Annotated in this window: 82 protein-coding genes, 1 tRNA gene, 2 pseudogenes and 1 riboswitch (2 of these 86 running past the window's edge); of the genes and pseudogenes, 76 read left to right on the plus strand and 9 right to left on the minus strand. The window is 42.2% G+C overall.

All coding sequences use genetic code 11. The features are described 5' to 3' along the window. On the plus strand, positions 1-1085 hold the 3' portion of the coding sequence (gene rhaA, locus BV11031_RS01765) for an L-rhamnose isomerase (protein ID WP_010329857.1). Its footprint begins 190 nt before the window's first position; 1085 of the gene's 1275 nt are visible here — the last part of the coding sequence; its start codon lies off the left edge, out of view; the stop codon is at positions 1083-1085. Between the two features lie 41 nt (positions 1086-1126). On the opposite strand, the gene BV11031_RS01770 is transcribed toward rhaA, so the two are convergent. Continuing rightward, on the minus strand, positions 1127-2113 hold the full coding sequence (locus tag BV11031_RS01770; protein ID WP_010329856.1) for a Gfo/Idh/MocA family protein: 987 nt from the start codon (positions 2111-2113) through the stop codon (positions 1127-1129). A 179-nt stretch (positions 2114-2292) separates the two neighbouring features. On the opposite strand from BV11031_RS01770, the gene BV11031_RS01775 reads away from it, so the two are divergent. From BV11031_RS01775 to BV11031_RS01785, 3 genes are all read left to right on the plus strand, one after another. After that, positions 2293-3459 (plus strand): AI-2E family transporter, encoded by a 1167-nt coding sequence (locus BV11031_RS01775; protein ID WP_010329855.1) that lies wholly within the window; start codon positions 2293-2295, stop codon positions 3457-3459. 91 nt (positions 3460-3550) lie between these two features. After that, positions 3551-4381, plus strand: coding sequence for an undecaprenyl-diphosphate phosphatase (locus BV11031_RS01780; RefSeq protein ID WP_010329854.1), 831 nt, complete (start codon positions 3551-3553; stop codon positions 4379-4381). 106 nt (positions 4382-4487) lie between these two features. Then, positions 4488-4560: transfer RNA gene (locus BV11031_RS01785), tRNA-Ala, on the plus strand. Positions 4561-4672: 112 nt separating this feature from the next. On the opposite strand, the gene BV11031_RS01790 is transcribed toward BV11031_RS01785, so the two are convergent. The 5 genes from BV11031_RS01790 to BV11031_RS01810 all read right to left on the minus strand — a co-directional run bounded on the left by BV11031_RS01790 (position 4673) and on the right by BV11031_RS01810 (position 8089). Further along, positions 4673-5899, minus strand: a complete 1227-nt coding sequence (locus BV11031_RS01790; RefSeq protein ID WP_010329853.1) for a site-specific integrase — start codon at positions 5897-5899, stop codon at positions 4673-4675. Positions 5900-5916: 17 nt separating this feature from the next. Further along, the gene (locus tag BV11031_RS01795) at positions 5917-6423 is read right to left on the minus strand and encodes an ImmA/IrrE family metallo-endopeptidase (protein ID WP_129550673.1); all 507 of its coding nucleotides are present in this window, start codon (positions 6421-6423) and stop codon (positions 5917-5919) included. A gap of 71 nt (positions 6424-6494) precedes the next feature. Further along, positions 6495-6842, minus strand: coding sequence for a DUF4064 domain-containing protein (locus tag BV11031_RS01800; protein WP_010329852.1), 348 nt, complete (start codon positions 6840-6842; stop codon positions 6495-6497). Positions 6843-6854: 12 nt separating this feature from the next. Then, positions 6855-7376, minus strand: coding sequence for a hypothetical protein (locus BV11031_RS01805; RefSeq protein WP_010329851.1), 522 nt, complete (start codon positions 7374-7376; stop codon positions 6855-6857). A gap of 329 nt (positions 7377-7705) precedes the next feature. Then, complete coding sequence (locus BV11031_RS01810) at positions 7706-8089, minus strand: helix-turn-helix domain-containing protein (RefSeq protein ID WP_010329850.1); 384 nt, start codon at positions 8087-8089, stop codon at positions 7706-7708. A 163-nt stretch (positions 8090-8252) separates the two neighbouring features. Between BV11031_RS01810 and BV11031_RS01815 the strand changes: the two genes are divergently transcribed. The 69 genes and pseudogenes from BV11031_RS01815 to BV11031_RS02135 all read left to right on the plus strand — a co-directional run bounded on the left by BV11031_RS01815 (position 8253) and on the right by BV11031_RS02135 (position 46956). After that, the gene (locus tag BV11031_RS01815; protein ID WP_010329849.1) at positions 8253-8480 is read left to right on the plus strand and encodes a helix-turn-helix transcriptional regulator; all 228 of its coding nucleotides are present in this window, start codon (positions 8253-8255) and stop codon (positions 8478-8480) included. Positions 8481-8491: 11 nt separating this feature from the next. After that, a complete protein-coding gene (locus tag BV11031_RS01820) occupies positions 8492-8683 on the plus strand; it encodes a helix-turn-helix domain-containing protein (RefSeq protein ID WP_010329848.1) in 192 nt (63 codons plus the stop codon). A gap of 64 nt (positions 8684-8747) precedes the next feature. Next, entirely contained in the window at positions 8748-9515 is a 768-nt protein-coding gene (locus BV11031_RS01825; RefSeq protein WP_010329847.1) for a phage antirepressor Ant, read from the plus strand. Positions 9516-9625: 110 nt separating this feature from the next. Then, entirely contained in the window at positions 9626-10195 is a 570-nt protein-coding gene (locus BV11031_RS01830) for a helix-turn-helix domain-containing protein (protein ID WP_010329846.1), read from the plus strand. Then, positions 10192-10449, plus strand: a complete 258-nt coding sequence (locus BV11031_RS01835) for a YqaH family protein (RefSeq protein WP_010329845.1) — start codon at positions 10192-10194, stop codon at positions 10447-10449. The genes BV11031_RS01830 and BV11031_RS01835 overlap by 4 nt, the downstream gene beginning before the upstream one ends. Before the next feature lie 174 nt (positions 10450-10623). Further along, positions 10624-10821 (plus strand): YqaI family protein, encoded by a 198-nt coding sequence (locus BV11031_RS01845; RefSeq protein WP_052331646.1) that lies wholly within the window; start codon positions 10624-10626, stop codon positions 10819-10821. 23 nt (positions 10822-10844) lie between these two features. Next, complete coding sequence (locus BV11031_RS01850) at positions 10845-11384, plus strand: AP2 domain-containing protein (protein ID WP_010329842.1); 540 nt, start codon at positions 10845-10847, stop codon at positions 11382-11384. 100 nt (positions 11385-11484) lie between these two features. Next, the gene (locus BV11031_RS01855) at positions 11485-11835 is read left to right on the plus strand and encodes a hypothetical protein (RefSeq protein ID WP_010329841.1); all 351 of its coding nucleotides are present in this window, start codon (positions 11485-11487) and stop codon (positions 11833-11835) included. Then, complete coding sequence (locus tag BV11031_RS01860; RefSeq protein ID WP_010329840.1) at positions 11835-12023, plus strand: hypothetical protein; 189 nt, start codon at positions 11835-11837, stop codon at positions 12021-12023. The genes BV11031_RS01855 and BV11031_RS01860 overlap by 1 nt, the downstream gene beginning before the upstream one ends. After that, positions 12023-12973, plus strand: coding sequence for a YqaJ viral recombinase family nuclease (locus BV11031_RS01865; RefSeq protein WP_010329838.1), 951 nt, complete (start codon positions 12023-12025; stop codon positions 12971-12973). The genes BV11031_RS01860 and BV11031_RS01865 overlap by 1 nt, the downstream gene beginning before the upstream one ends. Then, the gene (gene recT, locus BV11031_RS01870; RefSeq protein WP_010329836.1) at positions 12966-13865 is read left to right on the plus strand and encodes a recombination protein RecT; all 900 of its coding nucleotides are present in this window, start codon (positions 12966-12968) and stop codon (positions 13863-13865) included. Before BV11031_RS01865 ends, recT begins: the two co-directional genes overlap by 8 nt. Positions 13866-14029: 164 nt before the next feature. Next, the gene (locus BV11031_RS01880; RefSeq protein ID WP_010329835.1) at positions 14030-14728 is read left to right on the plus strand and encodes a DnaD domain protein; all 699 of its coding nucleotides are present in this window, start codon (positions 14030-14032) and stop codon (positions 14726-14728) included. Beyond that, positions 14613-15551: an ATP-binding protein gene (locus BV11031_RS01885; RefSeq protein WP_082246351.1), complete on the plus strand. Its 939-nt coding sequence runs from the start codon at positions 14613-14615 to the stop codon at positions 15549-15551. The genes BV11031_RS01880 and BV11031_RS01885 overlap by 116 nt, the downstream gene beginning before the upstream one ends. Continuing rightward, positions 15548-15691, plus strand: a complete 144-nt coding sequence (locus BV11031_RS22575; protein ID WP_010329833.1) for a hypothetical protein — start codon at positions 15548-15550, stop codon at positions 15689-15691. Before BV11031_RS01885 ends, BV11031_RS22575 begins: the two co-directional genes overlap by 4 nt. A 93-nt stretch (positions 15692-15784) precedes the next feature. Continuing rightward, on the plus strand, positions 15785-16234 hold the full coding sequence (locus tag BV11031_RS01890; RefSeq protein ID WP_010329831.1) for a YopX family protein: 450 nt from the start codon (positions 15785-15787) through the stop codon (positions 16232-16234). Further along, complete coding sequence (locus tag BV11031_RS01895; protein WP_010329830.1) at positions 16221-16679, plus strand: DUF1064 domain-containing protein; 459 nt, start codon at positions 16221-16223, stop codon at positions 16677-16679. The genes BV11031_RS01890 and BV11031_RS01895 overlap by 14 nt, the downstream gene beginning before the upstream one ends. A 119-nt stretch (positions 16680-16798) precedes the next feature. Further along, positions 16799-16966 carry a hypothetical protein gene (locus tag BV11031_RS22580; RefSeq protein WP_010329829.1) on the plus strand — a complete coding sequence of 56 codons (168 nt, stop codon included), beginning with the start codon at positions 16799-16801 and terminating at the stop codon, positions 16964-16966. 81 nt (positions 16967-17047) lie between these two features. Next, complete coding sequence (locus BV11031_RS01900; protein WP_010329828.1) at positions 17048-17254, plus strand: XtrA/YqaO family protein; 207 nt, start codon at positions 17048-17050, stop codon at positions 17252-17254. A gap of 32 nt (positions 17255-17286) precedes the next feature. Further along, a complete protein-coding gene (locus tag BV11031_RS01905) occupies positions 17287-17571 on the plus strand; it encodes a hypothetical protein (RefSeq protein WP_010329827.1) in 285 nt (94 codons plus the stop codon). Continuing rightward, positions 17568-17789 (plus strand): hypothetical protein, encoded by a 222-nt coding sequence (locus BV11031_RS01910; protein WP_010329826.1) that lies wholly within the window; start codon positions 17568-17570, stop codon positions 17787-17789. The genes BV11031_RS01905 and BV11031_RS01910 overlap by 4 nt, the downstream gene beginning before the upstream one ends. Then, on the plus strand, positions 17786-18043 hold the full coding sequence (locus tag BV11031_RS01915; protein ID WP_010329825.1) for a hypothetical protein: 258 nt from the start codon (positions 17786-17788) through the stop codon (positions 18041-18043). Before BV11031_RS01910 ends, BV11031_RS01915 begins: the two co-directional genes overlap by 4 nt. Before the next feature lie 3 nt (positions 18044-18046). Next, on the plus strand, positions 18047-18871 hold the full coding sequence (locus BV11031_RS01920) for a DNA adenine methylase (RefSeq protein WP_010329824.1): 825 nt from the start codon (positions 18047-18049) through the stop codon (positions 18869-18871). 109 nt (positions 18872-18980) lie between these two features. Beyond that, positions 18981-19547: a dUTP diphosphatase gene (locus tag BV11031_RS01925; protein ID WP_010329822.1), complete on the plus strand. Its 567-nt coding sequence runs from the start codon at positions 18981-18983 to the stop codon at positions 19545-19547. Beyond that, positions 19547-19939 (plus strand): hypothetical protein, encoded by a 393-nt coding sequence (locus tag BV11031_RS01930; RefSeq protein ID WP_010329821.1) that lies wholly within the window; start codon positions 19547-19549, stop codon positions 19937-19939. Before BV11031_RS01925 ends, BV11031_RS01930 begins: the two co-directional genes overlap by 1 nt. Further along, on the plus strand, positions 19936-20283 hold the full coding sequence (locus tag BV11031_RS01935) for a hypothetical protein (protein WP_164998433.1): 348 nt from the start codon (positions 19936-19938) through the stop codon (positions 20281-20283). Before BV11031_RS01930 ends, BV11031_RS01935 begins: the two co-directional genes overlap by 4 nt. 12 nt (positions 20284-20295) lie before the next feature. Continuing rightward, on the plus strand, positions 20296-20499 hold the full coding sequence (locus tag BV11031_RS01940) for a hypothetical protein (protein ID WP_010329819.1): 204 nt from the start codon (positions 20296-20298) through the stop codon (positions 20497-20499). A 12-nt stretch (positions 20500-20511) separates the two neighbouring features. Beyond that, the gene (locus tag BV11031_RS01945; RefSeq protein WP_129550674.1) at positions 20512-20709 is read left to right on the plus strand and encodes a hypothetical protein; all 198 of its coding nucleotides are present in this window, start codon (positions 20512-20514) and stop codon (positions 20707-20709) included. 39 nt (positions 20710-20748) lie between these two features. Then, the gene (locus BV11031_RS01950) at positions 20749-20955 is read left to right on the plus strand and encodes a hypothetical protein (protein ID WP_129550675.1); all 207 of its coding nucleotides are present in this window, start codon (positions 20749-20751) and stop codon (positions 20953-20955) included. A 19-nt stretch (positions 20956-20974) separates the two neighbouring features. Then, positions 20975-21151 (plus strand): hypothetical protein, encoded by a 177-nt coding sequence (locus tag BV11031_RS22585; protein ID WP_010329816.1) that lies wholly within the window; start codon positions 20975-20977, stop codon positions 21149-21151. Next, a complete protein-coding gene (locus tag BV11031_RS01955; RefSeq protein WP_010329815.1) occupies positions 21148-21351 on the plus strand; it encodes a hypothetical protein in 204 nt (67 codons plus the stop codon). Before BV11031_RS22585 ends, BV11031_RS01955 begins: the two co-directional genes overlap by 4 nt. 10 nt (positions 21352-21361) lie before the next feature. Continuing rightward, a complete protein-coding gene (locus tag BV11031_RS22590) occupies positions 21362-21517 on the plus strand; it encodes a hypothetical protein (RefSeq protein WP_164834086.1) in 156 nt (51 codons plus the stop codon). 135 nt (positions 21518-21652) lie between these two features. Beyond that, positions 21653-21784 (plus strand): hypothetical protein, encoded by a 132-nt coding sequence (locus BV11031_RS01960; RefSeq protein WP_052331645.1) that lies wholly within the window; start codon positions 21653-21655, stop codon positions 21782-21784. Between the two features lie 15 nt (positions 21785-21799). Continuing rightward, a pseudogene (locus BV11031_RS01965) lies at positions 21800-21969 on the plus strand (hypothetical protein). 36 nt (positions 21970-22005) lie between these two features. Continuing rightward, positions 22006-22467: a hypothetical protein gene (locus BV11031_RS01970; RefSeq protein ID WP_010329813.1), complete on the plus strand. Its 462-nt coding sequence runs from the start codon at positions 22006-22008 to the stop codon at positions 22465-22467. Between the two features lie 272 nt (positions 22468-22739). Continuing rightward, positions 22740-23498: a phage terminase small subunit gene (gene terS, locus BV11031_RS01975; protein ID WP_010329812.1), complete on the plus strand. Its 759-nt coding sequence runs from the start codon at positions 22740-22742 to the stop codon at positions 23496-23498. Further along, the gene (locus BV11031_RS01980; protein WP_010329811.1) at positions 23488-24705 is read left to right on the plus strand and encodes a PBSX family phage terminase large subunit; all 1218 of its coding nucleotides are present in this window, start codon (positions 23488-23490) and stop codon (positions 24703-24705) included. The genes terS and BV11031_RS01980 overlap by 11 nt, the downstream gene beginning before the upstream one ends. Beyond that, the gene (locus BV11031_RS01985) at positions 24702-26105 is read left to right on the plus strand and encodes a phage portal protein (protein ID WP_010329810.1); all 1404 of its coding nucleotides are present in this window, start codon (positions 24702-24704) and stop codon (positions 26103-26105) included. Before BV11031_RS01980 ends, BV11031_RS01985 begins: the two co-directional genes overlap by 4 nt. Beyond that, a complete protein-coding gene (locus BV11031_RS01990; RefSeq protein WP_010329809.1) occupies positions 26092-27030 on the plus strand; it encodes a phage minor head protein in 939 nt (312 codons plus the stop codon). Before BV11031_RS01985 ends, BV11031_RS01990 begins: the two co-directional genes overlap by 14 nt. Next, positions 27020-27172 carry a hypothetical protein gene (locus tag BV11031_RS22595; protein ID WP_164834085.1) on the plus strand — a complete coding sequence of 51 codons (153 nt, stop codon included), beginning with the start codon at positions 27020-27022 and terminating at the stop codon, positions 27170-27172. Before BV11031_RS01990 ends, BV11031_RS22595 begins: the two co-directional genes overlap by 11 nt. A 111-nt stretch (positions 27173-27283) precedes the next feature. Beyond that, on the plus strand, positions 27284-27865 hold the full coding sequence (locus BV11031_RS01995) for a DUF4355 domain-containing protein (RefSeq protein WP_010329808.1): 582 nt from the start codon (positions 27284-27286) through the stop codon (positions 27863-27865). 14 nt (positions 27866-27879) lie between these two features. Continuing rightward, positions 27880-28797: a phage major capsid protein gene (locus BV11031_RS02000; protein ID WP_010329807.1), complete on the plus strand. Its 918-nt coding sequence runs from the start codon at positions 27880-27882 to the stop codon at positions 28795-28797. Between the two features lie 4 nt (positions 28798-28801). Further along, the gene (locus BV11031_RS02005) at positions 28802-29137 is read left to right on the plus strand and encodes a hypothetical protein (protein ID WP_010329806.1); all 336 of its coding nucleotides are present in this window, start codon (positions 28802-28804) and stop codon (positions 29135-29137) included. A 1-nt stretch (position 29138) separates the two neighbouring features. Next, on the plus strand, positions 29139-29390 hold the full coding sequence (locus BV11031_RS02010) for a hypothetical protein (protein WP_010329805.1): 252 nt from the start codon (positions 29139-29141) through the stop codon (positions 29388-29390). A gap of 8 nt (positions 29391-29398) precedes the next feature. Then, the gene (locus BV11031_RS02015; RefSeq protein WP_010329804.1) at positions 29399-29698 is read left to right on the plus strand and encodes a phage head-tail connector protein; all 300 of its coding nucleotides are present in this window, start codon (positions 29399-29401) and stop codon (positions 29696-29698) included. Further along, the gene (locus tag BV11031_RS02020; protein ID WP_010329803.1) at positions 29695-30039 is read left to right on the plus strand and encodes a phage head closure protein; all 345 of its coding nucleotides are present in this window, start codon (positions 29695-29697) and stop codon (positions 30037-30039) included. Before BV11031_RS02015 ends, BV11031_RS02020 begins: the two co-directional genes overlap by 4 nt. Continuing rightward, on the plus strand, positions 30026-30442 hold the full coding sequence (locus BV11031_RS02025; protein ID WP_010329802.1) for an HK97 gp10 family phage protein: 417 nt from the start codon (positions 30026-30028) through the stop codon (positions 30440-30442). The genes BV11031_RS02020 and BV11031_RS02025 overlap by 14 nt, the downstream gene beginning before the upstream one ends. A gap of 18 nt (positions 30443-30460) precedes the next feature. Then, positions 30461-30859, plus strand: a complete 399-nt coding sequence (locus tag BV11031_RS02030; protein ID WP_010329801.1) for a DUF3168 domain-containing protein — start codon at positions 30461-30463, stop codon at positions 30857-30859. 13 nt (positions 30860-30872) lie between these two features. After that, positions 30873-31385: a phage major tail protein, TP901-1 family gene (locus BV11031_RS02035; RefSeq protein WP_010329800.1), complete on the plus strand. Its 513-nt coding sequence runs from the start codon at positions 30873-30875 to the stop codon at positions 31383-31385. Further along, positions 31309-31641 carry a fibronectin type III domain-containing protein gene (locus BV11031_RS02040; RefSeq protein ID WP_082246349.1) on the plus strand — a complete coding sequence of 111 codons (333 nt, stop codon included), beginning with the start codon at positions 31309-31311 and terminating at the stop codon, positions 31639-31641. The genes BV11031_RS02035 and BV11031_RS02040 overlap by 77 nt, the downstream gene beginning before the upstream one ends. Beyond that, positions 31631-31900: a fibronectin type III domain-containing protein gene (locus BV11031_RS23335; RefSeq protein WP_420902044.1), complete on the plus strand. Its 270-nt coding sequence runs from the start codon at positions 31631-31633 to the stop codon at positions 31898-31900. The genes BV11031_RS02040 and BV11031_RS23335 overlap by 11 nt, the downstream gene beginning before the upstream one ends. Positions 31901-31954: 54 nt before the next feature. After that, on the plus strand, positions 31955-32467 hold the full coding sequence (locus BV11031_RS02050) for a tail assembly chaperone (protein WP_010329798.1): 513 nt from the start codon (positions 31955-31957) through the stop codon (positions 32465-32467). A 20-nt stretch (positions 32468-32487) separates the two neighbouring features. Beyond that, positions 32488-32823 carry a hypothetical protein gene (locus BV11031_RS02055; protein ID WP_010329797.1) on the plus strand — a complete coding sequence of 112 codons (336 nt, stop codon included), beginning with the start codon at positions 32488-32490 and terminating at the stop codon, positions 32821-32823. Positions 32824-32827: 4 nt separating this feature from the next. Continuing rightward, a pseudogene (locus BV11031_RS02060) lies at positions 32828-36133 on the plus strand (phage tail protein); the annotation flags it as partial. A 338-nt stretch (positions 36134-36471) separates the two neighbouring features. Next, positions 36472-37236 carry a distal tail protein Dit gene (locus BV11031_RS02065; protein ID WP_010329795.1) on the plus strand — a complete coding sequence of 255 codons (765 nt, stop codon included), beginning with the start codon at positions 36472-36474 and terminating at the stop codon, positions 37234-37236. Positions 37237-37248: 12 nt separating this feature from the next. Then, a complete protein-coding gene (locus BV11031_RS02070; RefSeq protein WP_010329794.1) occupies positions 37249-40599 on the plus strand; it encodes a phage tail spike protein in 3351 nt (1116 codons plus the stop codon). A gap of 14 nt (positions 40600-40613) precedes the next feature. Beyond that, positions 40614-41006: a hypothetical protein gene (locus BV11031_RS02075; RefSeq protein ID WP_010329793.1), complete on the plus strand. Its 393-nt coding sequence runs from the start codon at positions 40614-40616 to the stop codon at positions 41004-41006. Beyond that, a complete protein-coding gene (locus BV11031_RS23150) occupies positions 41003-41125 on the plus strand; it encodes a hypothetical protein (RefSeq protein WP_010329792.1) in 123 nt (40 codons plus the stop codon). The genes BV11031_RS02075 and BV11031_RS23150 overlap by 4 nt, the downstream gene beginning before the upstream one ends. A 15-nt stretch (positions 41126-41140) precedes the next feature. After that, positions 41141-41311: a hypothetical protein gene (locus tag BV11031_RS02080; protein WP_010329791.1), complete on the plus strand. Its 171-nt coding sequence runs from the start codon at positions 41141-41143 to the stop codon at positions 41309-41311. Positions 41312-41321: 10 nt separating this feature from the next. Further along, positions 41322-41579, plus strand: a complete 258-nt coding sequence (locus BV11031_RS02085; protein ID WP_010329790.1) for a hypothetical protein — start codon at positions 41322-41324, stop codon at positions 41577-41579. A gap of 78 nt (positions 41580-41657) precedes the next feature. Beyond that, complete coding sequence (locus BV11031_RS02090; protein ID WP_420902043.1) at positions 41658-41936, plus strand: hemolysin XhlA family protein; 279 nt, start codon at positions 41658-41660, stop codon at positions 41934-41936. 15 nt (positions 41937-41951) lie between these two features. Continuing rightward, positions 41952-42215, plus strand: coding sequence for a phage holin (locus BV11031_RS02095; protein ID WP_010329788.1), 264 nt, complete (start codon positions 41952-41954; stop codon positions 42213-42215). A 52-nt stretch (positions 42216-42267) separates the two neighbouring features. Beyond that, the gene (locus BV11031_RS02100; protein ID WP_010329787.1) at positions 42268-43089 is read left to right on the plus strand and encodes a peptidoglycan recognition protein family protein; all 822 of its coding nucleotides are present in this window, start codon (positions 42268-42270) and stop codon (positions 43087-43089) included. A gap of 119 nt (positions 43090-43208) precedes the next feature. After that, entirely contained in the window at positions 43209-44189 is a 981-nt protein-coding gene (locus BV11031_RS22850) for an HNH endonuclease signature motif containing protein (RefSeq protein ID WP_010329786.1), read from the plus strand. Positions 44190-44207: 18 nt separating this feature from the next. Continuing rightward, positions 44208-44762 carry an SMI1/KNR4 family protein gene (locus BV11031_RS02115; RefSeq protein WP_010329785.1) on the plus strand — a complete coding sequence of 185 codons (555 nt, stop codon included), beginning with the start codon at positions 44208-44210 and terminating at the stop codon, positions 44760-44762. 130 nt (positions 44763-44892) lie between these two features. After that, positions 44893-45036 (plus strand): hypothetical protein, encoded by a 144-nt coding sequence (locus BV11031_RS22600; protein ID WP_010329784.1) that lies wholly within the window; start codon positions 44893-44895, stop codon positions 45034-45036. 28 nt (positions 45037-45064) lie between these two features. Next, positions 45065-45307 (plus strand): hypothetical protein, encoded by a 243-nt coding sequence (locus BV11031_RS02120; protein ID WP_010329783.1) that lies wholly within the window; start codon positions 45065-45067, stop codon positions 45305-45307. Further along, the gene (locus BV11031_RS02125; protein ID WP_010329782.1) at positions 45285-45515 is read left to right on the plus strand and encodes a MerR family transcriptional regulator; all 231 of its coding nucleotides are present in this window, start codon (positions 45285-45287) and stop codon (positions 45513-45515) included. Before BV11031_RS02120 ends, BV11031_RS02125 begins: the two co-directional genes overlap by 23 nt. 378 nt (positions 45516-45893) lie before the next feature. Further along, positions 45894-46535 (plus strand): type II toxin-antitoxin system antitoxin SocA domain-containing protein, encoded by a 642-nt coding sequence (locus BV11031_RS02130; protein WP_010329781.1) that lies wholly within the window; start codon positions 45894-45896, stop codon positions 46533-46535. After that, positions 46519-46956: a type II toxin-antitoxin system PemK/MazF family toxin gene (locus BV11031_RS02135; protein ID WP_010329780.1), complete on the plus strand. Its 438-nt coding sequence runs from the start codon at positions 46519-46521 to the stop codon at positions 46954-46956. The genes BV11031_RS02130 and BV11031_RS02135 overlap by 17 nt, the downstream gene beginning before the upstream one ends. Positions 46957-46998: 42 nt before the next feature. Here the strand turns inward: BV11031_RS02135 and BV11031_RS02140 are convergent, their stop codons facing one another. Beyond that, a complete protein-coding gene (locus BV11031_RS02140; RefSeq protein ID WP_010329779.1) occupies positions 46999-47340 on the minus strand; it encodes a YolD-like family protein in 342 nt (113 codons plus the stop codon). Positions 47341-48050: 710 nt separating this feature from the next. Between BV11031_RS02140 and BV11031_RS02145 the strand changes: the two genes are divergently transcribed. The 3 genes from BV11031_RS02145 to BV11031_RS02155 all read left to right on the plus strand — a co-directional run bounded on the left by BV11031_RS02145 (position 48051) and on the right by BV11031_RS02155 (position 50952). After that, entirely contained in the window at positions 48051-49586 is a 1536-nt protein-coding gene (locus BV11031_RS02145) for an MFS transporter (protein ID WP_010329778.1), read from the plus strand. A gap of 145 nt (positions 49587-49731) precedes the next feature. Next, positions 49732-50580, plus strand: a complete 849-nt coding sequence (locus tag BV11031_RS02150) for a glucosaminidase domain-containing protein (RefSeq protein WP_010329777.1) — start codon at positions 49732-49734, stop codon at positions 50578-50580. Positions 50581-50688: 108 nt separating this feature from the next. Further along, complete coding sequence (locus tag BV11031_RS02155; RefSeq protein WP_010329776.1) at positions 50689-50952, plus strand: YiaA/YiaB family inner membrane protein; 264 nt, start codon at positions 50689-50691, stop codon at positions 50950-50952. 34 nt (positions 50953-50986) lie between these two features. Here BV11031_RS02155 and ktrB read toward each other — a convergent pair whose 3' ends face one another. Both ktrB and ktrA read right to left on the minus strand, forming a co-directional pair. Next, positions 50987-52324: a Ktr system potassium transporter KtrB gene (gene ktrB, locus BV11031_RS02160; protein WP_010329775.1), complete on the minus strand. Its 1338-nt coding sequence runs from the start codon at positions 52322-52324 to the stop codon at positions 50987-50989. Between the two features lie 6 nt (positions 52325-52330). Then, the gene (gene ktrA / locus BV11031_RS02165) at positions 52331-52999 is read right to left on the minus strand and encodes a potassium uptake protein KtrA (RefSeq protein WP_010329774.1); all 669 of its coding nucleotides are present in this window, start codon (positions 52997-52999) and stop codon (positions 52331-52333) included. A gap of 73 nt (positions 53000-53072) precedes the next feature. Next, a riboswitch (cyclic di-AMP (ydaO/yuaA leader) is annotated at positions 53073-53121 on the minus strand (it continues 100 nt past the right edge of the window).

The following is a 53121-nucleotide window of genomic DNA, read 5'->3' on the forward strand; positions in this document are numbered from 1 at the left end:
CCGGAAAAGCGCAAACCCCTGAAGAATTAAGAAGAGATTTGGAGAAGGCGCTTTCTCTCATTCCTGGGAAGCACCGCGTAAACCTGCATGCGATATACGCAGAAACAAACGGAGAAGCGATAGAACGGGACGAATTGAAGCCGTATCATTTTGAAAACTGGGTGAAATGGGCGAAAGATCTCGGTCTCGGTTTAGATTTTAATCCGACCTTGTTTTCGCATGAGAAAGCGGCTGACGGACTCACCCTTTCACACCCCGATCCGAACGTCAGGGAATTTTGGATCAGGCACTGCATCGCATGCCGGCGCATTGGGGAATACTTCGGGAAAGAACTAGGCACACCTTGCTTGACGAATATTTGGATTCCCGACGGATATAAGGATATCCCGAGTGACAGGCTGACACCGCGTATAAGATTAAAAGAATCATTGGATCGGATCTTTGCAGTGGAGGTCAGTGAACAACACAATCTTGATTCAGTCGAAAGCAAACTGTTCGGTCTTGGTTCCGAGTCATATGTTGTCGGCTCTCATGAATTTTATTTGGCCTACGCTTTAACGAATCAAAAGCTTTGTTTGCTGGATACAGGCCATTATCACCCGACTGAAACAGTATCAAACAAGATTTCGTCCATGCTGCTTTACACAGACAAACTCGCCTTGCACGTGTCCCGCCCCGTTCGTTGGGATAGCGACCATGTTGTGATTTTAGATGATGAATTGAGGGAAATCGCGCTTGAAATTGTACGTAATCAGGCTCTCGAGAAGGTCGCTATCGGCTTGGACTTTTTCGATGCCAGCATTAACCGTGTTGCCGCCTGGACCATCGGAACGAGAAATATGATCAAAGCTCTATTGTATGCATTGCTTCTCCCGAACGATTATTTAAAGCAATTGCAGGAAGAGGGCCGCTTTACAGAAAGGCTGGCGCTGATGGAGGAATTTAAAACATATCCTTTCGGTGCCGTCTGGGATTCCTACTGTGAACAAATGGGCGTACCGGTAAAAGAGGAATGGCTCGAGGATATAAAAGATTATGAACAACAAGTGCTTTTAAAAAGGAAGGCATCATCTCCGATTGTCTAATAAAAAAATCCGCCGCGGCATTGGCACGCGGGCGGATTTTTTTAGGCTTGATCAGCAGGGTACACAATTCCCATTTGCTTTCTTGCTTCTTCCATGATTTTCGCAGTGATCATGGACCGTTCAAATGTATTTTCTTCAGATTCCTGCTTGTTCTCTTTTATGAGCGTGACAAATTCTTCCGCTTCGTAGAACATCGCCGGTTTAGGATCGTGAATCGAAATGTTTTCCAGGCGGCCGTCGCGATAGCGGATTTCTACCCGTTCTGGCCGGTGAATCGTATCGATCACAATCGTCCCGTCTTCACCCTGGATTTCCGCGGGGGCATAGGAAGTGGATATTTTAGAATGCATCAGAACGGCTTCGAACCCGTCGTAAGACAGAATGACCGTTCCTTCTCCATCCACTCCGGTAGATAAAGCATATCCGTTCGCCTTCACATCCTGCGGCTCGCCAAACAGCACGACAGCAGGATAAATACAATAAATGCCGATATCCATTAAGGACCCGTTGGAAAGCTCAGGCTGAAATGCGTTCAAGACGGTTCCGTTTCTGAATGCGTCATACCGTGAGGAATACTGGCAGTAGCTTGCGGTAAATCTGCGGACGGTGCCGATTTTATGCAAGTGGTTTTTCAGCTCTTTGAAGTTTGGCAGGAAAGTGGTCTTCATTGCTTCCATAAGGACAACACCGTTTTTCTGAGCCGCTGAAATCATCTCTTCCGTTTCTTTTGTATTGGAAGCAAACGGCTTTTCGCAAAGCACATGCTTGCCATGGTTCATAAAGAGAACGGCCTGCTCCTTGTGAAGAGCATTGGGACTGGCTATGTATACAGCGTCAAAGCAATCGCTTGCCGCCATTTCCTGAAGGTTTGAGAAGGTGTGCTCAGCACCGTGTTTAGCGGCAAACTCGGCAGCTCGTTCAGCCGACCTTGAATAAACAGCTGTCAGCTGAACATCCTTTATTTCCGCTGCCGACTCAAGAAAGCGGTCTGTAATCCAGTTGGTTCCTATTATTGCAAAACGTATCACTCTTATCGCTCCTTTTGTATCATATAGATAAATTATAGCTCAAAATGGAGAAAAGCACATGATAGAACTGACTACAGTTGTAAACAAGAAGGTTTTTCCAGCAATGAACGGTTTTTATTTTTCATTATAGGGACGATAGTGTACAATTTAATTAAACTATGTATGACGGAGGAACGATAGTGGAGACGTTGCAAACATGGAGCGGCAGATTCAAGCAATTCTTCTTGGACAATAAGTTTGTTTTATTTTTGCTTGTGCTGTTGTTAATTGGTTTAAATATTCTCGTTTTTACAAAAACATCATTTATTTTTACCCCGATTATTGTTCTTCTCAAGACAATTTCACTTCCGATTATTTTAACAGGCATCGTTTTTTATCTGTTAAACCCAGTCGTCGATTTCCTTGAGAGAAGAAGAGTAAGAAGAATCTATACGATTTTCCTGTTATACCTATTGATTATCGGACTGATCACGATCACAATTGTGTCCATTATCCCCTTTTTAAAAGAACAAATTATGAGTTTGATTGATAACATCCCGAGGTATGTGGATGTCGTTGAAAGTCAGACGAAACAGCTGATCGGCAGCAACTTCGTCAATCAGGCCCAGCAAACGATGAACATCAATATATCTGATCTTGCAACAAAGATTTCAGACCAGGCAGCTACGATTGTAAACAGTACTTTCACCGGCGTTGGGAATTTTATCGGCGCTCTGACTGAGGTTATTATTTCGATCATTACGGTTCCGTTTATTCTTTTCTATTTATTAAAAGATGGAAAGAAATTGCCGGTCTATATACTGAAGTTTGTGCCGACACGATTAAAAGAACAGACATACACAGTCTTAAGCGAAATGAATCATCGGTTAAGCTCTTATATCAGAGGCCAGATCATTGTCAGCTTCTGTATCGGTTTTTTGCTGTTTATCGGATATTTGATTATCGGGCTGGATTATGCTTCGCTGCTTGCCTTCATTGCGGCTTGTACGAGCATCGTTCCATATTTAGGGCCGACGATTGCCATTACGCCAGCGATTATCATCGCCATAGTGACATCGCCGCTCATGCTGCTTAAGCTGGTGATCGTATGGACCATTGTTCAGCTGATCGAAGGGAAGCTGATCTCTCCGCAAATTATGGGGAAAAACCTTCACATCCACCCGATTACGATTATTTTTCTGCTGTTAACAGCCGGCAAGCTGTTTGGTGTGGTTGGAATCATTCTTGCCATTCCGGGCTATGCAGTTGCAAAAGTCATTACGACACATTTATTTGACTGGTTTAAAATGCGGTCACATTTATACGACGAAGAGAAAAATGAAAATTCGTCAGGTCATAAAGTGTGATTTTCGTTTATAGTTATATAAGACGGGCTTTCCATTTATGGAAAGCTCCCGTTATGTAAAAAATAAATGTCTAATGGGGAGAATCAAAATCATGACTCTATGGGAATTGTTTGTAGCTGCCATTTTAGGGATCGTAGAAGGATTAACAGAGTACGCGCCGGTTTCTTCGACAGGACATATGATCATAGTAGACGATATTTGGCTTAAATCAAGCAATCTGATGTCAGAAGAAGCTGCCAACTCATTCAAAGTGGTGATTCAGCTTGGCTCTATTTTAGCAGTGGTCATTGTGTTTAAAGACCGGATTTTGAATTTGCTCGGATTGAAAAAGAATATTACCAGCGACCAGAAGCAGGGGCATAAATTAAGCATTGCGCAAATTGCCGTCGGACTTGTGCCTGCAGCTGTTCTCGGCTTTTTGTTTGAGGATTACATTGATGAATATTTATTTTCCGTTAAAACCGTTGCCATCGGTTTAATCGCTGGGGCAGTCCTCATGCTTTTTGCTGATTGGGTAAATAAACGGAAAACAGCGACAGACACCCTTGACCGCATTTCCTATAAGCAGGCGATAGGAGTCGGCTTATTCCAATGTCTTGCCCTTTGGCCAGGTTTCTCGCGTTCCGGCTCGACCATTTCCGGAGGTGTTATTCTCGGATTGAATCACCGAGCGGCAGCCGACTTTACGTTTATTATGGCAATGCCAATCATGATGGGCGCAAGCTTTTTAAGCCTTGTGAAGCATTGGGACAGCTTAAGCTCTGATTTGATGCCGTTTTTCATCGTTGGCTTCATCTTCGCCTTTGTTGTCGCGCTATTCGTCGTCCGTTTCTTCTTAAAACTGATTAATAAAGTCAAACTCGTTCCATTTGCAATCTACCGAATCATCCTCGGTGTGATTTTACTTTTAATCATGATGTAACTCCAAAAATAAGGCTCTTTCCGGAGCCTTATTTTTTCTGTCAATTCAAGAGAAACCGCTTGTTTTTCAAAAAAAAATCATCTATAATAAACATGACGTTACATACGGGGCCATAGCTCAGCCGGGAGAGCGCTACGCTGGCAGTGTAGAGGTCAGGGGTTCGAGCCCCCTTGGCTCCATACCTTTAAACCCTTATTCTATAAGGGTTTTTTTGTTTGTCAGGAACAGAGCCAATTACCCAAAAAAGCAATTGGGGACAAATTGGGGACCAAAATTTTATTTTGGGGTCATTTAGTTGCTTTTCACCTTCAAATTAGGGTTAAATTGATCAAAATATTGAGCTGTCTCATTTTCAAGTTTTTCGGTAACATGGCCGTAAATATCAGATGTTATTCTTCTACTTGCGTGACCGGCACGTTTTTGAATTGCACTCATATTTTCACCGGCTTCTATAAGGATAGCCACCATCGTATGCCGCAGATCATGGAGCCTAATATCTTTTAGTCCATACTTCTTTTTTATTTTTGCCCACTTTGCAGTGGGGGTAGTGTAGTAATATGGCTTTCCTATTCCATTATGAAAGATGTATTGATTGTTCTCACCTTCCCAGGCATCACCGAGCATAAGTTTTTCCTTCTTCCACATGCGATAATACTTTGCTAAATCCTCCATATAGAAATCTGGCATTTTAACAAAACGTTTTGAGCTGCGAGATTTAGGTGCTTTTACAAGCGGCTGCCCGTTGACTGTTTTAGAGATTGAGCGATTTACATAGAAGCCGCCTCTGTTCCAATCCACATCCAAGTGCCATTGAAAGGCAAGTCCTTCACCACGCCGTAAACCGCCGATCATTGCACCCAAAAAGTACAAACGCCATTTTATATCAATTTCGTATAAAACCCGGATACATTCTTCTGCTTCATCAGTCTGAAAATATTGCATTTCTTTTGGTTCCACATGTGGCTGACTTAATCCCTCCATAGGATTGTCTTTAATGAGTTTCCATTCTTCTGTGGCTGTCTTGAAGATTGCCTGTAACGTTTGAAATACATCAAGAATCGTTCTATCACCAAGCCCGCCAGACTTTCCATCTTTTCGAGCCCCATCTTTAGATAAATCATCTATAAAATCAACAATGTGTAAGGTTTTTATTTTATCTATTTGTTTATGTCCAAATGCAGGGAGGATGTGGTTGTGTAAGTGAGTTGAGTATTTCTCGGATGCTTTATAAGAGTAAGGTTTTCCACTTTTATTAAAGAGTTTCTTTTCAACCCATTTCCCTGCAAATGATTCGAATGTAGCTTTTTCAGGAGCAATATACTCGCCGGCCTCTACTTCAATTCTGAAACGGTGCAGCTGATCCTCGAGGTACTCCTGTAATTTCCGTTTAGACTTTAATATTTTTGGATCTTCGATACGAATCGATTTCTTTCTTCTATCCCTTTTTCCGTTTGCGTCATAACCATTTTCGACAATTAACCTAAAAGATTTTTCACTGCGTCTTTCAATACTAGCCATGTGGCTACCTCCTTGTTCTAATAATTTAGTTGATAGAGCTTTTGATGCCAGAGAATAGAAAACTGTTTTCTTTTGTACATTTCAAGCCGTTTAGCTGCGAAAGGATATGTGACGTTAAAAGTATCCCCAATTAACTTTATAGCCTCCGATTGCATGCGCGGCAACGAAATCTTTTCGAGCATAAATGTCGGTATACAAAAGTGATACATGAAACTATTAGCCTGGTACTCTTGCAACTGACGGAACATACGATTCATATTGAATTGGTTCCCGCAGTGTTTAACCACATGCCCTAGCTCATGTACAAAGTCCTCCCATTGTTGTTGACGAGAAGTCCTTGAATCCAAAACCATGCTATAAAGACCATTTATACAAAACATGCTGCTACCTTTTTTTTCGTAGTGTATCCAGATCTGAAAAGTAGCTGCAATCCGTTCCATGTCAATATCTTCAGGAGTAAGCATATTCAATTTTGTATAAATCTTCTTTACTTCTTCTTCTAGATGAGATAACTGAATAGTCATAATAGCACCACCTGATGGGAATGTATGTTCTGTTTTTGGTGTGAAAGAAAAGCCCTTCAAAGGGCTCTCCGTTACGCTGCTGTCGTCGTTGTTTTGTCTCTTCTTGCGAGTCCCATTATGCCTGAGATAATTAGAAGAACAGCAGGCAGTAAGTAGAATAAAGAAATACAAATCAGGCCACCGATACCAGATATAAGAAGTAAAATTCCGCCCAATTTTGCTTTCTTTCTAATAATTACAGAAGCAACAATACCAAGAATGGAGAGGAAGATAGCGCCCCAACCTAAACCGATAATATCGCTTGTGCCAGATGAGTTAAAAGAGGCATCAAGACCACCAACAATTAACGCCAAAAAGGCTCCAATAAACCCGAAAATTCCACCAATTAGACCTAAAACAAATTCAGTTGTTCTTTTCATTTCAAAATCCCCTTACTTAACTGGTACTGTGATTGATACTGCTTTGTTATTCATGAAGTCATCAGTTGTAACATCACCGAAGTTCAATTTGATTTCTTTAACGCTATCAACATCAATTTCTTTTCCATCAGGAGCTGAAAACTCAAGAACTCCTTCTTGTTTAACGCCACCTTGAACTTCACCGCCAACTTCTCCATCAGTTAAGAACATATTTGCAGATAATTGCATGCTACCGATAACTGCATTTCCTTGGTCTGGATAAAAATTTAGAACCTTATCAGTAGTATTTTCAATGTTTATTCCAACGTTTATCTTGTCTTTCATGATCTTTACATCGCCCAGGTTAACTTTCATTCCCAGAGCTTCAGCAGATTGTTTGCTCGCATCGACTTTTTTAGAGCCGTCATCTTTAGTCTCTTCAGTTTTTTTGTCTTTTGAATCACTGCTCCCTGTAGAGACATCATCTGTCGAGCTACATGCTGCCAACGCTAATGCTAGTCCTAAAGACATGAATAATAAGAACCACTTTTTCAACCTAATTCCCCCAGTTCATAAAATATAATACCTATTAATAATCGGCTAAAACTGACAAAAATTCAAGAGGATTTTGCCAAAAATGTTAATAGATTCATAAAATTAATGGGGGTAAGATGGTGAATTCACTTAACGGATCACCTCAAAATTTGCGGTTCAAAGAAAAAATAACCTCAGAGATCACCTCAAAAATTGAGGTTGAAATGGTTTCAACTGAATAGTTTACCTCAAATTTTGAGGCGAAGTGTTCAGCATTAATTAAACTAAACAAAACAATAATAATAAATAAAGAATAATGTGTTTGTTATGTAATTATTTTTTGCTTCTGTTTACTCTTCAGGCGAATTTGGAATTTTACGTCCTTTTGCTTTTTCTTTCTCTTTCAGGTAATTGATAAAGTCAATAGTTTGTCTGCGGGCTTCCTCAGAAAAATCTGCTGCTTCTTTAAAAGCTATTTGCAGATCCGGATCATTAATGAGGTCTGGAGAAACCGGAGTGTTAACGGTCATTGAATCATTATCCGTTCTTCCAAGTAAATAATCTGCTGTAGTTTGTAAAGCGTCTGCTAAATCACTAAGCATTTCATTAGAAGGAGTGCTGTATCCAGTCTCATAGTTTGAGATTGTAGTTTTCTTCGTGTTAACTTTTTCTGCCAGTTGGGTTTGAGTTAAACCCAAATCTTTTCTCCGTTGTTTTAATCTTTTAGGAAGCATTATCTACCACAACCTATCACATAAGTTCAAATATATTGTACATCAATATAATGTAAAATAAACATAAGTCCAAAAAAATCAAACTTTTAGGTTGACATCCAAGAAAGTTGGATTTATACTAAGCTTAACAGTTCAACAAACTTGGATTTCAGGTGGTGAAATAATGAAAAACCAAAATTTGATTTTAGCTAGAAAGGCAAAGGGCTATACCCAGGATGAATTAGCTTTAATTTTAAATTGCAAAAAGACAACAATAAGCAACTGGGAGAACGGGGTATCAAATCCTACATTGCCTATTGCATTTAAGCTATCTGAAAAACTTGGACGTGATATAAACGAGCTTTTTTTAAATTTAAAAGTCCAAGAAACTCAAACAACAAACACAGCATAGGAGGTTACGAAATGACTCGCAACACAATGACCGTGCAGGAAGCTGCTGAATACCTCGGTGTTCATCACGATACGATTTACACAATGGTTCGCGAAAAAGAAATTCCACACTTTCGAGTACGCACACGTATTTTCTTCACTAAGCACAACATAGATGCGTGGATCGAAGCGCAGGAACAAGCAAATATGAAACAAGCGCAATAGCAAAGGACCTACTGAACGAAAATTTCCGTTTAGTGAATGACAACTCTATTAAGGAGGTTCATGAATGAATCAATTGCAAATGTTCAAAAATGATTTATTCGAAGTTGCTGCCAAGATTGAAAATGACCAAATTCTTTTTGATGCTGAAAGAGTTGCAAGATCATTAGGGATCATACAAGAAAAGAACAACAAACAATATATCCGTTGGGAACGAGTGAATGAGTATTTACCACAGTCTTCCCCAGAAGTGGGGAAAGGTGATTTCATCCCTGAACCACTGGTGTACAAGCTAGCTTTCAAAGCATCTAATCAAATTGCTGAGCAATTTCAAGACTGGTTAGCAATCGAAGTCATCCCGACAATCAGAAAAATGGGCGGCTACGTTGCAAATGACGAGTTATTCATCCAAACATATTTGCCGCAAGCTGATGAAAATACAAAGCTGCTTTTCAAAACTACTCTTCACACTATGAAAGAGCAAAGCAAGCAAATAGAAACCATGAAACCGAAAGTGATTTTCGCTGAGGCGGTTGAATCGTCCGAGTCCTCTGTGCTTGTTGGTGAATTAGCGAAAATCATCCAGCAAAACGGTGTAGATATCGGGCCGAACAAATTATTTCAATGGTTACGCGACAATGGGTACCTGATTCGCAAAAAAGGTGAATCATTTAATCTCCCAACCCAACGCAGTATGGATATGGGCCTATTCGAAATTAAGAAAAGAACTGTAAACAACATTGACGGCTCAATCAGAACCACGCGCACACCAAAGGTAACCGGTAAAGGACAGATTTATTTTGTAAATAAATTCATGTCGTCTCAATCGGCTTAATCCCCTTCACTCCACAACTTTGAGGAGTGAGGTGTAGATCTCCACAATTTTGGGGAGATTCATTACTTAAATTTTACCAATTAAAACTAAATATATCAGGGGGCGAACTTATGTCGAACAATCCATACAATATGGACAATTTACCAATCATACTCAAAACAGAGCGGAAGAGAGCGAGGCTGTCGCAGTACCAAATAGGAAAGATTATTGGTAACAGAGATCAATCGTATGTCTCTAATATCGAAAACGGCATTTTTCCTTTAACACCTGAGCTGTGTATCAAGTGGTTTGAAGCCTGCGAAGCCTATGAACACATTGATCTTGTACATTACCTGTTTAAGCTGCATCCGACAGCAGCGGCGCCTATTGATCCAGCATTAAATGAGAGTGCAAGTAGTGCGGTTATCAATATGATTCATCAGCTCGAAGAGGCATTGCAAGCCACAAAGCACTTGGCACGATGGTTAGCAAATGACCGGCCGGGCAGAACTGGAGAACTACCGATGAGTGATATCAAGCAAATCTTTGATCTAATTCCAGCAAATAAAACACTCATTTACTCTTTAGTACGGAACTACGGTTTGAAGATGCCTGAACTGGCTGACAGGTGGACGCGCAAAGCGTTAATGGATCAGGTTGCAATGTCTAAACAAGAGGAAAGGCAGGCGGTTTTAGTATGAAAACTAATCAGTTTTTGAAGTCAGATGTAGAGTCAGCTAAAAGAAAAATCGAATCTGCGGAAGAGCTCTCTATCATGCTTTCAGAGGCATTGCGTGATGGTGATTATGAAGAGGCCATTAGTCTCGCAGGAAGCATCAAAGTTCTCACAGAGGATATCAGCCGACTGGCGAATAAAGGTCGATTGTATGAAACAGCTATGAAAATGCAACAGCGGGGCATCAATTTGGCAGTGATAAGTAGGTGTTTGGGATGAATCTCAGAAAATTTGAGCTCGCGGCAAGCTTCTTGCGACATGCCCAAAAGGCGGCATATTCAGAGGAAGATATCAAAGGAGCTGTGAGCATTCTGCATAAGGAATTTTACTCTTTAGAAAATGCAATCGACAGTCTTGCTGAACTTGCTAAAGCAAAAGAAGGAGCTGAGAAGATTGAACATCGAAAACCCAATGATTCTGAACAACTGGCACGACAGGCTGACTGAGCCAGAAACACAAAAGGATTTTTTCGGGGATGAAGTGACACCAGTTGATGATTATGTAATCGATTGTGGCGCGGTGATCTTGAGAGAGAACCTTGATCGTTATCTGAGAGAACAGCTTGGTTTCCAGTTTGTAAACGGGCAATAAGCCAGGCTAAAGGGGGACTCACAATGAAGAATGATTATGAAATAAGAGGGGAAATCACAGCAATTTTTCTCATTGGTAAACATGGCTTCTTAGAAACAATTATAGACACTGCTGATCTACAAAAAGCAAAAGAGTTTAATGGATACTGGCATCCTTTACTAGATAAAAAAACTGATTCTTTCTATGTAGGCGGGAGTTATAAAAAAGGTAATGGGAACTGGGCTTCTATTAGATTGCATCGTTGGTTAATGAATCCCTCAGATGATCAAGTGGTTGATCACCGGAATCATGACACTTTAGATAATCGACGCGCGAATTTGCGTTTATGCTCAATTGGAGAAAACAATAGAAATCGAAAATACAGTAAACATAATACAAGTGAATACAAAGGAGTTGGTTGGCATAAAACCAACGGGAGATATCGAGCACGTATAAAATTCAATGGAAAATCAATTCATCTTGGTTACTTTAAAACAGAAATAGAGGCAGCTGAGGCTTATAACAAAGCGGCTATTAAATTTCATGGTGAATTTGCAGAAATAAACAAGTTAATACAAAAATGACCCGTGCTGGTAACACGAGTCATTAGGTAAGGCGTTTTGACTTAAATAGTTACTTAATTATACCAAAACGCCTCATAAAAATCAATGGAGGTTGTTGGATGTGACTGAATCTCAATTAAAGCAAGAAAACGAGTATTTAAAACAGCAATTAGATCATATGAAGGAGGTCTATAAAGAAAACATGTCTCTTCATATGGCTGTTAAACAGGGTGAGCAGTTAAGAACTAAATTGGATGCATATTTACGAGCGGATGATCGGGTTTATAGTCCTCGTTTCATAACACCCAAACAAAAGGGATATATAGCAGCGCTTTTCAAAAAGCATGGTTTGGCTCCACTCAGTAAAGCGAAACGAAAAGTGGTTAGGCGCTTTAATGGGGGCGGTTTGCTATCAGAACACGAAGCACACCAAATTATACAAATGTACAAGAAGAAAGCAGGTGCTAAATAATGGCTAAAGCAGTAAAAGTGGCATTCAGCGAACGCGCGGAGGATCAGCAACGTTTGAGACAGGTCGGCGGTTCAATTGTATTCGCCAAAAACGGTAAAGCGCAGTTTAGTTTCCCTTCAATGGATCACTACCGGGAATGGCAGCGCCTTGGTGCGGAAGAGTACAGAAGAAAGGTGGGACTGCTCTGATGCTTGCACAAGTTTACATGCCTACGGACAACATGACGGAGGATCAATGGCTTGAGGCTCGGCGTGCTGGCATCGGGGGTTCCGATGCTGCGGCAATTGCTGGGCTGAGTAAGTGGAAAACGCCAATGTCAGTTTATCTGGACAAGCTCGGACAGGCACCTCAAGAGCATATAACCAGTGAGGCGGCATATTGGGGGCACATTCACGAAGAAACCGTTGCCCGTGAATTTTCAAAGCGGACTGGCAAAAAGGTTCGGCGGCGAAAAGCAATCTTACAGCATCCTGATTACCCGTTTATGCTTGCGAACGTTGATAGATTAGTAGTCGGCGAACGAGCAGGACTGGAGTGCAAAACAGCATCAGAATACCTGAAAAGTGAATGGGACGGCGAGGAAGTGCCGGACGCGTATCTGGTCCAATGTCAGCATTATATGGCTGTTACCGGGTTAAGCGCTTGGTGGATCGCTGTTCTGATTGGCGGGAACAAGTTCATTTACAAAAAGGTTGAACGAGACGAAGAGCTCATTGCATACCTGATTAAAATTGAACAGGACTTCTGGAAAAACCATATCGAGAATGAAATCCCTCCTATGTTTGATGGTTCTGAGGCTTCTGCTGAGCTTTTAACGCATATGTACCCTGTAGGATTCGAAGATGAAACAGAGCTTCCTCTGGCGGCAAATAAGCTAATTGAGCAATACAAATCAGCTAAGGCTGAGGAGAAAGAAGCCAAAGAAAGACTCAAAGAAGCTGAGAATCAATTAAAAGGGATGCTCGGGGAGTATGAGGTAGGCAATGCTGAAAAAGCGCTTGTTACTTGGAAAACCGTTACGACAAAACGTTTTGATACAAATGCATTTGCTGCAGAACACCCTGAGCTCTTTGAAAAATTCAATAAAGTATCGACTCATAGAAGATTTAATGTGAAGGAGATAAAAGACAATGGCTAAAAACGAGGATATCAGAAATAAGCTGCAAAACAGAGCAGGCGGCGCGCCTACTGAGAAGCCACCGACTCCAGCTCAAACCATAACGGCATATCTAGAAAAAATGGCACCGGAGATCCAAAAAGCATTGCCTGATCACATTAAGCCTGATCGCTTGGCTCGTATTGCATTAACCACAATACGTACTAACCCAGCACTTTTAGAATGTAGTGTTCCATCACTTCTAGGAGCAGTGATGCAGTCGGCACAATTAGGACTTGAGCCTGGTTTAATTGGTCATTGTTACTTTGTTCCATTCTGGAATAAGAAAGAAAAAAGGCGCGATGTGCAATTCATTATAGGCTACAAAGGAATGATTGACCTTGCAAGACGATCAGGACATATCGAAAGCATCTATGCTCATGCCGTTTACGAATCAGATAAATTCGACTACGAACTGGGCTTGCATCCTAAGCTGGTTCATAAGCCGGCTACAGGACAAAGAGGTGAGATAACACATGTGTATGCAGTTGCTCACTTCAAAGACGGCGGTTATCAATTCGAGGTATTCAGTAAAGAAGATATTGAAAAAACACGCAAACGAAGTAAAGCAAGTGATAACGGACCTTGGCAAACAGACTATGAAGAAATGGCAAAGAAAACAGTCATTCGGAGAATGTGGAAATACCTTCCGATCAGCATAGAAATTCAGCAACAAGTTGCACAAGATGAGACGGTTCGGAAGGATGTAACAACAGAAGCCCAGTCCGTATATGACGATAATGTTTTAGATTTAGGCGGAAATCAGCTTTTGAGTGAGCCTGAACAGTCAAATGAAAAACCAAGTGCGCAGGATGCTGATCCTTTTGACGGCAAGCCTGTAGACATCAGTGACGATGACCTCCCATTTGATTGAGATCGGTATCCCCTTCTGTTACAAGTGGCTAGCGGAAGGGGCGCCAAATCGCGCGCAGCTGTTCCGTGCTTATGTTGAAGGCTATCTAAAGACAAATGAACCTGGCTTACGTTTAGTCCGCATCAGCGGAATGACAGCACTGTGTGAAAGGAAGTAGGTGAGCCATGAACTACCTGAAAGAAATGAACGGCTTCATGAATTGGCTAGAAACGAACCCGTTGTCTGCTACAACTCAAGCATTATGGTTTCATCTTTTGCACATCAACAACAAGGCGGGGTGGCGAGAGTGGTTCACTACTTCAAATACCACTTTGCAAGCAAAGATTGAGATTTCCGAAAATACGTTGATCAAACACCGAAAGATGCTGATTGAGCTTAAAAGAATTGAATATAAGCCGCAGGGAAGGAAGGCAGGGCAATACAGGCTGATCTCATTTGAAACGCCTGTAACGGAGCAGGAACCATCTAAAAAGCCCTTTTCGGAACCGGCAACAACATCACAAGAAACGCAGGAGGTTGATCCAAAAATGAAAAATGCTTTTGAGCTATTTGAAAATAAGGTGGCTCGTTCAATCGGTTCTATTGAGGCGCAAAGAATTGGCTACATGGTGGATGATTATGGCGAAGAAAAGGTCATAGAAGCAATGAAATTGGCTTTCAGAAATAAAGGCAGCAATGTTGGTCTGAACTACATTGAAGCAATCCTGTCCAACCCATTAGGCCAAAAGAGAAAGGAGAAACAACAATATGGCTATAAACAAAGCAGTCAGCATAGATACAGCGTTCCAAGCAATGATGAAGGGTCTTCAAGCAAAATCGCGTTCTTGGGAAATGCAACAGGCCGGATCAGAAGAAAAGGTTGAATACAGCTGCCTTGAGTGTAAGGATCGCGGCGTTGTGATTTATCGGGTTCATATGGACACAAAATGGAATTTAGACAAACAGCTTGATCTATTAGTGCCTGAGAGCATGGTACCCGAAGATGAATTCCTTTCAGGAAAGGTTTGCACACCGGATAAGGCCCGGGAATGGAAAACGACGTATTCCAAGCAATGTGAGTGTGTGAAACGAAAGAAAATATCACGCCTCATGGCAGCCAGCGGCATTACTGAGGAATTTGAAAATCTGCTGTTCGGCAACTTCAAATTAGATGGCAAGCCCCAAATGATCAAAGATGCCTATGAATGTGCGGTCGAATACTTCAAAGACTTTGAGAAGGTCAGGGGAGAGCGTGCCAACAGCATTGCTCTGCTGGGGCAGCCGGGCAGCGGTAAAACCCATCTGCTAACGGCCATTATGAACAACCTCATTAAGAAGAGGTCCACTCACTGTCTGTACTTCCCTTACGTTGAGGGCATGAGTGATCTGAAAAATGACTTTGACCAGCTGGAAACAAAGTTGAATGCCATGAGAAAAGCAGATGTGCTGTTCATTGATGACTTATTCAAGCCAGTTGATGGGAAGCCAAGGGCAACTGAATGGCAAGTCGAACAGATCCAGTCAGTTGTGAATTATCGCTACCTGAACCATAAACCTCTGCTGATCTCTTCTGAGCTCACAACGGACGATCTGCTGGACGTTGACGAGGCGCTGGGGTCACGGATTTACCAGATGTGCAAATATTACACGGTGATCATTCAGGGAAACCGGATGGAATTAAATCATAGATTGGGTGATTGGGATTGAACGAGAAAACGAACGTTATAGGATCCAAAGGAATGTATTTGTTCGGACCGGCTGAACAAAAGGGCGGCAAGGACCTCACACCGGCTATCCGGGTGCTTGAGGAAAAGATCAAACAAATGGAGCTGATGCGCAGTGCTTAAAGCGGTGATCCTGCTGCCGGCCATCATACTGACGGCGCCGTACAAGGAGAAGCAGATTCAGCAATGGGAAGAGAATGACGGGAGGTAATGAGAATGAGGGAAATCAAGTTTCGTGCTTGGATAAACGAAGAAAGCAGTTGGCATCGTGATAGCGGAGTGGATACGCCTTGTATGGAGTATGATTTTGCCTTCGAAGAATACATGACGGTTAATCAGGAGCTTTATAAAATGCAGGCAGATAATCATATTTTGATGCAATACACCGGATTGAAGGACAAATACGGCCGAGAGATTTATGAGGGGGATTGTTATACAGCAAAACATAAGTCAGGGAAGGTTTATACAGGTCAGGTCAAATATGAATTATCGTTTGTTTTTGATATTAAGGGTTTTGAAGAATTGTTCATTAACGGAGTAGGAGCCGTGAAAACTAACCGTACCTTTGATATACATTCGTTTATCAAATGGTTTGATGAAGTCGAAGTCATCGGCAACATTTATGAAGAGCCTGAGCTTTTGGAGGCATCACATGCCAGCAAATAAGTACGGCGCAAGAAAAACACAGGTAGACGGCATTACGTTCCACAGCATCGCTGAAGCCAAATACTATGAGCAGCTGAAATGGCTCAAGGTGAGCAAGCAGATAAAGGATTTTAAGCTGCAGCCACGATTCCTGCTGCAAGAGGCATTCAAAAAGAACGGCAAAACTTTTCGGAAGATTGAATATATTGCAGATTTTGAGGTTCATAATTTGGACGGCAGCATCGAGATCATTGACATCAAGGGTGTGGAAACAAAGGAATTCGCCATCAAACGCAAGTTGTATGAGCGGCTTTATGATACGCCACTCAAGGTGCTGGCTCTTGATCAGTCACTTGGCTTCATCGAGCTGGACGAGCTGAAAAAACTCAAAAGAAAGGCGGGAAAGTCCTCTGTTAAACGTGGTAATCGCAGACGATCGGCCGTTGTGGGTGCAGGAAGAAGATAAGCTCATGGCCTGTATGACACGTTGCTCTCAGTTTAAGGCATGTGCCAGCCGAATGGGTTCTGATTGCAAGAAGCTCGGCGGCACGGAAATTCCCAAAATCAATGGAGGAGGCAGATACCATGGAACAGCAAAGCATCAATCCTTACAAGCCAGGACCGGTTGAAGAGTGGAAGATGACACCGGAACAGCTGGCCGAATACGTGAAAAAACCCCCGATCGTTTACCGGGAGGATCTGAAACCATCGCCAGCATTCACCATGGTTGGATGGAAACCGGATCACTATTAAACACAAAAAAAGCACCGAAGCGTTAGCCCCGGAGCTTTGATATGAACTGGTACTTCTATCATAGCACAGGGGGCGCTAAGAATGTACAACCCAAGAGAAATTAATTTAAGCAAAGATACAACAATCGAACAGGCAATTGAGCCGGGCAAAATACAGATCATCGTTTTAGACGGGAACGAGGGCACTGCACATGTCCTTGAGGCCCCGGAACATGGAGAAACAATCATTCAAACAATTAAGGGCGGTCTGTCTCGCTTAGATTATAGGATCGGCCACAAATTCAAATAGCAGGGGCTTTCCCCTGCGGGGGAGGAACGGGCATGAAAGAGAGAATTGAACGTTTAAAAAAACTGACATATATTCCTCAGAAGGAAATTGCTTGGCTTATTGAGCAAGCTGAACTGGCTGTTAAGCAGCAGGAAATCATCGAGGAAAACAAGCGCCAGCAGGATGTAACGGTTCATCAATTCCGGCAGGCACAAAAGGACATTCAGTATCTAAGCGGCGATAGGAAGCGATACAAACAGGCATTGGAGAAGATCATTACCAATCTCAATTTTGCGATAACAGTTGCTCAAAATGAATTGGAGGGTGATGTGAAATGAATTCATACAAACAAATTTGCCCGTACTGCGGTTGCACAGAAGAAGAATGCTATGCCAACTGGGATTCGGACAGCGACGGAACTGTAACGTGTTCGAAATGCAATAAAGATTATTATTCTATGCCACAGTATCGCTTCGAGGGTTGGCAGCTCGAAAAAATTTGTGGAGAATGCGGCGAAAAAGAAAGTGAATGCTTTTGCGAGGGGGAAGAAGAATGATCCCTTTACAAGTTGAGCTTCAGCGGGCAGTCAAAGCCACGAAAGACGAAGCGATGACAGTTGAGCAGGCGGCGGAATATTTGAAAGTCCATCCAGATTACATACCGGTACTTGTGGCAAAGTCAGACGATCTGAAAATGATCGGTGATGAAACAATCATTGCTAAGCGTGATAAGACGAATGGCTGGCTTCTTGGGGCTATTGCGGTGGTTTTATTCTTTGCTATCGCGGTTCTGCCGGGGATAGGGGGTTAATGGATGGGGTTTCCGAGAATTTTACACTATCCAGGCAGTAAATGGTCAATGACAGATTGGATCATTAGCCATATGCCCGAGCATAAAACATACGTTGAACCTTTCTTTGGATCCGGAGCATTGTTTTTTAATAAGCAGCCTTCGACCATTGAAACGATAAATGATCTGGATAGCAGCGTGGTCAATCTTTTCAAGGTGATTCGGGACCATCCGGAAGAGCTTGCAAGATTGATCGAATGGACGCCGTTATCTAGAGAGGAGTATTACGGCTCCTATGACTCTGAATCAGGCAATGAATTAGAGGACGCCCGCCGATTCCTTATCCGTTGCTGGCAGGCCATAGGAGCAAAAACAAGTGATCGGACAGGCTGGCGGAGCCTTATCAGCAGTAACGGGCCTGACACGGCTAAAGAGTGGGGCAAACTGCCGGCAAAGATATTGTTAGTAGCCAAGCGATTGAAAGAGGCACAGATTGAACATCAGCCGGCTGTCCAGCTGCTTGAAAGATATAAGCGAAAAGAGGTTCTTGTTTACGCTGATCCTCCTTATATCATCGAGACGCGGACAAAGCGGCATTACAAGCATGAAATGACAATTGATGATCATGTTGAGTTACTTGAAACATTGGACAAACACCCTGGTCCTGTTCTTCTCTCAGGCTATGCTCATCCAGTTTATGATGAACGGCTCAAACATTGGAAAAGAGAAGTCCGGCAAGTATCGGCCGAAGCAGGTGCCAAGCGTGAAGAGGTTTTATGGGTAAATCCGGTTGCTGCTGAACAAAGTTACTTTCAGCAATCTTTATTCAGCTTGGATGCGCGGCCATGATCGAATACAGCTGCCCTGAATGTGGTCACAACGAATTAGATATAAAAATCCGCCCAGATGAACGCTGCCCTAAATGCGGCTGCGGCATGGGCGTTGAGGAGGAAATAGCGTGAATCTACAAAAAATGTTCGAAATGCAAAAGGCGCTTGATGAACGGATCATAAAAGAAAAGGGGCTTAAAGGTCAGGACTTGCTGCCAAACCTCATTCTTGCCTTACAAGTAGAGCTGGCCGAGTGTGCGAATGAATGGCGCGGCTTTAAACATTGGAGCAATGACAGGGAGCCAAGAACAAAACATCCGTTAGAAGTTTCACCTAATGGTGCTTTCAGAAAAGGCGGAAACCCTCTACTTGAGGAATACGTGGACTGTCTGCACTTTATCTTGAGCATTGGGAATAGAATTGGATTTGATAATGGTGCTACGATTCAGCAGATCATGAGACGGGCAGAAGAAAGGGAATTAGAAACAAATATCGGTATTGTAAAAGCATTTTCACGTTTAATGTCACTTGTGTTCGGTTTCTATTTTTGGATTGAGAATGAGGGAACTTATGTAAGGTTTTTTGAACGCTTTTTGAATTTGGGTGAAATGCTTGGATTCACGCCTGAACAGATCGAAGCGGCTTACATGGAGAAAAACGCCGTCAATCATCAGCGTCAGCAGGAGGGGTATTGATGAATCATACCGACAACCCGATCATTTCAGCCGTTATCAGCAAACTAAACGCACAACAGGAAAAGGGGGTTGCCAAGTACTGCCAGCCCGTCCAAGTTAATGCCTATGACTTACGCGGCTGGTTGCAACATGCACTTGAAGAAACTCTTGATCATGCAGTCTATCTGGAAGCAGCTATCCAAACGATCCAAGCGCTTGACGACAATCAAATTATTAAACAAGTTATCAAAGGATTCAATGAAATGGAGGCAGCGCGTGAAAACATCCAACGTTTATATTCTTCCCGGCATTATAACGGGTGGGATCATGCAATGTCACATTTTAAAGAAATTCTTGTATCGGCTCAATTATTGAAGAGGACAGAGGAAGAAGATAAGGAGGGCACGGAGTGATGAAGATAAACAGAAAGCCAGCGCGTGTTTTTGATACAAGAAATAACGCCACGTTGTTCACGGGGACAGAACGGGAATGTATGGAGTTTTCATTAAAAAATTATCCTCATGAAGAATTTCCTCATGTTTTAGTCGGTGTAAATGATGAAGATGAAGAGGAGGATGAATACACAGAATGCCCAAAATGCGGGAATGATCAGCTTATTGAATATGGCGAAATGACGTTAGGGTTTGAGAAGTCTGTGAAAACAGGGAAATTCTTAAAGCGCGATAAAGAAGGATATCCATCTTGGTGGGCGATGAAATGCCGTTGCGGATGGGTAAGCGAAACATTTACCGAATAAGGAGGGAGCGGAGTGACAAGTGAAATGCGATTACAAGCACAGATCGACGTTATCGAAAGAGAAAATAAGGAATTGCGCCGCAGGAATGAGGAATTAGGGCAGACGGTCGAACGTCAGAACAAACAGATAATCTCTCAAAATTGGAGACTGTTGTTTTTCGCTTCATCCTGGATCGTTTATGGAATTGTTAGTGCTATAAAATACTTTTGGGAATAAGGAGGGCGTTGAGTGATGGATAGAAAGTTTGTGAAACAGGTAGGGGCGAGAACGTTCGATGAAGTTGTACAAAAGATGAAAGAGGCCAAGAACCTTGGGTTTTTGGTTGATGTGACTCAGTTTGATGAAGAGCGTATTTTGCATTCGTGGAGTGATGAAGGGGTTTATAGGATAACTCTGTTTGAGCCTGTGAAGGAGGGAGCTGAGTGATGGATAAGCTCAGAGATTGGATACGGCTGAAACTGATTAGTGAAAGAAGTAGAAGCGATGAGTAAAAAACGAGGTATGGCAATATTAGGGCTTGCAATTGCATTCTGTGTAATATTTACATTCGGGCTATATATTTTGTTCAAGCCAGGTTTAAACAAAGAGGATTTTGAAGCAATCATGTATAGCTCAGGTATTCCTGTAGGATTGTTTTCCTTGATGCTATCGATTTTGATATTAGATAAATAATCACTTTCAGGGGGATTGGATGGCACTCAGAATATTTTTTCTGCTGACGGGATGCGGATTCTGGACATATTTCCAACACGATTACCGGCCGGACATGAAAGCGAACATTGCTTTGATCGGGGCAATCATTTCTTTCACGGCTGCGGCTTACTTTAAAGATATTGATAAGTATATAGAGAAGAGGGAAGACAAATGAACGGATTTTCTGAGATTGAACTTCAAATGATTGTTGATGAATTAAAAAAGGGTATGCCTCTACAACTGCAGCTTGTTAGCCATACGTCAAAGCTGATTGTGGCTTACTATAAGGAATACAAAAAGAATCCATATGTGGAGCCGGCGGACGTGGTGCCTCTAGCTGTTAAATCCGGAATGAATCAAATGGGTCTTAATTAGGAGGAGAAAGATGCTAATAGCCTTTAAAATAGCTCTCTTGCTGGTTCTGATAATCTCTCTTGTTGGTGTTGTAGGAGAGGAAAAAGATTTACAGCTGAGAAGTCACTTAACTGCAATATGTATCGCGGCAATCATCGGCAACATTGTTACATATGTGCTGCTTTAACTGAATAAGTCCAAGACGGAAAGCCTGCGGACACTGAACTTACAGCATTAGCGCTGTTTGTTTGGTGTCCGTTTTTTATTTCGCAACTATCTGGATGTCTATCGCGATTACTAACGGTGAAAGGAGTGATGAGACATGAAACAGTCCAAAAAGAAGCCATCACAGAAGAAACAGGAGCGCTCAGATCGTTTCTGGCAATCAATGATGAACACGAACATGCAAACACTCAGACGCGGCAAAGGCGGCGCTTATAAACGCAGAAAGTAAAAGGGGAGTTTCAGGATGAAATACGGATTCGCTTATAAAAACGGAAAGCTTGTAAATATCTTCTGCGGCAAAGAAGAGCTCTATAACGAGTTGAAAGCCTTCTTGGTCAAAACCTTCAGTATCAGCGTGAAAGAGGTATCAAGGCCTCAATATATCGCAGAGCAAAAAGCAAACAACTGGTATGACACTTACTCTATTTAACTATCAGGAGGGAAAGCACTATGACAGATCAAATGATTGCATGGGAGATTGAGGAATGGATTCGTGATTATAAATTCATGCTGCGCGAGATCAAAAGGCTCAACCGTGTGTTGAACAAAGTAGACTTTATTAGCGCAAAGCTCACTGCAAAATACGGGGATGAAGCGAGCATGCCAAGGGGATCAGCAGGCGTCAGTCAGGCTGAATTGCGACAGATGGACCGAAGAGAAAGGCGGCTTCACAAATATGAATCTATTGTGCATTACCTGGACAACGCAATGGAACACATTGAAGAAGAAAAGCACCGCATCGTCTATGATTGCATGATGGAAGGGATGAGCTACACTGCTATTGCAAACCACCTTGATTGCTCCCGGGATACCATCAGAAAGATCAAAACAGCGATAATCGGCAACATCGTCAATAAAGTCAAAGAAGCCAACTTTCTGCAATATTTGAACTCATTTAAATCAGCGGTGTAAAATGGAAGGCAGGACGGGGAGGCAAAATATTCCGCGTCACCACCAATTTCATATAGTGATCTAAAGCTCTATGCCCTTAATGGGTGTAGGGCTTTTTTATATCAAGTAGCAGCAAGCGGAGCGTCATCAGTAAAGGGATGTTCTTTTTATATTCTTTGTAAACTGAGTCCAGTGAATCTCAGACTGCTGGTAAGGCCTCTGAGTATGGGCTCAGTTTAGAGTGAATATCTCCAAAACAAACACGAATTAGAAGGGGGCGGCGGTGAATGTAGATGGCTGAAAAGCACATTCAGGCGTACAAGGATTACGTCAAAGGCTTGAAATACAAGGACCTTGCCGAAAAGTACGGGGTGTCAGTGAACACCATTAAATCGTGGAAGCAGCGGCATGGCTGGGAAAGGAAAAAGGGTGCACCCTCTGAAAAAAGTGTGCACACAAAAAAGGGTGGACAGCCCGGCAACAAAAATGCAATAGGAAACAAAGGCGGGGCGGCTCCGGCGGGCAATCAAAACGCTGTGACTCACGGCTTTTTCTCTAAATTCCTGCCAGAAGAAACGCTTGAGATTATGGAAGAGATTCAGGAGCGTTCGCCTGCTGATATGATATGGGATCAGATACAGATTCAATATGCAGCCATTCTCCGGGCGCAGCGCATTATGTTCGTGCAGGATAAAGATGACCTTGCAAAAGAGCTGAAAAAAGCAAAATACGTTTACCAACCTCAAGAGGACGAAGATGGCAACGAGTATTTTGAAAAGTCTATTGCTGAAGAAGAGCTTGAAATACAATTCGCTTGGGATCGTCATGCAACCTTCCTAAACGCCCAATCTCGGGCAATGGGAGAGCTCAGGAGCTTGATCAAGCAGTTTGACCAGCTGGCCCATGAAGAAGACGAGCGACGCCTTAAATTGGAGCAGATGCGCTTGAATATCGAGAAGGCGAAGAAAGATATTAACGGCGATAACGAAAACTCACAGGAAAATGAAGTTGCTACCATGCTGCGGAAGATGGTGAAACCTCATGGAACTTAACTCCAAGCAACAAGAGGTATGGAATAGCTTTATTGAAGAGCAACCGAAAATCTTAATATGTAGCGGGGCGAAAAGGGCAGGGAAAACATTCGTGCTCCTTTTGACGTTCCTCGGGCATATCAGCAAATATCAAAACATGGGGCTTTCCTTTATCATTGGCGGGGCAACTCAGGCTTCTATAAAGCGGAATATCCTAAATGATTTAGAGCTGATCCTGGGGAAAGAATTGCGCCTTGATAAAGCAAATGCCGTTGAGATATTCGGCAACCGTGTTTATTGCTTTGACGGTGCAAATGCAGACTCATGGAAAAAGGCAAGGGGTTTTACATCAGCTGGCGCATTCTTAAACGAAGCGACGGCACTGCATGATTCATTCGTTAAGGAAGTCATTTCTCGTTGCTCCTATAAGGGTGCAATGGTCATGATGGATACAAACCCTGAAAACCCGATGCACACCGTCAAAACGGATTATATCGACAAAGACGGGCAGCGGCTGAAAAACGGCCGGTTGAATATCCGGTCTTTTCACTTCTCATTGTTTGATAACAACTTTCTTGATCCTGAGTATGTCGAAAGTATTGTTGCTTCAACACCGAGCGGCATGTTTACAGACCGGGACATTTACGGCTATTGGGTTGCTCCGGAAGGCGTAATATACAAGGATTTCAACAAAGACAAGCACTATATCAGTTCTAAAGAGATGGAAAATAAACAAGTCAACTTCACTAAATACTTTGCTGGTGTTGACTGGGGATATGAGCACCCGGGTTCTATTGTCGTAATCGGACAAGATGACCAAGGGTGTTTTTATTTGCTCGAAGAACATTCCAAGCAGCATGAAGAGATTGACTACTGGGTTAAGGTAGCAAAGGACATCAAAGAGCGATACGGCAACATTAATTTCTATTGTGATACAGCACGGCCAGAACACGTTGTTCGTTTCCGACGTGAAAAACTCCGGGCTATCAATGCTGATAAAGCTGTCGTATCCGGTATAGAAGAAGTGGCGCGGCTGTTCAAACAAGAACAGCTTTTTGTGGTTGAAGACAAAGTTGACCGGTTTAAAAAAGAAATCTTTATGTATGTCTGGAATCAGAAGACAGGCGAACCGGTTAAGGAATGGGACGATGTTCTGGACTCTATACGTTATGCCCTTTATACGAACAACAAACCAATGAGACGAAAAGTGAAGGGGGGATCATTGTGAATCATTTGATAGATAAGATCGGAGTTTCAGGCATTACACCTGAATTGATTGCAGACATCATCGAAGCGCATAAAAGCGATCATGATAGAATGAAAAACTTATATGACCGATACAAGGCAGAGGTTCAGGGCGTGCCGATCTTAACCAGAGAAGCCATTGAATATGAGGATTTCGAGACCGGCCATGTTAAGCGGATAGATCATAAGGTCAATAACAAGCTTAATAACTCATTTGATTCAGACATTGTTGATACGAAGGTGGGCTATCTCTTCGGGCATCCGATCACTTATGAGTTTGACGATAAGCGAGAGACTGGCACTACTTCGACCGGAAAGCAGATGATTGATGACTTCAACACTCTGAATAATATTGCTGACGAAGATAGTGAATGGGGAAAGATGGCTACCATTTGCGGTTATGGAGCTCGGCTGGCTTACATTGACCGATCCGGTAACGAACGAGTCAAAAATATTGAACCATGGGAAGCTGTTTTCCTCAGCGATGGGAATATTCATGAACCAGAATATGCGTTGCGTTATTACGAGACATATAACGGGCAGCAAAAAGCGGAATTTTATGATAGCAAAATGATTTATTATTTCAGTACGAAGGATAGTTCAGCTTTTACTTTAGACCACGAACAGCCCCATATGTTTGATGGCTGCCCTTTATTCGGGCTGGCAAACAATAAAGAGCTCAAAGGCGATGCCGAGAAGGTATTGTCTCTTATTGATGCCTACGACCGTACATTGTCAGACGCCTCAAATGAAATTGAGCAGTACAGACTGGCGTACTTGATCCTAAAAGGGCTGGGAGCCGATGAGGACACACTCCAGCAACTTAAAAAGACTGGAATTCTTGAGCTTTACGATGAAAAAGACGATGTGAGCTATCTGACAAAGGATATAAACGACGCGATTATCGAAAACCATTTGAACCGTCTGGAAGAAAACATTCTCCGTTTTGCAAAGTCGGTCAATTTCTCTGATGAATCATTTGGCGGGAATGTTACTGGCGTTGCAATGAAATTTAAATTGATGGCGCTTGAGAATAAATGCATCACGATGGAACGGAAAATGACTGCTGCCCTCCGTTATCAATACAAGTTGATCTTTTCGGCTTGGGCAACTAAAAATAAAGCCAAAGCAGAAGATTATTTGAAAGTATGGTTCGGATTCAAGCGTAACCTTCCAGCCAACGTTCTTGAAGAGGCACAGACAACATCGCAGCTTAAAGGATTAATCAGCGAAGAAACACGCCTTTCTCTCTTGTCCTTTGTCGATGATGTTCAGTATGAGCTTCATAAGATGAAAGAGGAGGAAGAGGAGTACAGGAACAGCATGCCACCGTTGACTGATATCGAAACAGATACGGGCGGTGATGAAGATGAACCAGAATGATATTGATAAGTACCTGGATGACATGATCACTGAGGACGCGAAAAAGATTGATGTCATTTTTGCTCAACGGCTGAAAGAGATCAATCAACAAATCGCGGCTCTTTATGCGAAATACAGCAGAAACGGTCAACTATCCATGGCTGATATGAATAAATACAACAGGTTCAAAAAAGAAATGGAGCGCATGACTGAGGAATCCAGTAAGGCATTCAAAACCATCCTCACGATCGTTGAGGTACTGGCTGCTAAACAGTTCCTTGAGAGTTACATGCGCTCTGCCTATTTGTACGAGATGGAAGCTGCGGTTGACTTAGGCTTCAGCATTCCTACTGTCGAAGTAATCAAGCAGGCCATATTAAACCCAATAGCTGAACTGACTCTCTCAGCCTTATATAAGCGCCACAGGGATGACTATGTTCGGCAACTACAGATTTCAATTGCTCAAGGGATTCAAGCTGGTGAAGATTACTCCAAGATTGCCCGACGTATTGAGCAAACGACCGAATTTGCCCGCAGAAAGGCTCGTGACGTGGCAAGAACAGAGACTCATAGGGTACAAGTCTCGGCGAGGATGAAAAGCGCTGAGCAGGCTTCTAAAAAGAGCAAACTCGAAAAGATGTGGAATGCAACACTTGATCTGAAGACTCGTTCTGGTCACAGGAAGCTTGATGGCAAGACTGTTGAACGAAACGGGCTATTCAAATCAATATATGGCGGTGTCGGACCGGCTCCGGGGCACATGAATAATGCCAAGGATGATATTAACTGCCGATGTACGATTGCTTTCAAAGTAAACGGCGTACTGCCGGATACAAGAAGGGCTCGTAAGCGCGGCAATGGCGCTGGCGAGACTATCCCATACCAAACCTATGAAGAGTGGTACAAATCAATTGAGAAAAAAGGAGAGACAAAAAGTGAAAGATAATTTTTATTTGAGTGATGATGAAAACGAACGAATCAAGCGATTAATAGAAATGCAGGCCGTCGCTGCCCAGTTTGAAGATAACAAAGGATATGACGAAATTTATTGTGAACTGAAACGATCACTTTTTGTATGTGAAAAATAACAGTCACCGAGCAGCGTTTTTTATTTTGTCCTGAGCATGACGTTAAAAGGCTTATTTTTCATGCACTCATAACAGGCGCGCACTGTAGAGGGCAAAGGAGGAAGAAGTGTAATGCCAACATTAGAAGAAGTGAAAAAATTTCTCGAAGAAAATAAAGAGAACGAAGAAGTAAAAGCATTTGTAGGAGAACTTTCGGCCGTATCAGCAGATAAGGTGGAAGGGTTCCTCGAAACAGACGAAGGGAAACGACTTATTCAGCCTCGGTTGGATTCCCATTTTACGAAAAGCCTTGATACATGGAAGGCGAACAACCTCGATGCTCTGGTTGATGCAAAGGTAAAAGAGCTTTATCCGGAAGAAACAGAGGAACAAAAGCGCATCAGGAAGCTGGAAAAAGAGCTTGAGGATCAAAAGACAGCAGCACAACGTGAAAAGCTTTTAAATAAAGCTGTCTCTTATGCTTCTGAAAAGCAACTGCCGGCAGATGTAGTGGAATTCTTTATCGGTGAGGATGAAGAATCAACGATGAAGAACCTCGGGGCGTTCGAAGAGAAGTACAACGCTGCACTTCAAAATGCGATTGAATCCAAGTTTCAAGAGAATGGCCGTGATGTTCAGTCCGGCAGCAATGAACCGACAAATCAAAGTTTAGATATTAGCTCGCTTGCAGCTGAAGCAAGTATTAGAAAATAAGGAGGGCTATCTTTATGCCAACATTTGATCCAAACAATGCGTTGATGCAAGACGCAGTAAACGGGAAGGTCCCAACTGAACAAGGTACTCTAGTTTTAAAAGAGTTTATGACTCAATCTGCTGTTACAAAACTCGCAAAATATGAAGAAATGACTAAGCCGGAGAAAGAATTCACGTACTTGGCTTCTGGGCCAGGGGCTTACTGGGTTGGAGAAGGCGAGAGAATCAAAACTTCTAAGGCACAATGGTTAACAGCAAAAATGATTTCGAAGAAATTGGGTGTTATCATCCCTGTTTCTAAAGAATTTTTACGTTACACCATCGCTGATTTCTTCACACAAATGCGTCCGGCTATTGCTGAAGCCTTTGCGATTAAATTCGATCAGGCTGCGTTATTCGGTGTCGATTCACCATTTGGTCAAGGTGTTTCTGTATTTGAAAAAATCAAGGAATCTGGTAACACTATTGCATTAAACTCACTTGGCAACCTATATGACGAGCTTAATGGGGTAATGGCGTTAGTCGAAGATGCTGATAAGGATGTGAACGGCTTTACAACAACACGCCGATTCCGTCAAAAACTTCGCGGTACTAAGGATGGTAACGGGCTTCCGATCTTCAACGATGCAACTGGCGGCGCAACTCAACAGGCTCTTGGTCTTCCGATCGGCTATGTTGATTCTAAGTCATGGGATTACGAAAAAGCAGCATTACTTGCGGCTGACTGGAATTACACACGTTACGGTATCCCTCAAGGTATGGAATACAAAATCTCTGAGGATGCAACATTGACAACAATTGTTGATGCTGATGGCAACCCAATCAACTTGTATGAGCGTGACATGGTTGCTCTTCGTGTGACTCAGCAAGTCGGTTTCATGACATTGACTGATGATGCGTTTGCAGCTATTACTCCAGCAACGGGGGCGTAAGCTTATGGGATACACATCTAAAAACTATAAGACTAATAACGGCGACAAATTGGTGATCGGCGGCGAATTAGAGATCAAATCAGGCGCAAAAGTGACCGGCTTGCCCGGCTCAACGCCTGCTTCTAAAAGCATCACTTCTGAAATGATTGGCGACGGAGAAGTGAAAAACATCAATATTGGTGACGGCTCTGTACAAAGTCGAAACATCGGAACTGGCAGTGTACAAAATGTCAATATCGGTGCGAAGGCTGTTACGTTAGCCAAGCTTGGTGATGATGTAACTGCCAAACTCACTGATATTGAAAACCGCCTGAAAGCACTGGAAGGAGGAAGCGCTTGATATGAAAGCATCTAACGGTTCCAAAACAATTGAATGCACTGAAAAGGCTTTTGAGGTGGTTTACTCACATATTGGGTTTAAGAGAGTGGATGAGGTCAAGAAGCAAGCTGCCGATCTTCTTGATATGACAGAGGCCCAGCTGCAGAAGGTAAACAAAGATGAGATTATTGCTTTCCTGAAAGAGAATGAATACGAGTTTGATCCAAAAGCGCCTAAAGATGAACTGATCAGGATTGTCTTGGGTGAAGAGTAGGTGATTCAGTGGACATCGCACAAGTAAAGCGAATGACAGGGATTAAGACAGATAGGCATGACGAATATTTGTCTGAAATAGTCCCTATTTTGATTGAATTTGCCAGTGACTTTTGCAGTAACACTTTCGATCCGGAGGCTTTGCCAGCTGGCGTGAAGCTTTTTGTTGCGAAGGCTGCAGAATATAACATGACTCCTTCTGGACTCTCGGGAAGAAGCATGGGGGATGTGTCGTATTCGTACAATACAGAATTTCCTCGGTACATCACAAAGCACCTTACGCCATATCGAAGGCTGAGAGTTAAATGATTTATGAGGAATTCCCCCACGAAATCACGTTTCAGCGGATGGGTAAGGTGCCGGACGGTGGCGGTGGTTATGAAGAAGGTTACGTTGACTACATCACAACAGAAGCTTTAGTCAGTGGCGTCAGTTCACGGGAGTTTTATCAGGCTCAGCAGCTGCAAAACCCGATAGAATGCAACGTGTATTTTCCTTATCGGACTGATATCGAGAAGACAATGAGGATCATTTACGAAAATAATATTCTCATTCTCAAATCAGAGCCAATTGATCAAGGCGGCATGCATGAAGTCTTGAATTTGAAATGCCAGGTATCGGGGGTGCTTGAGTCTGATGGCAAGGGTTAGCGGCAGATGGGTCAGGCAAATGCGCAGAGCAACTGAAGAGTTCAGGAACAATGTGATTGAAGAAGCTAAACGTATTGTAACTGACACGGCCGAGCTGATCTACAGCAACGCTGTTTTAAATGCTCCAACGGCCATGATCGACGGCGGAAACTTGAAAAATTCAATAGAAATCGATTATCGTGACGGCGGCTTAACGGCCGTTATTTCTGTTGGTGCTGATTATGCAATCTATGTCGAATACGGTACCGGAATCTATGCGGAGGACGGGGGCGGCCGGCAGACTCCTTGGGTCTATTACGACACCAAGCTTAACCAATGGGTTATGACACGAGGCATGCGGGCCCAGCCGTTCTGGAATCCGTCTATTGAGGAAGGTATGAGGTATTTCGCCAGTCAAATGTGATAGAAAGGGGCTGTCATTATGCGGTCAGCCATGTGGCCGTTGCAGACGGCTATATTTCAAAGGCTATCAACTGATGAAGAGCTGAATGCACGCGTCACTGGTGTGCTTGATGCAGTCTCGAAAGATCAGAAAAAGCCATATGTAACAACGGGAGATGATGACGTTTCGCCATTTGAAACAAAAACGTCTAAAGGTGAAATCATCAATGTTGTTCTCCATTGCTGGAGCGATTACAACGGCAAAAAAGAAGCGATGCAGATCCTTGATTTGATGCTGCAAGCAATAACGAGAGAGCCCCTAGAAATAGAGGGCTTTTCTTTATGCCGTTCTGAGATGCGCGGCATGCAGGTGATCACCGATATCGACGGATACACCAGACACGGCATTCTCAGGATGCGATACACAATAAACAATTGAGAGGATGGAGGAAATGGCAGAATTATTGAATGGTAAAGATGAGATTTATTTCGTTCAGCCAATGGATGCACAAGGGACAGACGGACTGTTCATTGCCTTCCAAACAGAAGGTTCACATACAAAAGAACAGGACACGCTGGATGAATCCACAAAATCAGGCCGTATTGTTGGTTACGGAACAAAAAATGAAAACTTCGAGCTCACTTATTATGCTGCTGTTTCAGACCCGGGACAGGAAGCAATTGAGACAGCTTACGACAACGAACAGGCTATCAAAGTATGGAAGGCCAATAAAAATAAAAATGCAAACGGGAAGCACAATGCAGTTTATGGCCATGCCATTATTGAGAGTTTAGAGGTTAGTCAACCACAGGATGGCTTCGTTGAAACATCAGTGACATTACCGGTACTGGGCAAAACTTTTAAAGGCGAGCTTGATCCACTACCCGATGAAGTTCTTGCGGCAATTGAGTCTTCAGCTGGTGCAACGAAATTTGAGCAGTTTGGCGGCACGACTACACCCTAATGCGCCCCAAAATCTATCGTTCACGGCTACTACTGACAGCGTGACTGTGAATTGGGATGCGGTAGATGGGGCAACGTCATACAAAGTGTACAGAGGGGCAGAAAAGAATCTTGATGCTACTGTCACAGGCACATCCCACACACTGACAGGCATTGCGGCAGATACCCAGCTGACGGTCAACGTCTCAGCGGTTAATGATGCTGGGGAATCACCGATGACCGAGATTATTACGAGAACTCAAGCAACTGCGCCCTGATACACCCCGTAACATAACCAAGACAAGCGTCACTTCAAATCAAGTGGGATTCAAGTGGGACGCGGTAAAAGGGGCGACCTCGTACAACATTTACAGATACTACGCAAAGATAGCAACTGTCACGACAAACTCATATCTCTCCAATCCGACTCTTAAACCCGATAGCTCATACATTTTCAATGTATCCGCGGTAAATGCCTCCTGGGAATCGGCTTGGTCAGAGAAATTCACGATTCGCACAAATAAAGAAGAAGCATAGGAGCCCGGCTGTTGCCAGGGCTCTTTTTAATATGAAATTTTGGAGGTTTTATATATGACTCACTTAACAATCGACGGAAAAGATTATGCTGCACGCTGTGATTTTGCATTCGATAGAACAGCAAATGAGAAATATGCGAAAGAAGATAAAAACGGTGATAAATCAGGCGGAACTTTAACGATTTACAACAGTTTACTGAATGATGATGCTGTTTACCTTTCTGCATTTTGGGATTGCGCACTTGCTCACTTGAAAAAAGGAAAGCCATCTGTTGAACAGATTGAAGATGCTATCGCCAAGATCATTGAAGAAGATGAAACTGGCAACGCCGTTGATGAGATGGTGAAAGAAGCTTTTAACACACTGGATTCAGCGGGTTTTTTCAAAGGAAAGATCCGTCAGCAATGGAAGATGATGAGCAAGTTGGCGAAACCGAAAAAGGCCAGCCCGAACGAGACTCCGGAAATGGAAGCGAAGCGTCTGGAGGAAGACGAAATGAACAAGGACATGCTGGAGACGATGGAAGAAGCGTACAAAGAGAAGACGGGATCGACTATCTCCAAGTAATTGAAAATGCAGCTCGTTGGATGGGTGTCTATGACAACGATGTCATTATGTCATGGACTCCAAACGAGTATAAACGAAAGCTAAAAGCAGCCAAACTCCGTGAAATTGACGAGATGGAAAAGTTGGCGAGAAATGCTATGTTTCATCGCTATGCACTAAACGAAAAGAGACCAAAAGAGTCAAAGATGTTTGACGCCAGAAAAGCGCGCAGAGAGCTTGAGCGTTCTCTGACAAGCGAGGAAAACAAATGGCGTGAAACAGACATAAACAAGCTTGGTCCGAGAGCCAAAGGCGTGCAGATGTTAAATGACGCTGTGCGATCTTATTTCGGAAAACAATCCAAAGAAAAGGGGTGAGGGCATGATCGAGAGGCTTACTGCTGTTGTAGAAGCTCAGACGCAGAGGTTCAACAGAAGTATGGACCGAGTCAATGACATGATGCGGCGAATGGCTGATACGCATACTGTTGAAGTTGAAGCTGAAATTGCAAGCTTCCAAGCACGAGTCAGACAAGCAGAGCAGCAGATCGATAACTTTATTCATCGACATGAAAGAACCCGAGTCGATTTAGACGCAGACGCTGACCCCGTACAAAGGGCCGTTTCAGCGGCAAGGGCTGAGATTGCCTCGTTGCCCAACCGGGTTACAACCAATATCAACGGCGATTCATCAGATTTAACGAGGTCAGTGGCTGCAGCTCAAACTGAGACGAGATCCTTACCAAACAGAGTATGGATCTTCATAGAAGCCCGTACTGATCGCTTCGAAAACTCTATGAATCGTCTGGCGAAAATCACTAACTCTGTTTCAACCGTCATAGGTCATTCGCTTGCGGGAGCCTTCACATCCGCATTGCCAGCAATTTCTCCGGTTCTTGCCAGTATTACTGGAGCAATAGGATCACTGGGCCCGATGCTTGGTGTGGCAGCTGGTGGAGTTATGGGGCTCGGGAGTGCTTTTGCAGTAGCGGGGACAGGGGCGGCTTCATTCGGGGCGCTGGCGGTTTCTTCATTAAGCGGTGTATTTAAAGCTTCTGAGGACTTGAAAAAGCTCCAAGAAAAGCTGGATGAAACCACTGACGCCAAGGAACGCGCGAAAATCATGGAGAAGATCAAGGTCATCCAGCAATCTCTTGGAAAAGAAGAGAAGAAGGCCCTTGATACTTTAGAAGATTTTAAAGCGAATTGGCAGAGTATTGCTCAATCTGTACAGAAACCAATTTTAAAAACGTTCACGAGCTCGCTGACGACGTTTAAAGGCATTCTGAATAGTTTAAGACCTATGTTCAAAAGCGTGGCGAATGGCGGCGTTACACTGGCTAAAAGTATGAATGCGGCATTTAAAGATGCAGACATGAAACGGTTCATTGGTTTCATGAATAAAAATGCAGGCCAGGCTTTTGTGACGTTTGGGAAAATAGCCGGAAACGTATTGCGAACAGTTATGAATCTGATTGTTGCTTTTGGTCCTCTTGGGAATGACATGTCGGCCAGTTTGGAAAAGGCCACAGCTTCATGGGTGAAGTGGTCAGCCAATTTAGGTTCTTCGAAGAAGTTCCAAGCGTTTATTGAATATGTCAAAACAAACGGTCCTAAATTGCTGCAGATCATCGGGAACTTATCAGGCGGTCTGACAAAGTTGTTTACCGGTTTTGCCCCGATGTCTCAGGACATGATGACATCCCTTGTTAACATGACTCAGAGGTTTAATGAATGGGCCGGCAGCGTCACGAAAACAAAAGAGTTCCAGTCGTTTATTGACTACATCAAAACGAACGGTCCAACTGTATGGAGTACGATTGGTGAAATTGCCAAAACAATAATCAATTTGCTCGTTGGTATGGCTCCGTTAGGGCAATCCATCTTACAAACGGTAAACGGGTTTTTAAAATTTACAAATGCTGCAATGCAAGCTAACCCTGCTATCGGGCAATTTATCGCGGTAGGCATTTCATTGCTGGGTGCATTAAGGGCGCTGGTTCCTGCGATGGCTGCTGTCAGTGCAGTAACAAATGGATTTAAAGATTTTAAAGATGCTGCTCAATACTTGCGTGGGTTCAAAGATACAGCTGCCGGAATTAAGTTGGCCGGGTTGATAACTCAATTAAAAGGAGCCACTGCAGCTATTGGTCGCTTCATTGCAAAATACACCGTTATGGCAGCACAATCCACTGCTAACGCAGTAAAAATAGCAGCGTCTTGGACAGCGATGAAAATATCTGCTCTTGTATCTTCCCTAAAGAGCGGCATAGTTCAAATGGGTCTGTGGATCAAGAATATGACTGTTATGGCGGCGCAGTCTATTGCACAGGCAACACGAACTGCAACGGCATGGACAATTATGAAAATAAGCTCTTTTGTCACTTCCCTTAAAGCTGGGATAGTGCAGATGGGCCTTTGGATCAAACAGATGGTTGTCATGGCGGCTCAATCTGTTGCTCAAGCTGCGCGCATGGCCGCAGCGTGGACAGCGGCTCAAATAAGCTCATTTGCATCTATGTTGGCAGCTGGAATCACACAAATGATTGCATTCGGAAAGCGTCTCGTTATTCTTGCGGCTCAGGCAGCTGCAAATGCGGCGAGAATGGCGGCATCTTGGGTCATCGCTATGGGACCTATTGGATGGATCACAGCGGCTGTAGTGGCTTTGGTTGTTCTCATCATTGCGAACTGGGACAAGATCAAGGCTTATACAATCAAAGTCTGGGGTGTTGTTTCTAAGTGGCTTTCTTCTGTTTGGACAGGGATTAAGAATGTAGCATCAAAAGTATGGTCGGCTCTTGTCACGCTTATAAAGGCAAACTTCGAATTGCAAAAAAAGGTCGTCATGACCGTTTGGAATGCGATTAAGTCTGCTGCAACAAGAATATGGAATGGCATAAAGTCGGCGTTATCTTCCATTTGGAAGGGTATTACAAGCGTTGGAAAAACCATCTGGAACGGTTTGAAAACTTTCTTTACGACTTGGCTAAATTTCCAAAAAAAGATATGGTCTACAATCTGGAATGCTGTGAAATCAACTGTATCCACGGTTTGGAAAGGTTTAGTTTCCGCCGGAAAGTCAATCTGGAATGGATTGAAGTCATTCTTTACTTCATGGCTAAACGCTCAAAAGAACATGTGGAAAACGATCTGGAATGCGATTAAATCAGCTGTGACGGCCGTTTGGAAGGCGTTGACATCAGCGGCTAAGAATAGCTTTAACGCAATGAAAAATGCTATTTCCAACATCATGAACAGCGTCAAATCTCGTATTAAAAGCATTTGGAACAGTGTTGTGAGCTTTTTCAAAGGAATCAACCTGAAATCCATCGGCCGTAACATTATTCAAGGTCTAATAAATGGTATTGGCGGTATGGCGGGGGCATTAGCCAGTAAAGTGAAAGCTATGGCAAATGCAATCCCTAACGGCATGAAAAAACTTCTTGGAATTCATTCTCCATCAAGGGTTATGCGCGATCAGGTCGGTTATCACGTCGGCACCGGTATGGCGGCTGGTATTGATAAATCACAAACTAAAGTAAAATCGGCTGCGGCCAGTGCGGCCAAGGTTGCACAGAGAGCGGCTGCGGTGGAAGTAAACAACAAAGTAAATAGCACGATGATTAGTTTTGAAGCTCAAAACACTGCTGTAGATACTTACAGCAAGATGCTTCAGACGATAGAAAAGAAGACTACTCTTCAAAGCTTCGATATAGGCAATACGGTTTCTACTAATATAGCAGCGGGGATACAGTATGGGATCAATGCTGTTCAGAATGCAATAAGTACAATCGGTGATGCGATGTATATCGAACAGAAAGATATGAATCTTGCTTATGATACATCCATATCTAGAAGCGACCTCGGCACTGTCAGAAAAGAACTGAGTGCAGATGTTAAAAACCTTGAACTCCCTGAAAGAACTATCGTCATTGAAATGGACAGCAAGAAAGTCGGGCAGGGCGTAGAGAAGCCTGTGACAGACGCACAAAGAAGATCAAATGCAAGGAGGGTGAGAATTAATTGATCAACTATCAGGAGATTTTGCCCAACCAGTGGAAAATCACATTCAATGGGATCGATATTTCACCCTTCTTTTATGTGAAATCAACCACTGGGCGGGGAGTAATGAGCCGAGAGGTAAATACAGCCACAATCGGGAACCGTCCAGGCGGTTTCTTTCGAGGGACCAGACTACCGATAAGAACGATTACTATAGATGTTCTTTTTGCTTTCAGTAGTGAAGAGGAATTGAAGAAGAAGCAAGAAGAATTGACTTATATTTTGCATGCGGAGGAGCCGAAACCACTCATTTTCCATGATGAGCCTGACAGAATCTATTATGCAATTTTTGAGAGCGTATCTGAGGGCGAAGAGAAGGACGGCTTTCAACAGGCTACGCTTACTTTTATCTGCCCTGATCCTAAAAAGTATGGAGCGGCTGCGGAGTCAGAACTGAATGCCGGGGTGCAGGTTTTCACAAACCCGGGGTATGCGGAGATTGAACCGAAAATCGAATGTGTTTTTAAAGAGGCGGCCACTTCATATGAGGTGGCTCTTTTAAATGGTGATGGATCTGTTTCTAAGACAATAAAAGTCGTTTACAACTTCATCGCCGGCGACACTCTCATTGTTGATTCATCAAAAAGAAAAGTGACATGCAGCGGTAAATTGATCATGACTGCTCTGCAAATACAATCTGAGTGGTTCACACTGCCACCAAAAGTACCAACCCAATTGAAGTTAAGCCACGCAAGCCGCATCAAATTCGATGAGGCTTATTTGTAAGGAGGTCCGTTAATGGCTGACATGTATATTCTTTCACCAGATGATCAAGTGCTGGCAGTGCTGTCCAGCGACGGACAAGAAGCGTGCAGATTTTGGGATGCTAAATACAAAGAAGAGCTGAATAAAGGCTCTTCTTTTTCTTTTGTAGCAGATGCTTCCCATCCTGATGCGCGCTATTTGTTTGAAGAGAATCAGGTTGTTTTTAGAGATAAAGACGGCATTCTCCGATTGTTTGTGATTAAAGAGCTTGATGATACAGATGAAAATTCAGAGGTTAATACTCTAGTAACATGCGAAGCTGCCATGATGGAGCTGGCAGAAACCTTTGTGAAAGACTTCCGGCCAACTGACAAAATAGCACAATATGTTCTGGACAATGTGCTCGCTCGTTCTCGGTGGGTGGCAGAGGTAAGTGCTGAACTCGGTACAAACTCCACTACGTTTTATAAGAAAACAGCTTTGGAATGTATTGCTGAAGTGATTAATATCTGGGGCGGCGAGCTTCAAGATTCTATCGAGTTTGATGGTAACAAGATCACAAAGAGAATCATCAAGATATTGCCACGACGAGGAAAAGACAGCGGGAAACGCTTTGAGATAGATAAAGATACAGAGAATATCAAAAGGACGGTCATCAGCTACCCATTGACAGCTCTTTGGGGATATGGCGCCTCTATTGCCTCAACAGACGAAGACGGTGAGGAGACGGGCGGTTATTCGCGGTTTATTGACTTCGCAGAAGTAGAGTGGAAGAAATCAAAAGGTGATCCTGTGGATAAACCACTGGGGCAGGAATGGGTTGGCGATCCGGATCTATTAAAAAGGCTGGGGCGCCTTAAAAACGGTGAATTGATCCACAGAGAAGGGCAATACAACAATGAAGATATAACTGATCCAGCGGGGCTTTTAAAAGCCACATACAACCATCTCATTACAACAGCATCAAAAACTGAGGTGAATTATGAGCTATCAGTTCAATTGCTTCAGAATGTACCAGGTTATGAGCATGAGCACGTTGAGCTGGGCGATACGACAATTGCCATAGACCGAAACTTTGCTATTCCGATAGAAACTTCACAGCGCATCATTTCAATGGAATATGACATCACAGATCCAGACAATACCTGTGTTGTGGAGATTGGTCAGTTTTTATCAGTGCTTCAAGGTGATAAGCGGATTAATCAGATAGAAACTATACTCGACAAGAATCGAGGTACTTGGGAAAGAAAGCCGTCTGTCGGCGAAGTCACTGATGGCAGTTTCCCTGACCTTATCCCTAAAGTCCCTTCTAACATAACTGTTAAGGGGCTTTTTTCGGGTACTAGCATCACTTGGGACTATGACCCTTCTTCTTATATTGCGGCGTATGAGGTATACGGATCGCAAATAAAAGGCTTCACCCCGTCTATTGAAAACCGACTATGGCGTGGTAAGCAAAGCGGCTTTCTGCATGAAAATGCTGGTGTCGATAATGTTTGGTACTATCGCATTCGGTCTGTTAATTATCACGGCAAAGCGAGCGAATTCACAGCAGAGTTTTCGGCAAAAACCCAACGGATTATGACCAATGACATTCTTTTCGGTGCAATCACAGCGGACAAGCTGGCAAATTTAGCTGTAACAGCGGACACCATTTCCCGAAATTTTGAAGAAGCTAACATTTTGCCGGGATCGCTATTACGTTTAAGCGACATTTTAAGGGTTGATTCCAGAGTAAGTGTCAATGAGGTAAATGGTTTCAATGAGTTATCCGTGACGAAAGATACAACAGAATACACGTCATTCGGATTTACTACAGGTGGTAGAAACTCACTTAAATTAACGACAGGCGAAACTTACACCTTATCATTTGAGTTGAAACGAGAAACATTGAATGACTTTTCATATATACAGGTCAGGTCGAAAAGTGGCACGCAGTACAATTTAACGAACAACTACACCGATTTGTCGAGTTACCCAGCTGATGAATTTGTAAGGTTCGATCTTCCTTTTGTTTCCCCAGCAACTCTAACTGATGGTCGCGTTTGTCTAGGAGGGAGAACACAAAATCTCACAGATAGCGCTAACTTCACAATAAGAAAAGTGCAGATTAGAAGAGGGAACGTAAGAATGCCTTTCGGATTCAGCCCGTACGATACACAGCTCACTGACGGTGCTGTTACATCTGCCATTATTGCGGATGCGGCCATCACAACCGCCAAGGTGGCAGAAGCGGCGATAGGTACTGCCGCAATCCAAAATGCGGCCATTGCCCGGGCACACTTGCAAGAAGCGATTATCGACACTGTTCATATAGCTGATGCCGCTATTACAAGTGCCAAAATAAAAGATTTGTCCGCGGATAAAATCACGTCAGGGACAATCAACTCGATTAATATTACAGGTTCATTGATAAAGGGCGGTAAATTCCAAGCGTTGAACACAAATAACAACTTCGATTCTTATTTTGATGGGGAAAAGCTTTACCAATATAAAAGATCAACAGCTAGTGGCACATATGCAGACTACACTGCGACGGAAATAAATTCCTCCCTTCTTTATCAAGAATCTGGAAAAGATTATCAAGACGGGAGCGGGAAAGAAGTATATCGAAGTGTTTCAATTAGCGATGGAAAAATTTCTGTTAAGGGTGCAGGAGAATATAACAACTTGAATGATTTGGCGGTCGTTGAAATGTACGGAGATTTCACAACATATGGTTACGGAGCGGGTAAAATCGTCATAACGAATACTGCGACCTCCACCTATGATGTCCCAAAAGACATTTTTACGTTAGAGGGGTACCGAAAAGGTATGGACGTTAATGATAATTACAATGCTGCGTTCACGAACAGAGCAGTTATCACAGGAAGTTCTACACTATTGAGCTTGCAACCTCTCAACTTCGAAACGGTTGTCGGTGGCGGCATACGTATGAAATCGAAAAAGCGAACTGTTTTCGAGGGCGCGCCCGTAGAGTTGACAAAAAAATCAACAATTATAGCCGGGGATGAGTCACTTTCTGACCCTGTAAAAATAATGGGCGGTAGTGTCTCGAAGCTAGTGACGGACATACATGGGGAGTTGCAAAACAATCTATGCTTGGCTGTTACAGAAAGAAATGTAATTTTGTCAAAGAGCACAGGATCTCATTCTTACGGCAGTGTACATGTAGATTTCATCGAGGCTGATAACTATGACAATGTCGAAAATATTTTCGGTGTTTTCGCACAACCCTACGGACCGAAAACAAGTAATGTAACAGCAGGGGTGGAAAACCAAACATCAAAAGGATTCACGCTATATGTAAGGGGGACGGGCGCTGCTGACGTGGCGGGTCTTGATGTTAAAGTTCGCCTACTTGTGTTATATGAAAAAGTATAAGGGGATTAAAATAAGTGATTAAAACTATTGATTTACACCCGCGTAGATATTCATATATCGAAGGATTGAAAGTAACAGAGAATGAGAATAGGTACACTCTTTCTTCCTGCCTTAATTACGAGGTTGGATTTGATGAACCCTTTCAAATGGATGTCGTTGAATTTGACGTTATGCCTGATTTGGAAAGGGATGTTGCTTACGGCCTTCATATTTATCTTGTTAAAGAGACTCGCAAAATGGAGTATAAACTTTTTCGGAGGATTGCCGACCAAGACGGCTATAATTATGATTTTATTGAGAGTAACGAAGATTTCCTCTTAATGAAAAATATCCTAAGTGTTACCGTTTATCCAAATGGAGAAAAAGATGCAACATTTTATAATCATCAAAAGGAGTTGGAACAATGAAACTAGAGCCAATCGACATTCCCCATCAAAATGACGCGAAGACTACTGAAGAGCAGATGAAAGAGCAAATATTAGATTTACAAAGAATGTGTAATGTTTTAATGGTAAACCAGCCTTAAGATCGGAGAGATTCGATGGAAAAACGGAGTGTGTTTTACAACTTTTTTGAGGATTGCTGGAAGAATGGGACTGTTCTAACCATTGAGCTAAAAACTCACGTTCAAACAGGACGAATTACACAAGCTGAATTTGACGAAATAACATCTCTTGAGCGCGGAAACGCTTATCCAGACCAAACAGAATAGGAGAATCGATATGGAAGAAAAAAAATCAAACGAAATGGATTTAGAAACGAAAGTGGAGCTATTCGAAAGAAAAGCGGCAGGTTATCGTCAAAACTGGATGAATGCTGAAGATATAATCATGACATACCAGTACATGATTGAAAAAGACAAACAGCTTTTAGCGGAAAAAGATCAAGAAATTCAGCATCTGAAGGAACACATCGAGAAATTAGAAAAGAACCTGAACAACTTGAAAGGTCCAGTAAAAATAAATCATCAGAAAAAGTAAGCGGCGGAGAAGCGGCTTTTTTATTTTGCCTCAAAGGAGGTGAAATTGCATGAAATAGATAAAAGGGGGGGCGTACTAATGTCACAATTGACGGAGGTACCAGATATGAATGTGTTTCAGCAGGATTTAGTGGATCTGAAAGGTGAGCATAAAGCGCTTGAGCAGCGAGTTTTCACATTAGAACGAGTGTCTGATCGACAAGACCAGCAAATAATGACGCTGAACGAAAAACTAAACAAGATTGATGAGAATACAACATGGATAAAGCGGACCATAACAGGTGCAATTATCACAGCAGTTTGTACAGGGATTATAGGTGGAACCATCGCTATACTTTATAATCTATTGCAACATTAAGGAGGAAAATCATATATGAAAAACTTCGACAAAGGCACAGTCGTACGGACTGCGCTTCTTTTAATTGCGCTGATCAACCAAACAATGCTGATGTTTGGGAAATCACCTCTGGACATCACAGATGCACAAGTAAATCAGCTTGCGGATGCTCTGTACACTGCCGGATCTCTTATCTTCACTATCGGTACGACACTTGCTGCATGGTTCAAAAACAACTATGTAACAGAAAAAGGACACAAGCAAAAAGCCGTCCTGAAAGATCACGATCTAACCAAATGAGCTGCCAGCTGGCGGCTCTTTCTATTTCAAAAACAGAATAGGAGAGATTTTCATGACAATTGCAGTTAAAAAGAACCTTGTATCAGAAGCAAAATACGCTTTAAAGTGCCCGAATTACTTGGATGCTGAATACATCACCATTCATAATACTTACAATGATGCGTCAGCTGCTAACGAGGTCAGTTACATGACCGGAAACACCAGTTCAACGAGTTTTCACTTTGCAGTTGATGACAAAGAGGTTATTCAAGGACTACCATTAAACCGCAATGCATGGCACACAGGGGACGGCACAAATGGAACCGGGAACCGTAAGTCTATCGGTGTGGAAATTTGCTACAGCAAGTCAGGAGGCGCTAAATACTACGCTGCTGAAAAGTTGGCAATCAAGTTTGTGGCGCAGCTGCTTAAAGAACGCGGCTGGGGGATTGATCGTGTGCGGAAGCATCAAGATTGGAGTGGGAAGTATTGCCCACACCGCATCTTATCAGAAGGACGCTGGAACGAAGTCAAAGCGGCTATTGATGCAGAATTAAAATCGCTTGGCGGCAAAACATCAAGCAAGAAAACTACCTCATCCAAGACAGCGAAGAAACCAAGCTCAAGCAAAAAGAAATCATCTTTTAATCTGCCTTCCGGCATTTTCAAAGTGAAAAGGCCGTTGATTCACAGCAGTGCAGTTGAGCAAATTCAAACAGCGCTAGCTGCACTGTATTTTTATCCGGATAAGAAAGCCAAAAACTTTGGGATCGATAGCTATTATGGTCCGAAAACCGCCGACGCTGTCAGACGGTTCCAGCTGATGAATGGTTTAAATCCTGATGGCATTTATGGACCGAAAACGAAAGCGAAACTTGAATCTCTATTAAAATAGGTCTACTGGGTCTTCTCTTTTGAGAAGACCTAATATAGCAGTCAAATAATTTACATATTGTTGAAATAAAAGTAAAAATATAGTATGTTAGATCAGAAAACAAATTAAGGAGGATTTGTATGAAATTGTTAAAGAATTCGATTTGTTTGCTCGTCTTAACTCTATTGATTGCTACTATTGGATTTTCACCACAAACGAAAGCATCAGAAGATAACTCATTTGGGTTAGCAAAACCAGTAACCATTGAAGAAAAAGAAACTTTAACAGTAGATAAGAATGGAGTGGCTAAGAGCACAAATGATGACCAGGCTTCTGTCATTAAGAAAGCACGACAACTTGCTAACCAGAGTGATCACAATGAAATAACCTATAAAAATCCTGTAGCCAAAGAAGAAAACAACATTGTTAATGTGCCAGTCGTTGAGAAAAAAGATGAGAAAGCACATCCCAAAGCAGCCAGCTTAGTTTCGATGTCCTACACAACAATATATGACCCCAACAAAAAATCCATCACAACTACAATTAAAATAGCAAGCATAGTCGGCGAAAAGCCGATAGTTATTGAAGCTAGAAACGATTTATATGATAGCAACACTTATAGCGGAAAATACGGAAGGGTTTTTGTCCATAGCAGAGAATTCTTAGGGAAGGATATTAAAGTAGGTAAATCATATTCAAAGTCCTATTATCCTAAAAAGACAAAGTTTTATATGTCCCAACATACTACGGTAGCCGGTTGGAAAGGAACAGTACCTGATACTTCCACCGGAACGTTGGCTCCTGTTCTTGCCAATAAAATAGGATGGCTGTATCCAGAAATAAGAAATAACCACAGCAAAAAGACAATGCCAATACCAGCTAAAGCGAATTTCCCAGTTGTACCTGCAGATAAAAGAGAAGAATGGAATAGAAAGGAAAGAGGCAACTATATAAAGAAGTACATCGACAAATACGGTGATCCAAAGTGGAATTGGTCAGCATTAGATGTTCACCATGTACTTCCGTTAAAGTATGGGGGAAAGAATAACTTTGATAATTTGTTCCCTCTTCCTCGTGATATACACCAAAACGTATTAAATCGTTGGTGGGATAAATATTAGTAAGTAAGAGGTGGCTCAATGACAGTTTTTGTTGAAAAAACGATCCAAGGTCTAAAAGAATTAATTGATGAAAAAGGACGTTTGAAAATTTTAGGGGATGAAGGAGCTCTTTTAGAAACAGAATGTAGTTTCTCTAAAGGTGCAACAGATCTAGAAATTGAGAGTTTTGAGAAGAAAATAAAAGTGTCACTTCCTGAAGATTATAAAACCTTTTTAAAACTGCATAACGGGGCCAGAATATTTGATTTGTTGATTTACGGCGAGAATGTAGGTGGGGGGTTGCATATTCTTAATTTAGAAGAGATTGAAAAGTATATGCAAAATGGTTTTTTAAAGCCTCAGTTTATTCCCGTCGCACATCTGTTAGACGGATGTTATTTGTTAATTGACAAAACTAGAATTTCCACAGATCCAAACTATTTATGGTTCCTCAGGTTTGTAGATTATGAACCAATGCAACTTAATTTTGAGATATTCTTAGATCGGTATATTTTATCTCAGGGATCGAATTTTTGGGATTGGGGAATCTATACTGCTGAGAATTATTACAGAACTCACCGTGCTGAGGACTAACCCTTCCTTCAGTCAATAGCAGTCTATTAAGATAGAGAGAGCAGGTGAAATACTTGCTCTTTTTTTACTAAACCTATTGACTATCGTAAATAGATATTATATAATTAAGGTATAGAAAGGAGGTGCTAAAGTGGACGAGGTGAGAAACTGGATTCTTGCTATCGCTGGTATCGTGACCATCATAAAACACATCTACGATATATGGCAGAAGGAAAGCGAAAAGCATAGCAAGAAAAAGAAAAAGCGCTCCCGCCGGGTAAGCAAGAAGCGCTGATACTAGTGAGACAAGGGGAGAAATCCCCTTGCTCATACCATTATATCACGTCCACGATAGTATGAAAAAATATTTTAAGCAGTACAGCACAGCAGATTTCGCCGTTTTGCTCATATTGGTTGCCGGGATCGTTGCAATTGATCTGACCGATGAGGGTATGTCTGGAAAGATTGCGCATACTGTATTGATGATAGCCGTTGTTATTACCTTGTTAAAAGGATTCATTATGATGTGGAGAGAAAGCCGACATGAAAGAAAGCGAAAAAATTAAGTTTATCCAGGAAGAAGTTTTGACTGCAGCGGAAGCGGGGGATCTGCTTGGAATCACTCGGCAGCGTTTAAGTACCCTTGTGACTTCCGGAAAGCTCAAACCGGTTAAAAAGGTTGGGACAGTCGCATTGTTTTTGCTTGGACATGTACAAGCCCTTAAAAAAGAATTAGAAGCCGGCCGGAAGAAGTACCGGCCGTATGATGAATGAAGCCCTTTCTCAAGATGAGGAGGGTTTTTTATTCGTCATATGTTTGCCACCTAAATAAAATAACTTATAACTTAAAATCATCCATCTATATATAGATGAAAAGTCTATTTTTGATCAATTTGTCTACATATTGTGTTTTATCTCGTTTTTATAAGCTGGATTTTATCCGAAAAACACTATATATAGTATATTGATGAAATATAAATCAAAATATAGTATTTTATAATATATTTTTAAAAAATGCAACCAAAAACATTGTTTAATTTCCAAATTTAATCTAAAATGAACCTATCAATAGTATTGATACTACTGATAGTAACAATAGTATCAATACTAAAGGTCGTCATTTTATGAATATTATCCTTGGAGTTGAATACCATGGAGTTAGAAAATCTTTTGGTGTATTTTTTAAAAAACACAAACCATAGCTTGGGTCGGACTGTTTTAATGAAATACGTTTATCTTTTTGAATATTATTATACTCAAATGTTTGGGGAGCAATATACAAACTTGGCTTTTGAACGTTACAAGTTTGGTCCTAATCAATCATCAGTTGTAGATGCAACTTATGCATTAGAGGCAGAGGGTATTATCAATATTCATGCGTATGAAAATTATTATGGCAACACATCCTATGATCACTACATTAACGATGATTGTGAAAACATGGCTAACTATTCGTTAGATGAAAAAGAAGAGATGGTTGCAAGTTTTATCGTTGATTTATTAGGGAAAGAAAACTATAGGGGAGTGTTGGATATAGCTTATTCTACGCCTCCTATGAAGGAAATCATTGAGGAAGAAAAACTCAATGACTGTCAGTTTCATGGAAGGGTGATTGACATGAGTAAATCAAAACCCATCTTTAAAGCAAGCCGACAATCAAGACTCGAAGCACGTAAAAGATTGGAAGCAAAACAGGGCAATCGGGGCTCGGACCAAGATTATTACTCCAATATCTTAGATCAATATTCACGATTTGAAGATACAAGAAGGAGGGCTAATGGTGCCGAGTCATAAGTATCAAAGTAGAGAACAACTACGAGATAACCGACAATTTGATTTTGGATCGGTTTGGAAAATTGATGACAGAGATGTATCAATTCCACAAACTGATAAAATCCCAAATAGCCGTTTTGTTCACCAAGAGAGGTGGGTGGTAGTTATCTCTAACAACAATGAAAACTACCATCCACTTTGTCCGATTGTTACGGTTGCGCCCTTATCCCATCGAACTGATTTAAAGCGTTTATTTGATTTGGAATTATTAAGTAGTAAAGATAACGTAAAAGTTGATTGTTTGCTACAACTTAAATTAAGTCAACCGATATTGAAAGTTGATCTTTTTGATTATCAAGGTGATATTTCGGATGACGCAAAAGAAGAGTTACAGATACTTATAGAAGATTTTTATGGACTTACATATGAAGAAGAAGCATAAACAGCTAATCTAATAGATTAGCTGTTTATTTTTAAAGTCATATTAGATCTTCTTAAATAATTCTACAGATGTAATCACTTCAAATTTAATAAACCACGTATCCCCTTTTAAATCCTTCACGTGCAGCCTCTGTTTAACTTCATCTATGTAATGAACATGTCCTGTAACTTCTTCAATAAATCCGTCTCTGTACATACCGATGACCAGAACCGAGTTGAATTCCATCGCTTCGCAAATAGTGCGTGCTATATCTTCCAGCTGGTATTCATCGAGAATGGGTTTTTCAATCTTTTGGACTTCTTTCTTCCTATTCAACAGTGCAGCCCTTTGCTCAGGTAATATGAATTTTTGTTCCCATCTCTTGTCGTAAATTCCTTGACTCATTCTGATCATCTCCTTGACTAAATTATATGCGAACGAATGTTCTTTTATCAATGGAGAAATTATTGGAAGGAATTAAGCAACATAGGGACGTAAACGAAGTATGTTATAATACCTTTTGGGGACAAATGGGGACGATTTGGGGACCAACTTCCTCATTTTTAATCAAAAAAGAATATTTTTAATCAGAAACTTATGTAAGAAAACCTTATAAAATAGGGTTTGGGAATAAAACGTCTGTTCGTATCAGAAACCCATCTCCACACTGGCAGCGTAGAGGTCAGGGGTTCGAGCCCCCTTGGCTCCATACCTTTACACCCTTATTCTATAAGGGGTTTTTTTGTTTGCCAGGAAAAGGTTCGTTCGCTGAACTTTTGTAGAACATGTCAAGAAAGTATTTTCTGAGCAGCTTGTAAAGTGGTGTTTAATTCGCTTGAGAAAGCAAGCGGATACTCATAAGTGAAAGTCAAGCTCTCTTGACTATAAATCATGATATCAGTCAAAAGCTGTTCAGTCTTTTGTTTTATACTAAAATTGCGCCATTGACAAAACATAGTTGTTTTGGAATAATGTTTGATTATATGCTCATTTATTCACATAAGAACGGAATATTTATTTCCTCTGATAGGAAGCTAATGGCCTTGAACATCTATTAGCTTCTTTTGTTTTTAAAACAAAATGTTACATATGGATTGATAGGAAGGAATGACAACATGAAGACAAAACGATATTGGGTGATTTCTTTGCTCGCTGTTTTAGCGGTCGGCCCGGGTTTAATGTCTAACACGGCATTGTCGTCAGTTCAAGGCCTTGTTCAGAAGACGGTCGGGACAAGTGGTTTCACAGCGGTGAATCTAATATTGATCGGCAATATGGCCTTTGCATTATTTGTGCCGGCGGGTCCGCTGCTGAGGAAAAAATTCGGCGCCCGTCCGATCTATCTCGCTTCATTACCCGTTTTTATACTTGGCTCTTTGCTCTTCGCGCTTTCCAGCGATATTGCATGGATGGCGGCAGGGCGCTTTTTACAAGGAGCGGCTACAGGTGTCATGCTGATGATCATGATTCCAATGCTTGTTCTGTCATTTCCGATCGACCGCAGAAACTATGCACTGCTGGTTTTGATCGGGGGATTTTATGGCTCTGTTATTACCGGTACGATCCTGGGAACGATTGCAACAAGTTTCGAACACTGGAGATGGCTGTTTTACATCTTTGGCGCGCTGTCACTGATCGGTGTCGCGGTGAGCTATTTCTTTCTTCACGATGAACATCATGGATCGGCAGAACAAGAACAGCCGGTCGATGGTGCAGGGATCATTTTATCTGTGGGTCTTGCCGCTGCCTCAGCGATTACATTTATATTTCTGCAAAAATGGGGGCTTTCATCAGGTTATGTGTGGATTGGTTTTGGAGTTGCGCTATGCTTGCTCCTTGTTCTATTGATTGTGGAATATAAAGTGAAAAACCCCTTCATTTCTATTAAACTGATGCTGCTGCCAAAACCGGTGCTCGGCTTATTGATCATAGCTGCGGGGACGATAACGGTAGCTGTCAGCCTTTCTGCTTTTCAAGGCTTGCTCCGTCAAATGTATGATATTTCTCAGGGGCAACTCATTCTTTTAAACTTGACTCTTTTAATCGGAGTGGCGATCGCCGCCATTTTAAGCACTCTGTTTTATGATAAAGTCGGACCTGGGATGCTCGGTATTATAGGCGCTCTCCTTCTCGTGTTGGTGAATTTTCAATGGCTGCATATGCAAGGTCAATCGTCTCTCTACATGTATGCCGTTCTGTTTATCATGCTTGCCGCCGGAACGGGGCTGACGGTCGCTGCAGGGCTGATGGGAGCTGCGATGGGCGGTCCGCTGCCTGATTTGGTCAAGAGAATGACAGCTGTTCAGTTTTTAAGATTGTTTGTTTATATGGGAGTTCCAATCCTCATCGGCTCTTTTACGAAAAAAGATGCTGCCAGACAAAGCGGTTCAATACAGGATTCTATGATGACTGCTTATCATGATCTCTTTTTCATTTCTTTTGTCCTGAGCGTGCTGCTCGTTTGCCTGTCATTCTGTATGAACGCCACAGGTATGGGCCACAAGCTGGCTCATAAACCGCATGATAACGCGAAGACGGCTCCGGAAAAACCGGCCGTTTCAGATCATCGAGTGTCAAATGTTGCTGCTAAATCACATAAAGTGATACATGATACAGAATATCGAGCTATACTTAAAAATTTACAAAAATAGAACCTTTTCTAGTGAAAAGGTTTTTTGTTTGCATTCTTTTCCCAACTTTCTCCCTAAAGAATTGAAAAATATTAGAAGTCAAAGTAAAATTCTAAAAGGTAGATTCTTTTACATTCGTAATCTTTTAACTCGAAGGAAGGTATTCATGGCCCGTAAAAAACTGAAAAAACGCAGACTCTTGATTACACTATTTTTCATTGTATCGATTCCGTTAGCCTTTTTTGTTTTAGCCACAACTTTATCAAAGCCGATTGAAACAGCCAAAGAACCCGAAGAGATTGATGAACAGCAAGTATTTATTGACAGCCTGTCCGGGCATGCACAAATTCTGTATGAGAAATATCATGTTCTCCCCAGCATCACGATCGCTCAGGCCATTCTCGAATCTGACTGGGGGAACAGCGAGCTTGCTGCTCAGGCCAACAACCTTTTTGGCGTAAAAGGAAATTATAAAGGCCATCACGTCACGATGGAAACGGATGAATTTGAAAAAGGGGAAAGGAAAACCATTCGCGCAAAATTTCGCAAATACAGCACGTTTTTTGAATCTATGGATGACCATGCCCAATTGTTTGTCCGCGGCACATCATGGAATAAAAAGAAATATAAACCGGTGCTTGATGCTGGGGATTATAAGGAAGCGGCAACCGCCTTGCAAACAGCAGGATATGCGACAGATCCTGATTACGCTGACAAACTCAGCACTATTGTGGAAAAATATGATTTAGATGCCTACGATGAGGTCAATCCATCCTTGAAATCTGTGGATTTAATCGGCTCCATAAAAGACAGCGCCGTTCAAGACGTATGGTCCAAGCCTTCTACTGATGAGCGGTCCATAAGACTTACCTCTGCCCAATCTTACATCGGAAAGGACATAAAGGTTGTATCTAAAAAGCAGAAAGGCCAGTCCGTATGGTACCAATTTCAAATCGATGATAAACTCATCGGCTGGATTGACGATTCAGCTGTTGAAATAAAGGAAGCAACCTAAGCTGTTTATACTGGTATTTTTATTTCTATGTTCCATTCAGGGGAATTTGAGGTATAATATTCCACGGAAGTTATCACTTATTGACTATGTTTTCAGGAGGGAACAAAGATGCAGAAATATAGACGGAGAAACACGGTTGCTTTTACAGTATTAGCTTATTTCACTTTTTTTGCGGGAGTATTTTTGTTTAGTGTCGGGCTCTATAATGCTGATAATCTGGAACTCAATGAAAAAGGCTATTATATTGCCGTTATGATACTTGTAGCGGTCGGTGCGATTCTTACACAAAAAGTGACCCGTGATAACGCAGAAGATAATGAAATCATCGCGGAGCAGGAAAAAAGACAAACTCAATCTCATATCGAATCATAAAAAATCCGGCGCCTGAACGCCGGATTTTTTACTATCACCCTGTAAACACCTCGCCGTCAGGGTAACGAATATTTGATTTCTCTGTTTTCGCGAATGAAAATACGAACGTCAGAGGGCCAATTCTTCCGATAAACATGATGAGAATCATGATACATTTTCCCGCTTCTGTAAGTTCGGGAGTCAATCCCATTGATAGACCGACAGTTCCGAAAGCAGAAAAGGTTTCAAACACAATTTGGATAAATGGTGCTTGCTCTGTGATCGTCAGGGCGAAAATCCCTAAAAACACAATGAACAAGCTGGTGACACTCACAGCTAGAGCTTTAATGATAATCGGGTATTTAATGGAGCGGCGGAAAATAACCGTTTCTTTTTTTCCTCGCAAATAAGCGATCACAGACATCAAAATCACGATGAACGTAGTCAGCTTAATGCCGCTCGCCGTTGAAGCGCTGCCTGCTCCGATAAACATCAATAATAACGTAAATACAATCGTTCCTTCTCTCATGCTTCCGATATCAAGAGAATTGAAGCCGGCGGTTCTCGGCGTCACAGCTTGAAAATAGGAAGCCCACAATTTATCTCCTATATGCAGGTGACCGAGCGTGCCGGGGTTGCTATACTCCAAAATAAAGATCACAAACATAGCAGCTGCATTCAGAATCAAGGTGCCTGTAAGCATGATTTTCGTATGAAGAGAAAAGGCTTTAAATCGCCGATTCTTCATGATATCAAACAGAACTGTAAATCCGATCCCTCCTGTGATAAATAAAAACGTAATCACGAGATTAATTGTAGGATCACCAACGAAGCTCATCAAATTATCCGGCCATAATGAAAACCCGGCATTGTTAAAAGCCGAAATTGCGTGAAACAGGCTGGCAAACAAGCCGGATGCCCAGCCGTACTGGGGCACAAGCCGAATGGATAAGATGAGTGCCGCTATTAACTCAATACTGATGGAAAACAGAAACAGGACTTTGACGAGACCTACGACGCCGCCGATTGTCGGCTGGTTCAAGGCTTCACGAACAAGCATTCGTTCTTTTAATCCGATTTTCTTCCCTAATATCATGACAATCAAAACAGCAAAAGTCATAAATCCAAGCCCGCCGATCTGAATCAGGGCCATGATGACAGTTTGCCCGAAAACCGTAAATTCTGTACCGGTATCGACAACTGCAAGCCCTGTTACAGTGGTAGCGGAAGCTGCGGTAAAAAGGGCATCTATGCATGACAATGGCTTCACTGCAGAAATCGGAAGCATTAACAGTCCAGCCCCGATGATAATGGTCAGAAGAAACCCAATTGCAAGCACTTGAGGCGGTGTAAAACGAACCCATTTGATCACTTTATCCTTTTGAAGTGTCACCTATGTCTACATCCCTTCGTTTTCAAAACGTCTAATATCTTTTTTGTGCCCCATGATCACCAGGCAATCCTGTTCGTGAATGATATCTTCAGATGCGGGAGATAGACGGATATCTCCATGATGTTTTATGGCCAGAATGGTACAGCCGTACTTCGCTCTTACATTCAGATCGAAAATTGATTTTGAGTCAAGCTTGTTTGTTGCCTGGAGCTCGACAATACTGTACTCATCAGATAAATCAAGGTAATTCAATACATTCTCATCAGAAAGGCTTTGTGCGATCTTGACGCCCATGTCCTTTTCAGGGTGAATAATACGGTCAGCGCCGATTTTTTCAAGCACCTTATGGTGATAATGGTTTTGAGCCTTTACCCAAATATTCGGGATGTCAAATTCCTTTAATAATAAAGTCGTCAGGGTACTTGCTTGAATATTCGCTCCGATCGCTACAATCACATATTCAAAATTGCGTATTCCTAATGATAGCAATTCGTTTTCTTCGGTAGCGTTGGCAATCACCGCATGAGTTGCGTAAGAAGCGTAAGCATTTACCTTTTCTTCGCTGATATCAATTGCAAGGACCTCATGCCCCATTCTGTGCAGCTCTTTGCAAATGCTTCCGCCAAATCGGCCGAGCCCGATCACGGCAAATTGCTTATTTTTTATTTTTCCCAATGTTCATAACTCCCTTAGTAAAAGTAACGTTTTTGAAGCAAAAAAGACCATCTCGAAGAATGGCCGTTAATAGACCTCCTCTCTGGATACGCCTACGAGGTTAGCTGTCGGATTAGGGATTC

Source organism: Bacillus vallismortis (genome assembly GCF_004116955.1).
Taxonomy (GTDB): domain Bacteria; phylum Bacillota; class Bacilli; order Bacillales; family Bacillaceae; genus Bacillus; species Bacillus vallismortis.

What these genes read in the sequence shown, in the direction of transcription:
- BV11031_RS01915 (WP_010329825.1), top strand. Translation starts at nt 17,786, where the DNA reads ATGATCCCTTTACAAGTTGAGCTTCAGCGGGCAGTCAAAGCCACGAAA.
- BV11031_RS02130 (WP_010329781.1), top strand. Translation starts at nt 45,894, where the DNA reads ATGGAGTTAGAAAATCTTTTGGTGTATTTTTTAAAAAACACAAACCAT.
- BV11031_RS01865 (WP_010329838.1), top strand. Translation starts at nt 12,023, where the DNA reads ATGCTTGCACAAGTTTACATGCCTACGGACAACATGACGGAGGATCAA.
- BV11031_RS01860 (WP_010329840.1), top strand. Translation starts at nt 11,835, where the DNA reads ATGGCTAAAGCAGTAAAAGTGGCATTCAGCGAACGCGCGGAGGATCAG.
- BV11031_RS02000 (WP_010329807.1), top strand. Translation starts at nt 27,880, where the DNA reads ATGCCAACATTTGATCCAAACAATGCGTTGATGCAAGACGCAGTAAAC.
- BV11031_RS02020 (WP_010329803.1), top strand. Translation starts at nt 29,695, where the DNA reads ATGATTTATGAGGAATTCCCCCACGAAATCACGTTTCAGCGGATGGGT.
- BV11031_RS01970 (WP_010329813.1), top strand. Translation starts at nt 22,006, where the DNA reads ATGACAGATCAAATGATTGCATGGGAGATTGAGGAATGGATTCGTGAT.
- BV11031_RS01990 (WP_010329809.1), top strand. Translation starts at nt 26,092, where the DNA reads ATGAACCAGAATGATATTGATAAGTACCTGGATGACATGATCACTGAG.
- BV11031_RS02150 (WP_010329777.1), top strand. Translation starts at nt 49,732, where the DNA reads ATGGCCCGTAAAAAACTGAAAAAACGCAGACTCTTGATTACACTATTT.
- BV11031_RS02050 (WP_010329798.1), top strand. Translation starts at nt 31,955, where the DNA reads ATGACTCACTTAACAATCGACGGAAAAGATTATGCTGCACGCTGTGAT.
- BV11031_RS01830 (WP_010329846.1), top strand. Translation starts at nt 9,626, where the DNA reads ATGTCGAACAATCCATACAATATGGACAATTTACCAATCATACTCAAA.
- BV11031_RS23150 (WP_010329792.1), top strand. Translation starts at nt 41,003, where the DNA reads ATGAAACTAGAGCCAATCGACATTCCCCATCAAAATGACGCGAAGACT.
- BV11031_RS01780 (WP_010329854.1), top strand. Translation starts at nt 3,551, where the DNA reads ATGACTCTATGGGAATTGTTTGTAGCTGCCATTTTAGGGATCGTAGAA.
- BV11031_RS01815 (WP_010329849.1), top strand. Translation starts at nt 8,253, where the DNA reads ATGAAAAACCAAAATTTGATTTTAGCTAGAAAGGCAAAGGGCTATACC.
- BV11031_RS02100 (WP_010329787.1), top strand. Translation starts at nt 42,268, where the DNA reads ATGACAATTGCAGTTAAAAAGAACCTTGTATCAGAAGCAAAATACGCT.
- BV11031_RS01900 (WP_010329828.1), top strand. Translation starts at nt 17,048, where the DNA reads ATGTACAACCCAAGAGAAATTAATTTAAGCAAAGATACAACAATCGAA.
- BV11031_RS02125 (WP_010329782.1), top strand. Translation starts at nt 45,285, where the DNA reads ATGAAAGAAAGCGAAAAAATTAAGTTTATCCAGGAAGAAGTTTTGACT.
- BV11031_RS02055 (WP_010329797.1), top strand. Translation starts at nt 32,488, where the DNA reads ATGGGTGTCTATGACAACGATGTCATTATGTCATGGACTCCAAACGAG.
- BV11031_RS01995 (WP_010329808.1), top strand. Translation starts at nt 27,284, where the DNA reads ATGCCAACATTAGAAGAAGTGAAAAAATTTCTCGAAGAAAATAAAGAG.
- BV11031_RS02040 (WP_082246349.1), top strand. Translation starts at nt 31,309, where the DNA reads ATGAAGTTCTTGCGGCAATTGAGTCTTCAGCTGGTGCAACGAAATTTG.
- BV11031_RS01930 (WP_010329821.1), top strand. Translation starts at nt 19,547, where the DNA reads ATGAATCATACCGACAACCCGATCATTTCAGCCGTTATCAGCAAACTA.
- BV11031_RS02010 (WP_010329805.1), top strand. Translation starts at nt 29,139, where the DNA reads ATGAAAGCATCTAACGGTTCCAAAACAATTGAATGCACTGAAAAGGCT.
- BV11031_RS01810 (WP_010329850.1), bottom strand. Translation starts at nt 8,089, where the DNA reads ATGCTTCCTAAAAGATTAAAACAACGGAGAAAAGATTTGGGTTTAACT.
- BV11031_RS01795 (WP_129550673.1), bottom strand. Translation starts at nt 6,423, where the DNA reads ATGACTATTCAGTTATCTCATCTAGAAGAAGAAGTAAAGAAGATTTAT.
- BV11031_RS01960 (WP_052331645.1), top strand. Translation starts at nt 21,653, where the DNA reads ATGAAACAGTCCAAAAAGAAGCCATCACAGAAGAAACAGGAGCGCTCA.
- BV11031_RS01835 (WP_010329845.1), top strand. Translation starts at nt 10,192, where the DNA reads ATGAAAACTAATCAGTTTTTGAAGTCAGATGTAGAGTCAGCTAAAAGA.
- recT (WP_010329836.1), top strand. Translation starts at nt 12,966, where the DNA reads ATGGCTAAAAACGAGGATATCAGAAATAAGCTGCAAAACAGAGCAGGC.
- BV11031_RS02030 (WP_010329801.1), top strand. Translation starts at nt 30,461, where the DNA reads ATGCGGTCAGCCATGTGGCCGTTGCAGACGGCTATATTTCAAAGGCTA.
- BV11031_RS01790 (WP_010329853.1), bottom strand. Translation starts at nt 5,899, where the DNA reads ATGGCTAGTATTGAAAGACGCAGTGAAAAATCTTTTAGGTTAATTGTC.
- BV11031_RS01880 (WP_010329835.1), top strand. Translation starts at nt 14,030, where the DNA reads ATGAACTACCTGAAAGAAATGAACGGCTTCATGAATTGGCTAGAAACG.
- BV11031_RS02135 (WP_010329780.1), top strand. Translation starts at nt 46,519, where the DNA reads ATGGTGCCGAGTCATAAGTATCAAAGTAGAGAACAACTACGAGATAAC.
- BV11031_RS02035 (WP_010329800.1), top strand. Translation starts at nt 30,873, where the DNA reads ATGGCAGAATTATTGAATGGTAAAGATGAGATTTATTTCGTTCAGCCA.
- BV11031_RS02005 (WP_010329806.1), top strand. Translation starts at nt 28,802, where the DNA reads ATGGGATACACATCTAAAAACTATAAGACTAATAACGGCGACAAATTG.
- BV11031_RS02070 (WP_010329794.1), top strand. Translation starts at nt 37,249, where the DNA reads ATGGCTGACATGTATATTCTTTCACCAGATGATCAAGTGCTGGCAGTG.
- BV11031_RS01825 (WP_010329847.1), top strand. Translation starts at nt 8,748, where the DNA reads ATGAATCAATTGCAAATGTTCAAAAATGATTTATTCGAAGTTGCTGCC.
- BV11031_RS22585 (WP_010329816.1), top strand. Translation starts at nt 20,975, where the DNA reads ATGGCACTCAGAATATTTTTTCTGCTGACGGGATGCGGATTCTGGACA.
- BV11031_RS01850 (WP_010329842.1), top strand. Translation starts at nt 10,845, where the DNA reads ATGAAGAATGATTATGAAATAAGAGGGGAAATCACAGCAATTTTTCTC.
- BV11031_RS02090 (WP_420902043.1), top strand. Translation starts at nt 41,658, where the DNA reads ATGTCACAATTGACGGAGGTACCAGATATGAATGTGTTTCAGCAGGAT.
- BV11031_RS01890 (WP_010329831.1), top strand. Translation starts at nt 15,785, where the DNA reads ATGAGGGAAATCAAGTTTCGTGCTTGGATAAACGAAGAAAGCAGTTGG.
- BV11031_RS01885 (WP_082246351.1), top strand. Translation starts at nt 14,613, where the DNA reads ATGGCTATAAACAAAGCAGTCAGCATAGATACAGCGTTCCAAGCAATG.
- BV11031_RS02145 (WP_010329778.1), top strand. Translation starts at nt 48,051, where the DNA reads ATGAAGACAAAACGATATTGGGTGATTTCTTTGCTCGCTGTTTTAGCG.
- BV11031_RS02025 (WP_010329802.1), top strand. Translation starts at nt 30,026, where the DNA reads ATGGCAAGGGTTAGCGGCAGATGGGTCAGGCAAATGCGCAGAGCAACT.
- BV11031_RS02095 (WP_010329788.1), top strand. Translation starts at nt 41,952, where the DNA reads ATGAAAAACTTCGACAAAGGCACAGTCGTACGGACTGCGCTTCTTTTA.
- BV11031_RS01800 (WP_010329852.1), bottom strand. Translation starts at nt 6,842, where the DNA reads ATGAAAAGAACAACTGAATTTGTTTTAGGTCTAATTGGTGGAATTTTC.
- BV11031_RS01920 (WP_010329824.1), top strand. Translation starts at nt 18,047, where the DNA reads ATGGGGTTTCCGAGAATTTTACACTATCCAGGCAGTAAATGGTCAATG.
- BV11031_RS01980 (WP_010329811.1), top strand. Translation starts at nt 23,488, where the DNA reads ATGGAACTTAACTCCAAGCAACAAGAGGTATGGAATAGCTTTATTGAA.
- BV11031_RS01910 (WP_010329826.1), top strand. Translation starts at nt 17,568, where the DNA reads ATGAATTCATACAAACAAATTTGCCCGTACTGCGGTTGCACAGAAGAA.
- BV11031_RS02140 (WP_010329779.1), bottom strand. Translation starts at nt 47,340, where the DNA reads ATGAGTCAAGGAATTTACGACAAGAGATGGGAACAAAAATTCATATTA.
- BV11031_RS22590 (WP_164834086.1), top strand. Translation starts at nt 21,362, where the DNA reads ATGCTAATAGCCTTTAAAATAGCTCTCTTGCTGGTTCTGATAATCTCT.
- BV11031_RS02115 (WP_010329785.1), top strand. Translation starts at nt 44,208, where the DNA reads ATGACAGTTTTTGTTGAAAAAACGATCCAAGGTCTAAAAGAATTAATT.
- BV11031_RS01820 (WP_010329848.1), top strand. Translation starts at nt 8,492, where the DNA reads ATGACTCGCAACACAATGACCGTGCAGGAAGCTGCTGAATACCTCGGT.
- BV11031_RS01955 (WP_010329815.1), top strand. Translation starts at nt 21,148, where the DNA reads ATGAACGGATTTTCTGAGATTGAACTTCAAATGATTGTTGATGAATTA.
- BV11031_RS02085 (WP_010329790.1), top strand. Translation starts at nt 41,322, where the DNA reads ATGGAAGAAAAAAAATCAAACGAAATGGATTTAGAAACGAAAGTGGAG.
- BV11031_RS02080 (WP_010329791.1), top strand. Translation starts at nt 41,141, where the DNA reads ATGGAAAAACGGAGTGTGTTTTACAACTTTTTTGAGGATTGCTGGAAG.
- terS (WP_010329812.1), top strand. Translation starts at nt 22,740, where the DNA reads ATGGCTGAAAAGCACATTCAGGCGTACAAGGATTACGTCAAAGGCTTG.
- BV11031_RS22850 (WP_010329786.1), top strand. Translation starts at nt 43,209, where the DNA reads ATGAAATTGTTAAAGAATTCGATTTGTTTGCTCGTCTTAACTCTATTG.
- BV11031_RS02155 (WP_010329776.1), top strand. Translation starts at nt 50,689, where the DNA reads ATGCAGAAATATAGACGGAGAAACACGGTTGCTTTTACAGTATTAGCT.
- BV11031_RS01905 (WP_010329827.1), top strand. Translation starts at nt 17,287, where the DNA reads ATGAAAGAGAGAATTGAACGTTTAAAAAAACTGACATATATTCCTCAG.
- BV11031_RS01895 (WP_010329830.1), top strand. Translation starts at nt 16,221, where the DNA reads ATGCCAGCAAATAAGTACGGCGCAAGAAAAACACAGGTAGACGGCATT.
- BV11031_RS22580 (WP_010329829.1), top strand. Translation starts at nt 16,799, where the DNA reads ATGGAACAGCAAAGCATCAATCCTTACAAGCCAGGACCGGTTGAAGAG.